The following is a 42,258-nucleotide window of genomic DNA, read 5'->3' on the forward strand; positions in this document are numbered from 1 at the left end:
GAATAATACTATAGGTATACAATACATAGTAATATACATTTAACAAGGGGGGCTTTTAAACAATGGAAGTATTAAAAGTATCAGCAAAATCAAACCCAAACTCTGTAGCTGGAGCTTTAGCCGGCGTACTAAGGGAACGTGGATCAGCTGAGATTCAAGCTATAGGAGCTGGGGCTCTAAATCAAGCAGTAAAAGCAGTTGCAATTGCACGAGGATTTGTAGCTCCTAGTGGACTTGACTTAATATGTATTCCAGCCTTCACTGACATACAAATAGATGGTGAAGAACGAACAGCCATAAAGCTAATCGTAGAACCTAGATAATAAAACTGTTAACAAAAAGTCTGCTGGCAATGCAGGCTTTTTTTATGTCGTGGGTCCAGCGAAGCTGGAACACGTATGTCGAGGGGACGAGATTGTTTACACTTCGTCCCCTCCAACATATATAGCCATTGTCTATTGATGTTGGGCCTAAGAATATAGTATGATTTATAAGTAATAGATTTTTAATAATTATCTACCCCTTAAGAAACGGGAGTGTTAGTAACGCCGCTGAGATAAACTAGGAGGATTTAACCAATGAAAAAAAATATTGTAATTGTATTATTACTAATTATAATCATTCTACTTCTAACTTCTATAGACATTAAGGGCTTTCAGAAAATAGATGATGTGCAATTACCTACTTATGATGTTAATATAAATGGTGTCAAGGTTGATAATACCTATAGTGAATATCCCCTGTTAAATTACAAAGACATAACCTATTTGCCCATGACAGAGAATTATGTCAAAGATTTAGGTTTAGAGATTAGTTGGGATAAAGAAAAAGGACTATCCATTACAGAGTTAGATAAGTATAAAGAGAATGAAGCAAGTAAGCTTCCCCATGAAGTAGACAGTATTATAGATGCTAAGATACCAATTATAACCTATCATCATATTCATACTGATCCTAGTGTATGGAGTGATATTACTATTTCTCCTCAAAAATTTAGGGAGGATATGTTGTATTTAAAAGCATTGAATTATAATCCTATACATTTTAAGGATTATTTTAGTGCTGTAGATAATGGTTCAAGCTTACCAGACAACCCTATCATTATAACCTTTGATGACGGATACAGAAGCAACTATCTATTGGCATATCCCATCTTAAAAGAATTAAATATGAAGGCTACTATAACCGTTATTGGATGGTCCGTTGGACGAGAGCTTCATAAGGATGGTCAAACACCAATAAAGCCACATTTCACATGGGAAGAAGCCAAGGAAATGTATGATAGCGGATTAATTGATATTCAGCATCATACCTATGATTTACATAATCTAGGAGACGGAGTAACATGTGGTCTAGGTGTAAGTCAAATGTCCGATGAAAGTAGAGAAGATTATATTAAGAGGTTGAGGAATGATACTGTCAAATTAAAAAAACTCATAGAAGAGAAGATCGGAAATGAAGTTAATGTGTTCTCCTACCCTTATGGTGTTTTCAATGAGATAAGTGAAGAAGTGATTAAACAGCTAGGATTTAAAGCTACACTAACAACCATTGATGATGTATGGAATTTAGAGGATGGACACTATCAGTTGGAAAGAATAAATATGCCTTCAGGTGTTAAATCAATAGATTTAATGAAAAGGATTTTAGTTCTTGATGATAGAGAAGTAAATATTCCCTTTGAAAATATTGAAAATCAAATGGAGAGGATTGAAAAGCTGGAAAACCTAGTGATAAAGTAAAAGCAATATGCAAACAATATATACAGCCGTTATTCTAAGTAAAATCTTGAAAAGAGGTTATTATAATGAGGTACATTGACATGCATGTCCATACAACTGCTTCTGATGGTGTTTTAACCCCAAAGGAGGCTATTGACTTAGCAATAAAAAGAAATATAGATGGCATAGCAATAACTGATCACGACACAGTTAAGGGTATTGAAGAGGGAATTATTTATGCTAAAGGCAAGGAAAGTTTTATACTAATACCAGGAATAGAGCTTAGTACTGAATATAGTAATGAAGAAATACATATTCTAGGCTATAAAATAGATTATAAATCAGAGGAATTACTTGATAAGTTGAATATTTTAAAAAAATCAAGAGTCAAAAGAGCAGAAGGAATAGTTGAAAGGCTAAAGGATTTAGGCTATAGCATCAGCTATGAAGAGGTTGTGCAAATCTCAGGAGACGGTGTAGTTGGACGACCCCATATAGCAATGGCTTTAGTAAATAAAAAGGCAGTTCAAGATATACCAGAGGCCTTTAGAAAATTGCTAAATAAGGGCTGTCCTGCATATATACCGAGGTTTAAGCTTTCACCCTCTGAAGCAATTGATTTAATAAAAAGGATAAATGGAATACCTGTTTTAGCTCATCCTGGACTAATAAGCAAGCCTAGTTTTATTCAGGATTTAATCAAGCTGGGTATTGAAGGAATCGAAGTATACCATCCAGACCATAGTCACAGTCAAGAGACGGTATACTTAAAAATAGCTAATGCTTACAATTTAATGGTAACAGGAGGCACAGACTTCCATTACCCCCATGATGATGAAGACAAAGGTAGTATAGGTAGCATAAAGGTTCCAGTATCCAATATAATAAATACTCAAAATAAGTAGCAAAGTACAGAAATATTTGTTAAAATAGGAGTTGTTTATATTAATAATTTTTTTATTGCTTTCTACATAATTAAAAAATGGTGGAGGTTGGACGATGAAAATTAAACTATCTGAAAAAAATCAAAGGATAACTGCTTCAGTGACACTAGCCATTGATTCTAAAGCAAAGAAAATGAAGGCAGAAGGCATTAATGTTATAAACTTTGGGGTAGGTGAGCCAGATTTCAACACCCCAGATAATATTAATAGTGCTGCAATAGAAGCCCTAGAAAAGGGAATAACTAGATATACATCTGCAACAGGTCTTCCTCAATTGAAGGAAGCGATTTGTGAAAAGCTTAAAAAGGATAATAGCTTAGATTACAAGCCAGAAAACATTGTTGTTTCCAATGGAGCTAAGCAATGTCTATACAACTCATTATTGGCTGTTTGTAATCCTGGTGATGAAGTTATAATACCAGTGCCATATTGGGTAAGCTATGAAGAGCTAGTTAAAATGGCAGATGCAAAGGCTGTTTTAGTTCATTCATCAGAAGAAAATGAATTTAAGCTACAGAAAGATGCACTATTAAAGGCAATTACACCAAAAACTAAGGCTTTATTACTAAATAGTCCTTCTAACCCAACAGGTTCATTATATAATAGAGAAGATCTTGAAATGATAGCAGAAATAGCAGTAGAGCATGGAATAGTTATAATTGCCGATGAAATATACGAAAAGCTGGTTTATGATGGAGAAGAGCATATTAGTATTGCAAGCTTAAACAACAGTATAAAGGATCAAACTATAATTGTTAATGGTATGTCAAAGGCATATGCTATGACGGGATGGCGTATAGGATACACCGCATCTAACAAAGAGATTGCTAATATTATGGGTAATTTGCAAAGCCATGCAACCTCTCACCCAAATACAATAGCCATGTATGCCAGTGCTAAAGCCTTAACAGACCCACAAACCTCTGTTGAAGAAATGAGAAAGGCCTTTGATGAGAGGAGAAAATACATGGTTGAAGGTATAAGCAAAATAGAAGGAGTATCCTGCTTAACACCTAAGGGTGCCTTCTACATAATGATGAATATATCTAAGCTAAAGGGAAAAGAAATAGCTGGCAAATTAATACAAAACTCTATGGATTTTGCTGAACTATGCTTAGATAAATCCCATGTTGCAGTAGTACCTGGAGTTGCCTTTGGTGTAGATGACTATATTAGACTTTCTTATGCCAACTCCTTAGATAATATAAAGGAAGGGCTAAAAAGATTAGAGCTGTTAATTAAAGGTTAATGTAGGATGAAGATATGAGATTATCTCATATCTTTTCTCTATAAACAATAGTTTGGTTGTGAAAGGAGTAGAAGTGAGTGAATAGATCATCGTATCAGAATCCGTTAATTGAACGTTATAGTAGTAAAGAGATGAGCTATGTATTTTCGTCGGATAAGAAGTTTACTACATGGAGACGGCTTTGGATTGCTCTAGCTGAGGCACAAAAAGAGTTGGGGCTACCTATAACTGATCAGCAAATTCAAGAGTTAAAGGCAAATCAAAATAATATTAATTATGATGTAGCAATTGAAAGGGAAAGGGAAACTCGACATGATGTTATGTCCCATGTATATGCATATGGTCAGCAATGTCCAAAGGCAAAGGGTATTATTCATCTAGGGGCAACCAGTGCATTCGTGGGAGATAATACAGACATAATAGTTATGAGGGAAGCATTAGAAATTATTAAAGCCAAGATGATAAGCTTATTTAATGTATTGGCTAAGTTTTGCCACCAATATAAGAGTCTTCCAACCCTAGGTTTTACACACTTTCAGCCGGCGCAGCTAACTACATTAGGTAAACGTGGCACCTTATGGCTCCATGATTTATTAATGGATTATGAAAACTTAGAGTATCAAATAAGAAGAATGAAGCTAAGAGGTGTTAAAGGTACTACAGGTACACAGGCAAGCTTTTATAGCTTATTTAATAATAATGATGATAAGGTTGAAGAATTAGAAAGAAAGCTAGCCAATAAAATGGGCTTTGAAGAAACTTTTCCTGTAACAGGACAAACCTATTCAAGGAAGCTGGATTTTGAGGTTTTGTCAATACTCAGCGGCATTGCTCAAAGTCTTCATAAGATGACAAACGACATAAGACTATTGCAAAGCTTAAAGGAGCTTGAAGAGCCCTTTGAAAAAAATCAAATTGGTTCATCGGCAATGGCTTATAAAAGAAACCCTATGCGTAGTGAACGGATAGCTTCACTTGCTAGATATATTGTATCAACCTCTCAAAATGCTGCCATGACAGCATCCACCCAATGGCTTGAAAGAACACTAGATGATTCTGCCAATAGAAGAATTATAATTCCAGAATCATTTTTAGCAGCAGATGCAATATTAAACATTGCTATAAACGTCTGTGATGGATTAGTTGTATATGATAAAATGATAGAAAGACATATAGAGCTGGAGCTACCCTTTATGGCGACTGAAAACATTCTTATGGAGGCTGTTAAAGGGGGAGGAGATAGACAAGAACTACATGAAAAGATAAGGCTTCATTCTATGGAATCTGGTAAAAAAGTAAAAATAGAGGGTATGGAAAATGATTTACTAGAACGAATAGCAGAGGATAAAGACTTTAACCTAACTAGACAACAGCTAAATCAGCTGATGGATGCAAAAAACTATATTGGTAGAGCCCCTCAACAGGTAACTAAATTTTTAGATGACTACATTTATCCTATATTGAAAGCTAATAAAGACCTTATAGATATAGAAGTAGATTTACGGGTTTAATTAATTATTTTGGAGGTGTTTTTGATGACAAATACTGTAGCTATTGAGTCAATACAGAAGTATGAAGGAAAAGAAATAACTATTAAGGGATGGTTATTTAACAAAAGGTCAAGTGGAAAAATACATTTTTTACAGCTCCGTGATGGTACAGGCTTTATCCAGGGAGTAGTAGTTAAGAGTGAGGTTGAGGATGAGGTTTTTGAGACTTGTAAGAAGCTTACACAGGAGTCCTCTTTAGAGGTAACAGGCTTGGTTCAGAGGGACGACCGCTCTAAAACGGGCTATGAAATAGTTGTTAAATCTGTAAAGCCAGTTCACATAGCAGAAGAAGGCTACCCCATATCATTAAAGGAGCATGGTACCGACTTTCTAATGGAGAATAGGCATCTATGGATGCGTTCCCCCAAACAAAATGCAATATTAAGAATAAGAGATGAAATTAATTTAGCTATTAGACAGTTCTTTCATGAAAGAGGCTTTGTTTTAGTAGAGCCGCCAATAATTACTCCATCCTCCTGCGAAGGCACAACCGAATTATTTGGAATAGATTACTTTGGCGAAAATGCATTCCTATCACAAACAGGACAGCTTTATGCAGAGGCGGCAGCAATGGCATTTGGAAAGGTTTATAGCTTTGGACCAACCTTTAGAGCAGAAAAATCCAAAACTAGAAAGCACTTAAATGAGTTTTGGATGGTTGAGCCAGAAATGGCCTATGTAGGCTTTGAGGAGAATCTTAAGGTACAAGAGGAAATGATTGAATACATAGTTAAGAAAGTTCTTGACAATAAGAAAATCGAGCTTAAGATTTTAGGACGAGATTTAACCTATTTGGAAAAAATAAAAGCCCCCTTCCCAAGAATTACTTATACAGAAGCTGTAAACATGCTGAAGGAGGGTAATTTTGAATTTGAATGGGGAGATGATTTTGGTGCGCCTCATGAAACATATATAGCTGAGAAATTTGATAACCCAGTATTCATTACTCATTTTCCAACTAAAATAAAGGCCTTTTACATGCAGCCAGATCCAGACAATCCCGAAGTTATCTTAGGAGCAGATTTGATTGCCCCAGAGGGATATGGTGAAATCATTGGTGGGTCAGAAAGAATTCATGATTTAGATTATCTATTGCAAAGAATTAAAGAGGAGAAGCTTCCCCAAGAGCTATATGAATGGTATATAGACTTAAGAAGATATGGATCAGTACCTCATTCAGGATTTGGACTAGGCTTAGAAAGGACAGTTTCATGGATTTGTGGAGTTGATCACATTAGGCAAACCATACCTTTTGCCAGAACATTAAATAGGGTTTATCCTTAATGAAAAATCTGATATAATAATATTCAAAATAGTCAAAAAGTAAGGATATATATCCTTACTTTTTTATTAGCCATAAAATGAGGTGATGCAATGCTGGAAAACCAACTGTTAGACTATACCATACATGAAATATTGTCAACAAATATTATAAAGGTATATCCCAATACCCCATTAGATTGTGTTATAGAAGAAATTATAAATATCAATATTCCTGAAGCACTAGTGATTGATACTAGTAATGCAAACAAAATTTTAGGGATTATAACACTTACAGATATATCATTAATTAAGCAAAAGGGTAAAGCTACCAATGGGCCAGTTTCACAGTATATGACAGCAAATATAATAGCGGTGCCCTCTAATATGCTAATAACTGATGTAAGAGAAATACTAATTGAAAACAAAATTGGGAGAGTACCAGTTTACGAGAACAGCACTTTAATAGGAATTATAAGAATTGACAACTTGTTAAACAGCTATTACCTAAAGCTTGAAAGTATAAATAGGCAGTATAAGCATGTAATTAATCATATGCATGAAGCTGTTACGGTAACAGATCCTGCAGGGAATGTTCTATTGTGGAATAAAAGGGCAGAAATGATTTATGATATCAAGGAAAAGGATATAATATATAAGAAATTGGAGGATTTTTTTCCAAACGCCTTAACCTTATCGGTGTTGGAAGAAAAAATACCAATAGAAAACATCTACCATGCTCCCAAGCCCAATTACTACGTTATAATTAGTGCCCTGCCAGTTTTTATAGATGGTGAGTTTGTAGGGGTTGTAGCCACAGAAAAGGATATAACTGAAAACAGAGATTTATCATTAAAGCTAGAAAGCGCAAACCTTGAGATAGATTTACTAAAGGAGGAGGTAGAGAAGTTCACAAAGGAAAGCTTTACCCTAGGTAAAATATTAGGAAAAAGCCCAGTTATAAAAAACAAAATACAGCTTGCCAAGCACGTTTCTAAAACAAATACAAGTGTTTTAATTGCGGGAGAAAGCGGTACTGGTAAAGAAGTATTTGCAAGGGCCATACATCAACATAGCAGGAGGAAGGGACATTTTGTACCAGTTAATTGTAGTGCAATTCCCCCAACTTTATTTGAAAGTGAGTTTTTTGGTTATGTTGGAGGAGCATTTACTGGAGCATTGAAGAATGGCAAAATAGGCTATTTTGAACTTGCCAATAACGGTACCTTGTTTTTAGATGAAATAGGTGATTTACCATTAAAACAACAGGCAAAGCTTCTTAGAGTTTTACAAGAGGGTAAGGTTTTACGAATTGGTTCTGACACCTTTGTTAAGGTTGATGTACGAATTATATCTGCCACCAACAGAAATCTAAAGGATATGGTTAAAGCTGGTAGGTTTAGAGAAGACCTATACTATAGATTAAATGTCGTAGAAATAGAGTTACCCCCACTTAGAAACAGAAAAGAAGACATTAGTCTTTTGTTTCATCATTTTGTTGAGGAGGTTTCAAAAAAGAATAACACACCTATAAATTATATAGATAAAGATGTATTTAATATGTTACTCAAGTATCACTGGAAGGGTAATATTAGAGAGTTAAAAAACACTGTTGAATATATGGTGGTATTAAGCAACGACAACAAAATTAGTAAAGATTTAATTCCTCAATATATAATGGATAATATAAATGAGGGTAAGGGTGAAAAAATATCTATAGAAAACTTAGAGGATAATCTTAAAAGCTTAGAAATACAAATGATAAACAAAGCCATGAAGCAGACCAAAGGAAATAAGGCTAAAGCAGCTAAACTACTTAATATTCCAAGAAGCACCCTTTATTACAAGCTAAATCTTTATAAGCAGGAGTTAAGTGTCTAATAATTGACATATGTCAAATTATGGTCACATTTATTTATGTTAGAAGTTTCTTGGAATTAGAAGGAATTCAACAGAATTAAGCAGTTATTAAAGCATAAAAAGATGTCAATATTCTGACATCTTTTTTTTAGTATGCTTTTTTGCCTGTAGCTAAAGAAGAACAAAGGTTAATATTTCAATATATACATATATTTAAATGGTAAGATAGCTATGGCATCATAATTGCATAAATAAATATTATGACTCAATAATTCTCCATTTATGATGCAGGCAATAAAGAGAATAAAGTAATATACCATTAAATACCATCAATTATTCATTGCATTCATAGCTGTATTATTATAAAATAAGTAAAATGCAATATAAAGTATTTATACTTGCATATATCTGAAAATTAAATTTACATAAAAAAAGTAATTTATATATAAGATGTTTACTATAAATATTAATAAAATAACTTTAGGATTAATTATAAACATATTATATGAGGGGGATTACTATGAATACAGCTAATAATGCTTTTGTTGAGGTCTGTAGCTATTGCTTATCAAAAAACGTAAAAAGAGATGTACCTTATGGTAGATTCGTAACTGTTAAAACAAATCCTTTTACTAGTCATCAGACATACGCAGAAATATGCCTCGATTGTGGTAGTATTTTAAGAAGTTATATTCAGCTTCAAGAACAAGAAATGAAATCATTATAGTTATTGCTTGCATTTTAATATTAATAAAAAGGAGGAATCAAAATGGGTCAAAAGAAAGAACAATGGGGGAGTAGATGGGGCTTTATTTTGGCATCAATTGGTATGGCAATTGGAACAGGTAACATTTGGAGATTTCCACGAGTAGCAGCTGCAAATGGAGGAGGTCCATTTATAATTGCGTGGACTATTGCACTATTTGTATGGGCAATTCCATTACTAATGGGGGAAATGGTAATGGGAAAAAAGACAGGTTTAGGTACGATTGGTGCCTTCAGAGACTTTGTTGGTCGTAAGTACACCTGGATGGGAACATGGATTGCTGCAGTCTGTATTGGTATTATGTTTTATTATTCGGTGGTTATGGGTTGGTGCGTTAAATATTTTACATTAGCGGTAGGTGGAGCCTTTAAGTCTGAGCTTGATACTGTAGCAACACAGGCTATTTGGAATACCTTTACTACAACACCTTCTCAAACTATACTATTTCACTTAATTTCAATAACTATAGCTGGATTCATTATTTACAGAGGTGTTTCAGCAGGTATTGAAAAGGCAAGCAAAATAATGATACCTACCTTATTTGTTCTATTAATTATAGCTGTTATTAGATCTCTTACTTTAGAAGGAGCATTACAAGGCTTAGAGTACTTGTTTAGTCCAAAGCTAGAAATGCTTGCAGAGCCAAAAATTTGGCTGGAGGCCTTTACGCAAGCAGCTTGGTCTACTGGGGCTGGCTGGGGCTTTATAATAACCTATTCTGTTTATACAAGTCATAAGGAGGATATAGCAGGAAACTGTATGATTATGGGAATGGGGGATCATATAGGAGCTTTAGTTGCAGGTATGACAGTATTACCAGCTATATTTGCCCTTTCTCCAACACAAGAAATAGCTAACCAAGCCTTAACTTCAAACCATACTGGACTTACCTTTATTTATTTAGCACAACTGTTTACTAAAATGCCTGCAGGTGGCCTTCTTGCAGCGGTATTTTTCTTAGCCATGGCTATAGCGGCATTATCATCTCTACTACCAATGATTGAGGTAGGAGTAAGAAATTTTATGGATGCAGGAATGACAAGGAAAAAGGCTACTACTTATATATTAGTTTTAGGTTTTCTATTTGGTATCCCCTCTGCCTATAGTCTTAATTTCTTAGATAATCAAGACTGGGTTTGGGGTGTAGGATTACTGGTTAGTGGCTTGTTTGTTGCCTTTGCTTTAATAAAATATGGAATAGAAAAGGCCAGATCAAAGGAAATCAATACCCAGTGGGCTGATTTTAAAGTAGGTAAATGGTGGAATTGGTGTATAGGATTATTCCCTGTCTTCTTTGTTTGGGTAACTGGCTGGTGGTTTATTCAGGCTATAAGCTGGTATCCAGACAATTGGTGGCATCCATTTGAGGTGTTTAGCGCTGGCACCATTATATTCCAGTGGGCTATATTAATAGTTATTGCATTATTAACAAATAACTGGCTTGCAGATAAAATTGGCAAGGGAAGATATTCAGAAAATAATATATATGATGCTTTAGAAAACAAGTAAAAGGAGGCTATAATATGTCAGGTTCTTCTATAGTAATGATGATTATAATCCTTGGTTTTTATATAGGTGGTTTTCTTATTTTGGTAAACAAGGCATTTGGAAACAAAAAAGCTCAATAGGTATTAATGAGAAATTAAAGAGGTTTTGTGGCAATACAAGGGTGCTAAATTTATTAATAAATTAGAAATGAATTTTACTAATTGGATTCTCCTGTCTTAGGAGAATCCAAATATAAGTCAACAGGAGGTGTGTTAATGAGAATTTTTAAGCATCCAATTTTGAATTTTGAAAGGAAAAGGTTGGTTACCTTCACCTTTAACAACAAAACTATTGAAGGCTATGAAGGAGAAACCATTGCGGCAGCGTTACATGCTGCTGGTATTAAGACGTTAAGCCATAGTAGCGAGAAGCATCGTCCAAGAGGTCTATTCTGTGCAATAGGTAATTGTTCTTCCTGCTTAATGGAGGTAAACGGTGAAGCAAATGTAAGAATTTGTGTTGAGGAGGTAAAAGAAGGCTTGATTATACGAACTCAAACAGGAAAGGGTGATTTAGTATGATACCCGTTGAAATCCTAGTTATTGGCGGCGGTCCAGCAGGGCTTTGTGCAGCAGTTCAAGCAGCAGAAATGGGGAGTAAGGTCTTAATTGTAGATAGAAATAACACCTTAGGTGGTCAGTTAGTAAAGCAAACACATATGTTTTTTGGATCAGAAAAACAGTATGCCTCTACAAGGGGCTTTGATATCGCCAATATTTTATTAGATAAAATTGATAAGATGAAAAATGTTGAAATTATGAGAAAGGCTACTGTATTAGCTATTTATGAGGATGGAGTTGTCTCCTTAGAACACAAGGATAAATATATAAAGATTAAGCCAAAGGCAATTGTAGTAGCTACAGGTGCAAGCGAAAAGAACCTAGCATTTCCTAACAACGATCTACCAGGTATTTATGGTGCAGGAGCAGTACAAACCTTGATGAATGAATATGGTGTAAAGCCAGGGAATAGAGTACTAATGATTGGAGCAGGTAACATAGGCTTAATTGTAAGCTACCAACTAATTCAAGCAGGTGTAAGGGTAGAAGCAATTGTAGAAGCTGCACCTACAATAGGTGGATACTTAGTTCATGCTTCTAAGGTTAGAAGAATGGGTGTCCCTATTTTAACAGGCTATTCCATTAAGGAAGCCTATGGCACTGATTCACTGGAGTCAGCTGCAATATGGAAATTAGACGAAAACTGGAGGGGTATACCAGGTACTGAAAAGAAGCTTAATGTTGATGTAATTTGCATATCAGTAGGACTATCACCACTTTCAGAGCTTTTATGGCAAGCAGGCTGTCAAATGAAATATATTCATGAGCTAGGGGGATTTGTACCAGTAAGGGATACCAATTTACATTCCTCTGTTAAGGGCTTGTTTGTTGCGGGAGATGTTGCAGGCGTTGAAGAAGCAAGTAGCGCAATGGTTGAGGGATACATAGCAGGTATGTCTGCAGCAGCCTATTTAGGCTATAAGCTCTACAATATGAAGTTAGTAAAGGAGGATTTAATGAATCAGCTTGATTCATTAAGGCATGGTCCAGTAGGTGAAAAAATAAGAAGGGGTATTTCTAATTTAACAATAGAGCATGAAGCTGCTGCTTCAGTAGATGCTTTGTAAAGGAAGGGAGGACTAATGATGTTAGATGCTACAGGTATACCTACTAAAGAAGACCTAGAAAGGGTTTTTCCAACTGAAGAAAGACTAATGCAGGGGCCCACTGTTATTGTTGAGTGTTATCAAAATATACCCTGTAATCCTTGCTATACAGTTTGTAGAACTGGTGCTATAAAGGAGTTTGCAGACATAAATGACCTACCTACTGTAGACCATAGCTTATGTAATGGCTGTAGCCTATGTGTTAGCAATTGTCCTGGCTTAGCTATTAGCATATTAGATATGACATATTCTGAAGATGAAGCATTACTAAAAATACCCTATGAGCTAATACCTCTTCCAAAGCCGAATCAAATTGTAAAGGGATTAGATAGAGAAGGGGTAGAGGTTACAGATGTAAAGGTCATTAAGGTTATAGATAGTAAAGCCTTAGATAAAACACCAATAATCGCTATAGCAGTAAAAAAGCAATATGCCAAAATAATTAGAAGCATTAGATTGGAGGAATAGGTATGAAGGAGAGCATTATCATTTGTCGTTGCTCCGATTTAACCCAACAGGATATAAGAGATCTTATTAATGAAGGTTATACAACCTTTGACGAAATTAAAAGAATAAGTAGAGTGGGTATGGGCCCATGTCAAGGTAGAACTTGTTTACCACTGGTATTAAAGGAAATTTCTATAGCAATTGGAATACCTATGTCTGATTTATCTCCAGGGACCTTTAGACCTCCAGTAAAATCAATAAAGCTAGAAGCTCTTACAGAAGAGGCAATCGAAGGTGGTGAAAGCTATCTTGAGTAAAACAGCAGATGTTGTAATTATAGGAGGGGGTATCTCTGGCTGTACAATTGCCTATAACCTTGCTAAGAAAGGAGTAAAAAACATAGTTGTAGTTGAAAAATCATATTTGGCAAGTGGTGCAACAGGCAGATGTGGTGCTGGTATACGACAGCAATGGGGGACAGAAATGAACTGCCGTATGGCTAAGTATTCCTGTGATGAATTTGAAAGGGCAAAGGAAGAATTACAATATGATGGTGATATTGAGTTTAAACAGGGTGGCTACCTAATAGTTTCCAGTACAGAAAAGGAGCATGAGCAGTTTAAAAAAAATGTAAAGCTACAAAATAGTCTAGGTATACCATCAAAGCTATTGAGACTTGATGAGGCAAAGGAAATAGTTCCCTTTTTAAATACAGAAGGCCTAGTAAGTGCAACCTTTTGTCAAAAAGATGGACATTTAAATCCCTTTCATACTACACAGGCCTATGCTAATGCTGCCAAAAGATTAGGTGCAGAAATATTAACCTTTACGGAGGTAACTGACATAATTGTTGAAGGTGGAAAGGTAAAGGCTGTTAAAACCACTAAAGGCGATATATCAACCAATATTGTTGTTAATGCTGCTGGTGGCTATGCTCAAATGATAGGAAAAATGGCTGGTGTAGAATTACCCTTGTTCTCAGAAAGACATCAAATATTAGTAACCGAACCATTAGAACCAATTTTAGACCCAATGGTAATGTCCTTTTCACTTAATTTGTATTGTCAGCAGGTTCCCCATGGTGGCTTTATAATGGGAAGAGGAGACGAAGGAGAACCTAGAGACTTAAGGATAACTTCAGGCTGGCATTTTGTTGAAGAAATGTCTAAAACCATAACGAAGCTGCTTCCTCCTTTAAAGAATGCAAGGTTTTTAAGGCAATGGGCTGGGCTTTACAATATGTCACCTGATCGACAGCCTATATATGGGCCTGTCAATGAGGTGGAAGGCTTCTATTTGGCAGTTGGCTATAGTGGACATGGATTTATGCTTGGACCAGCAACAGGCAGAGTGATTGCAGAATCAATTTTAGGGGAGGAAACAACTTTACCAATTGATATGCTAAACCTTGATAGATTTAAAGAAGGAAAACTCATATTTGAGCCTTCAGTGGTTTAATACTATAATAGCGAAGGTGGGTTAAGACTATGAAAATTCTTGTTAAAAATGACGACCTATGTATTGGCTGCGGAGCCTGTGAAGAGGTATGCTCTACAGCTTATTTCAAGGAGAACAACATTGAAAAATCCTGTATTCAAGTTGAAAAGGGTGAAGATAACAAGATTAATGTATGTAATCAATGTGGTGTCTGTATTGATATATGTCCTGTAATGGTAATAGGCAGAAATAAAAGTGGTGTAGTTAGAATAAATAAAAGGGATTGCGTTGGTTGCTTTATGTGTGTGGGTTTTTGTCCTGAGCTTTCTATGAGACAGCATGACGACTATATAGAACCCTTTAAATGTGTAGCATGTGGACTTTGTGCAAGAAAATGTCCAACTGCAGCAATAGCAATAGAGGATGTTGAAAAGGAAGGAAAAGAAAAATTATAATGACTTATAGAAATGAGAGTATTAGCTTTCACTACTTTATGAAGGAGGCTTTAATATGGATGTAAAGGCTTTAAAGGCAGCACATAAGCTATTAGCAGAATATAAGTATGAGCCAGCTAAGCTAAAGAAGGGCTATACAGACAAAACCCTATATATAAATATAGGTGATAATAGAATTGAAGCTAAGGATGTTCCAGCTTCAATGAAGGAAAAGTTTATTGGTGGAAAAGGCTATGGACTTAAGTATCTATGGGATGCTACTACACCAGAAACTAAATGGAATGATCCAGAAAATGAAATAGTAATTGCAGGTGGACCATTATGTGGAATCACTCAATACCCTGGTGCTGGTAAATCATTGGTTGTAACAATTTCACCAATGACTGATATTCCCATTGACAGTAACGTAGGTGGCTACTTTGGTCCATACTTAAAGTTTTCCGGCTGGGACGCATTGGAGATTCAAGGTAAGGCTAAGGAGGACATTATAATTTACATTGATGGTAATAACGGTGTTATAAGAATTGATGAAGCACCATTAGAGGCTATTGATGGTCATGTAGTATCTGAAGAGTTAACTGAGATGTATGCTGACTCAGAGGAGGATAAAAAGAATATATCAGTTATTTCTGCTGGTACAGCAGCAAACCATGCCAATATTGGTCTATTAAATTTTTCCTTCTATGATATAAGAAGAAGGGTAGCTAGACTAAAGCAGGCAGGTCGAGGTGGTATTGGTAGAGTACTAAGAGATAAAAAGATTAAAGCAATAGTTATTAAGTTTAAAGGTACAAAGGGGGACTTAAATAAGCCTGCAAATCAAAGCTTAATAAATAAGGCTGGTATTAAGCTCCATAAGCAAATACACGACTATGATGATGTTCAATGTAGAATGAGACAAATAGGTACAGCAAACATTATAGAGGTAATGGATGAATATGATCTATTACCAACACATAACTATCAATATGGCAATCATCCAGATACCCATAAAATTGCATCTAATGTTTTTGTTGAAAAATACATTACTCAAGGTATGCCAGATGGCTGCTGGTTTGGTTGTTCACTTTCATGTGCAAAGGCAGCAGATAATTTTGAGTTAAAAACAGGCTCCTATAAAGGACATAAGGTTACAATAGATGGACCAGAATACGAAAATGCAGCTGGATTAGGCTCAAACTGTGGAATTTTTGATCCAGAAATGATACTAGAAGCTAATTTCTATTGTGATACCTACGGAGTTGACACTATTTCCTTCGGTACAATTTGTGCCTTTGCAATGGAATGCTATGAAAGAGGAATAATTAATAAAGAAATAACAGGTGGATTAGAGCTTAAATTTGGAAATGCAATAGCTCAATTAGAACTACTACATCAAATGTCAAGGGGAGAGGGCTTTGGAGCACTTATAGGTCTTGGAGTTAAGCAGCTAAAAAGAATTTTTGTTGAAGAACATGGTGCTGACCCAGACTTCCTAAATGATATTGGAATGGAGCAAAAAGGTCTTGAGGTATCAGAATATCTACCTAAGGAATCCTTAGCTCAACAGGGAGGGTATGGACTTACCAATAAAGGACCACAGCATGATGAAGCTTGGTTAATATTTATGGATATGGTAAATAATCAAATTCCAACCTTTGAAGACAAAGCAGAGGCCCTGCATTATTTCCCAATGTTTAGAACCTGGTTTGGCTTAATGGGTCTATGTAAGCTTCCCTGGAATGATACCTCCCCACCAGATAATCACTTAACAGATGAGCCTGCAAAAATGCCAGAGCATGTTCAGCATTATGTAAACATCTATAATGGCGTTACTGGTAGTAATATCGATAAGGATGAATTAATACTGCAATCGGAAAGAATATATAATTTCCAAAGAATATTTAATATAAGAAGAGGAAAAGGTCTAAGAAAGCATGATGCAATGCCATACAGAGCAATAGGCCCAGTTACATTTGAGGAGTATGAATCACGTAAGGAAAGGTACGATCAACAATTAAAGGATTTACTAGACTATAACCCCGAAGGGAAAACAACAGAAGAAAAAATAAAAATAATGAGGGAGTACAGATTAAATCAATATGAGCTTTTAACGGATGCGGTATATAAAAGAAGAGGTTGGACTCCAAATGGAGTGCCTACCATAGAGCACCTAAGTAAAATTGGAATGGAGTTACCAGAGCTTGTAGAGGTAGTTAAAAACCATATTTAGAGATTAACTAAATTTTGAATTAGGTGACGGGTATTATTACCCGTTACCTTAATATCTAACTACTATGGAGGTTTGATATGATAAAGGTGAACTCAAAGGATTTCGAATGGGAGGAAGGACTTACTGTTCAGAAGCTATTAGATAAAAAGAAATACACCTTCCCCAAAATTTACGTTACTATAAATGGAGAAATAGTCGAAAAAGAGGAATATGATATAACCTTAATTAAAGACGGAGACGATGTAAAGGTTATACATTTATTGGCAGGTGGATGATTAAAAGTAGAGCTTTTGATCTACTTTTTTTGATATTTTTAAACTATATACCTTGTTGTAGCAAGTATTACTTTACATAAATAGATTATGTAAACTAAATCCGCTAATTAATCAATACTATATTAAATTATAACTCAGAGGCGTTACTAATACTTCCGCTTATTAACTGGAGTTAAGTTTTCTTTATTGCATGTTTTACTTAATAAATATATACTATATTATAGTTGAGGAGGTAATAATATGGTTAATAGAATAGAAGCTTTAGAATACCTAAAAAAAGACATTATAAAAAATGTAAGCATAGTTAATTTTATAGAATCCTATGAATGTAGCTTAATTGAAAGAGTTGGTGAATCAGTACTAGTAAAGGGAAAAAGTGATAGAAACTGGGTATATATTAGTAGTAAATCTGAAAAGGAATTATTAAAGATAAAGGATATTCTAAGGGAGGAGGATAGAGAATTTGCTGTAATTGAAAATTGGATGCTTCCAATATTAACTTATGGCAAGGAAGTAAAATGGAAGCTATCAAGTATGCGTTTATATCTTCCCCCTAAAGCAGCTGTTAATAGACCAAGAGAAATAACTGATAACTTGACTGTAGATGATGCAGAATATATTTATAATAACTCAGACTATAAAGAATACTTATCTGTAGATTATATAACAGAAAGAATAGTCAATGGGGTTGGATCATGTATAAGGGATAATGGTAAGCCTGTTGGATGGGCATTAACTCAAGACGATGGGGCTATAGGCTTTTTACATGTGATGCCTGACTTTAGAAAAATGGGATTTGCAACAGATATAACATTAGACATAATAAAAAAGATTAGAAAACAAGGAGAATTACCCTTTGTACACATTGAGGAGAATAATACTGCCTCTATGAACCTAGCCTTTGGAATAGGATTTGTTTTACATGAAGTAGTTAGCTGGTTTGAGCTGGAGGCATAAAAAAAATCATTACATTATATATGGCTTTGACAGGTAAATAAATCTATGCTAATATCAAATGAAATATTTATAAAGGAGGTTATTGAATGTCGTCAGAAATGAATAACGGGAATAATGATTTTGTACCTTCAAACTTTATTCATCGAATTATTGATAAAGACATTGAAGAGGGTATATACGGGGGAAGAGTTCATACTAGATTTCCTCCAGAGCCAAATGGATATTTACATATAGGCAGTGCTTATGCAATTAACATTAATTATACCATTAAGGAGAAGTATAATGGTAAGTTTAATTTAAGATTTGATGATACTGATCCTAAAAAAGAAGATGTAGAATATGTAAATGCTATCATTGAAGATATGAAATGGTTAGGCTGTGACTGGGAAGACAGACTGTTTTATGCTTCAGATTACTTTGAAGCTTTGTATGAATATGCAGTTAAGCTAATTAAGAAGAGTAAAGCATATGTGTGTGACTTAACTGCTGAAGAAATTAGAGAATATCGAGGAACCCTAACTGAACCAGGAAAGGATAGTCCCTATAGAAATAGAACCATAGAAGAAAATTTAGATCTGTTCGAGAGAATGAAGAATGGAGAATTTCCAGAGGGAGCAAAAACCCTAAGGGCAAAAATAGACATGACTTCACCAAATACTAACATGAGGGACCCTGTTTTATATAGAATTCAATATACTAAGCACTATAGAACTGGAGATAAGTGGTGTATTTATCCAATGTATGATTACACCCATCCTATCTCAGACGCCTTAGAGAATATCACCCATTCCCTATGCTCTATAGAGTTTTTAAACCACAGACCCTTATATGATTGGGTATTAAATGAGATTGATGATTTTAAGACACCTCCTAAACAACGGGAGTTCGGTAGAATGAGCTTAAAAGGTGTAGTCACAAGTAAAAGATACCTAAGAGAAATGGTTGAAGGCGGTTATGTTGATGGCTGGGATGATCCTAGAATGCCCACCCTTAGAGGATTAAGAAGAAGGGGCTATACTCCTGAAGCAGTTAGACATTTTCTAGGGGAAATTGGGATTTCAAAGGATGGAAGTCTTGTTGATGGTGCTATGCTTGAGCATAGCTTAAGGAATGATTTGAAGCTTAAGGCTCCTCGACGAATGGCAGTACTACAGCCATTAAAGCTTGTTATAACCAATTACCCAGAGGGACAGGTTGAGTGGCTAGATGCAGATAATAATCCAGAAAACCCAGAGATGGGCACACGAAAAATACCCTTTTCAAGAGAGATATATATTGAAAGAGAAGATTTTATGGAGGATCCCCCTAAAAAGTTTTACAGACTTTTTCCAGGTAATGAGGTTCGCCTAAGACATGCCTATTTCGTAAAATGTGAAAAGGTTATAAAGGATGATAAAACTGGAGAGGTTGTTGAAATTCATTGTACCTACGACCCAGAAACAAAAAGTGGAACAGGATTTACTGGAAGGAAGGTAAAAGGCACAATACATTGGGTATCAGCTTCACATGCAGTGAAGGCAGAGGTTAGACTATATGACAATTTCCTTCTTGATAAGGAAGATAAAAAGGACTGGAAGGAAAAAATAAATCCAAACTCACTCATTATATTAGATGATTGCTATTTAGAACCATCTTTAGGAGAGGCAAGCATAGAGGATAAATTCCAGTTTTTAAGACATGGCTACTTCTGTGTTGATTCAAAGTACACATCTAATGAAAAGCTGGTGTTTAATAGAGCAGTATCCTTAAAGGATTCCTATAAATAGATTCTGAAATGTACTAATATAAGCCAACTTAAAAATAACCATTCCTTATGGTTATTTTTGTTTTAATAAATTAGTTATCTATAGATTTTTTCATTACCATTAAGCATTTACAATTAAGCATTAAACTATTTAGAGGGATTTTAAAAAAAAGATAGAAGAGTTACAATATAATTAATATCTTAGGATAATTACTTAATGAATAACTTTATTTTATATTGAGGGGTGGAAATTATATGGAATACAAAAGCTTGTTGTTAGAGGATATAACTCCTTCATTACTTGATGATTTTGATAGATATGAAGAGGTATATCGTGCTTGGAGAAAGGAAAAGGGAGAGTATTACTTAAAAGACGTCTATTATACTGAAAGTTGGGATTCGGAAGAGTTAAAAACGGTACAAAATTCATTAAAGGAAACTATTATTAAAGGAGGTACAGTTTTAGGGGTCTATGATAAAACAAAGCTAGTAGGATTTGCCTCCTTAGAATCTCAATTCTTTGGTAGTAAAAATCAGTATATTCAATTATCAAACCTTCACATCACAAGGGATTATCGTTCTTTAGGTATTGGAAAAACCTTATTTAACTTATGCGTTGAAAAAGCAAGTGAATATGGTGCAAAAAAAATATATATTTCTGCCTCTTCCTGCGAAAACACACAAATCTTTTATAAGAGAATGGGTTGTGTCTTTACTAAAGAAATAAATAAAAAGCTCCATGAGCTAGAGCCTTATGATTGTCAGTTAGAGTTTGAAATAAAGCTATAAGCCTAATCACTAAGTTTTAAAACATGTTTTGGAGGATATATAATGGATAATAAAAATGTTAGAATAATTGAAGTGGTACCCTACAATCCCCACTGGGTGGAGGAGTTTCAAAAAGAGTCAAAAAAGCTCTTTAGGATTTTAAGCAAAGAAGCAATTGAAATTCACCATATAGGCAGTACTTCAATTCCTGGCATTAGCGCTAAACCAGTTATTGATATTATGATTGTAGTAAAGGATATTAACAAAATAGATGAATATAATAATGAATTAGAGGAGTTAGGTTATATACCAAAGGGCGAATATGGTATTAAGGGTAGAAGATTTTTTCTTAAAGGCTTATATAATAGAACCCACCATCTGCATGTTTTTGAAAAAGGAAATCAAGAAGTAGCAAAGCATTTAAACTTTAAGAGCTATATGATATGCCATCCAAATGAGGCGAAGGAATATGAGGAACTGAAAAAGGAGCTGGCTCAAAAACATAAATATGATAATGTCGCATATTGTAAAGGTAAGGATGCCTTTATAAAAAATATTGACGAGAAGGCAGGTGAATGGGCCAGAACACAAAAATAGAGATAATTAATATTTACCTCCCAATTTTTACAGGTGGATTTAGTTTACATAATGTCTTACTATTAAACTAATATGTATAAAAAGGGGGGAAATAATATATGCATAGGATAAAACATTTTTTTGCTTTTTTAATAATAACTGCTTTTGTAATAACTCCACTAAATAGTAATGCTCTAATGGTTCACAGGGTTCAGCAGGGTGAAACTATGTTTGAAATTGCTAAAGACTATGGAGTAACTTTACAAGAGTTAAAAGGCAGTAATAGGTTTTTGAAAAGCCCTGAGGTCATTTATAACAAACAGCTGTTGATTATACCTATAGATGATCTCTATGTTGTAAAACCTGGTGATACTCTATATAAAATATCTAAAGCTTTAGGTATTCCTATGGAGGCTTTAGCAAAGGAAAATAATCTATTAGATATCAACAGGCTTTATGTGGGACAGAAGCTGCAGGTGCCTGAAAAAACAAAAGATGACTATAGTAACAACGGAAAAGAAGTTTATGTTGTTAAAAAGGGGGATACTCTTTTTAAGATTGCACAAGCAGAAGGAGTAACTGTTGATGCTATAGCAAAGGCTAATGGTATTAGTAACATAAATATGATTTATTTAGGGCAAGAACTAATTATCCCTAAGAAGAAAGCTCCTGCACCAGTAAAAAAACAGCCAGAAAAAGATTTCCAATACTCTGTTAATCAATTAAGAAAAATGTACCCAGATACTATTTATTTAAAGGGTAGTGGTAATGAAAGAAGAATAGCTTTAACCTTTGATGATGGACCTAATGTAACTTATACTAATCAAGTACTTGATACCCTAAAAAAATATGATGTACCAGCAACATTTTTTATAATGGGTAGTAGGGCTGAAAGATTTCCTAATATAGTTAATAGAGTAGTTTCAGAAGGTCATACTATAGGAAATCACACATGGAATCATCCAGACCTTAGAAAGAGCTCTAATGAAGCTATTACTGATCAAATAGAAACCACTGAGGATATTTTATTTGAAATTACAGGACTAAGAACAACATTAATGAGACCACCCTATGGTGCTATTTCAGCTAATGTTGTAGAAAACCTAAAGGCAAAGGAGTATAAAATAATTAATTGGTCAGTAGACTCTGTAGATTGGAGAGACAAAAATGTTGACCAGATTATAATTAATACCTTAAAGGATGTAAGTAATAATGATATTGTTCTTTTCCATGATGCAAGTGGAGATGGAGTTAGCATGCAAACCACAGTTGATTCTCTTCCTGAATTAATAGAAACACTGAAATTAAACGGATACACCTTTGTTACTGTAGATGAATTACTAAATATTAATCCATATAAATAATACTAAAAGAGCCGTAAACAATGTAGCTATGTTTGCGGCTCTACTAATGCTTTCATTAAATTTCAATGGTTGCCCCATCTATAACCTGAATACCTTCTGTTAGCTTCAGCTCTTCAATTACTTTAAATAAAGCATCATCCTTTTTCTTCGCTTCAATCATAATATCAAAATCTCTATTTATTACCTTAGCTTTATTAATAAAATCCAGTAAAAAATTTATATCGACAAAATCGGCGTGGGCTTTTGGCTGCTTTAAAGACTTCGGGGAGGAAACATGTATTTTAGGCTTTTGCACTTCATTGTTCCAAGTATCAAATATATCCCCTAATATATCTTCTATTTTTTCTTCATTATTGTTACACCAATGATGATGTATATCTAGTACCATTGGAATCTTTAAATCATTACATAGAGTCAAGACCTCCATTGCAGTATATGACTTATCATCATTTTCTAAAATAATTCTATCCTGTATTTTCTTATCAATAGATCTAAATTGCCTTATAAACCGTTCCATAGACTTCTTTTTATTGCCATAAGTACCACCAACGTGCAATACCAGCTTTGCTTCCTTTTCTGAAAGACCCATTGCTTCAAAAATCTTTAAATGATATTCTAAGTCCTTTATAGACGACCTTAATATGTTATCGTCAGGAGTGTTTATAACAGTAAAGTGATCTGGATGAGCACTAACTCTTAGATTATGTTCTTTAACATAATCACCTATCCTTTTAAACATGTCCTTAAACTCATCTATATAATCCCAGTCAAACACCTCATCATGGGTAACAAGAGGCACCAATTTAGATGTAAATCTATAAATCCTTATATCATGGGCTACATTATAAATTAAAATTCTCCTTGTAGCATCTAAGTTTTCCTTTACAATGCTCTTAAGCTTATACAGCTGTGTTTCTTCATCCGGTAGCTGACAAAACCTTTTAAAATTTATGATTTTGTTAGGTGAAGCTTTATATAGGTTTAAAGGTAGAGCAACATAACCAAATCGGATTATCACTAAAATCACCTCATAAATATCATTCCCTTAATGTTATAGGTTAATCTGCTAAATATAGTAAGGATTACGAAAAACTTAACTCCTTTTTAAAAAGCTTAGCTAAAATAAATACATTTCAGTGGTGTGTAAGTATATAAGTATGGTACAATTTAATACGACAAATATTTCAATAATCGACAATAAAAATAATGTCGAATGATACTAAGCTATAGGGTTTGTTAATAAGTAACAAATGAGTATCTAGGTAAAGAAGGAAGTGCTTTTGTAGAATATTAACAAATCAAAAACAATAAAGGGTTAAATATTTAACAATATCTGTGGATAAAAATTGAAGTTATACACAATTTAGTCAATGACTAAATATTCTTGATTTACAATGGTATTTGATTGTTATTTTTAAAGTTAGTAAAATTTCTAAAAATCATAATATAAAAGCATAAGTAAGTAACAAATATCGACATATGTTACATGAAATCACCTGTATAATAATAGATGAATGATCATTACTAATTCTGCTACCAATGATGGCTGGAGAATACCTTTAGCTTAACGGTTACAGATTAAAGGGGGTTGATTATTATAAAAAAAGATACTAAAAATTTAATATTGGCTATATTAATAATTGCTTTAATCGCACTGAATATCTATCAATACAATAGCAATTTGGAAATTAAATAAACTATGGGAGTAAAATATCTACTATAGTAACAGATGCTTTAGGTTCAGGAATTTGGGTGTTGAGTGGTGTTACAAGTAGTGGTACTATCACCGAAGGATCATTAACTTGGATAATTAACAACAGAAATATGCTTAGACAATGCGTACGACTGGGGACTGAAGGTTATCCTCAAGTAATTTCGTTTCTTGATAATTCAGAGGATGATTTGAAAGAACTACTAAAACTTATTAAGGAAAATGGAAATCAAGAAGAAATAGAGATTTTAGTAAAGAAGATTAGAGAGAATGCACAAAAAAGCTTTGACACAGCTGAAAAATTAAGAGAGCTTGCAGATGAATATGATAGAAGTGAGAAATGGGATTTACTGTGGTATAAAAATAGTGTTGGAGATACCGACAAAATAACTAAAATAATTAATGAAGGATTAAGATAGTAATAATTATTTCAGGTAAAGCAGGAGGTTATTTAATTTGTCAAAGACCTCCTGTTTTTTCTAGTTAATTTACTGTTCTTTAAATGTATATTTAGGGAATAGTTTAGTATTTAATATTATCATCAATGATAATGTATGTTTTCAGCAATAACATCCAATCTCATCTATTACTAATGACGTAGATCAGTTTCTGCTGGTTTAAAACCCATCTTTTTCATTTATAATAAATACTTTCATTCTTTTCTTTTCATATTGTCCTTCTATTATCACTAGATTATTACAAACTCTTTCTGGAGATCTACAATCAATACATTTTTCTAAATCAACACATGGTGGATTCATTCCTGCCCTTTTGGCGTTTTTCGGTGAAGCAATGTTCCTAACCCTATAGATAGCTTCATCTAAGGTTTGTATAACCTTATTTATACCGATTACTATAATTACATATTTGGGACCATATAACATGGCAGCAACTCTGTTGCCACTGTGATCCATATTGACAATGTGTCCATCCATAGAGATAGCATTTGATCCTGTGACATACCAATCAGTTAACAATGCTTTTCTTTTCAACTCCCTTACCTCTTCTTTATTGTTGGCTAGTGTTTTATCATAAACTAAGTTTCCTCTTTCACTTAGCTCATAACTCAAATTCATGTTCTTTAATGTGATTGAGTTTCCAATACCAACACTATCTTTAATTGATATCATACTCATAATTTTTGATTTTGCAGTAGCAAAATCTTCAAACCAATATCCCTCAATATTTCTATCAGCTAAGTTTTTTAAAAGAACTTCAACATTTTCTTGATTCATCAAAGTACCCCTTTTCATATTTATATTTAGTAGTTGATTTTCCTGTCTGATGCTGTGCGCAGGAGCATATATTCACACTAAATGTTATCACTTTGCCTTTTAACATAATGAAGTTCAGCAAATTGATTAAACCGCCTAATGCTTTTTAATTCTAACTCAATTTCTATGTTCTGTTTATTGAATAAAGGAATTCCTGTTCCAATAATGGTAGGTGCAATACTTATTATAAACTCATCTACAAGATTCTCTTTAAGAAAATAGGATATTAAGTCTCCACCACCAACAATCCAGATATTTTTACCTTCAACACCCTTTAATGTATCTATAAATTTAACTATGTCGCCATCAACAAACTCTACATTATTATTTGGCTCATATTTAGATTTAGTGAATTCATAACACTTCTTATTCTTATAGGGAAAATTCTGTTTCTCTACCTTCATGATCCAATCATAGGTTCTTCTACCAAGAACTATTGTATCTATAGTGTCATAGAACTCCGAATACCCATTATCTCCTTCTCCTTCCACCTTAAATAACCAATCTAATGAATCATCTTCAGTAGCTATATACCCATCTAAACTTGTGGCTATAAAAATAATCACTTTTCTACTCATTTAAATGCCTCCTCACAATGGTTGAAACATTTATCTATAGAACGGAAATATACTGTTAGACGTGGTTGTAATAAGCGGCTCTAGTAATTTTGCAAGTCATTTCTAATCTTTATTTTAGATGTGACTTTTTGTTCTTCAGAATACCAATAATTATAATAGAAATAATCAAAGCAAATCCTATCCCAAGTATCCAATAAAATGTTTTTGCACTATCGTTACTTTTTACTTCACTATATGTTTTTGCAGAAATGCTTTCTGAGTTGCTGCTAGTACTTGTTAAATCTGATAATAAGATGCCATTAGAGCTCATTTTAATTTCTGTTGAATTTTCAAAACCTTTTATAGGTTCTATAGTCTCTTTTTCTAAAGAAACCTTCCATATTTTTTCAAAGTCTCTTTTAACAACTATGTATATATCCTGATTTTGAGGATCAAATATCATAGAACATTGTGTATTAAAGCTCCCTGATGTTTGAGATGTTTTCTTTAATACTTCCCACCCGGTTTCTATGTTGAAATCATTAAAATTTTCTTTTATATACTCATATGCAATCTTATACCTGTCAGCACCAACACCTGATACATTTTTATACGTTTCATCTTTAAAAGTATAATTAGAAAAATTTGACATGACTGCAAAATCATCATTAACCTTTACAATTTCATTTCCATTATCTCCAACTTCAACTATTATAGAATCTCCAAACTTATCAGCAAATAGTTTATGTATTGTAATTGGCATATTTACTAGTTTTTTATTCTCAATATGTTTTTCTATTTGTTCTACCTTTTCATACTTACCTATTAGTGCACCTAGCGAACCAATATAAATTTCATCTTCATCCAATTTTGTCTCTGCTGGTTTCTTAGGATATAGCAATTGTGTCGCAACAAATAAACCTTTGTTATTCATCCCAGCAAATGGTAAATAATCATCCCCCTGTTTAAATTCCATGGAGAGAGCTTTCACATCTTCTTCCTTATAAATAATAAGTCTAATTTCTGTATCAGGATAATCAAAATTCATTCCATATATACTGTTTTCAGAGTATACAGCAAAACTTGTACATGCATAAGATATACAACTTAAGCTCATTAGTATGATGACTAAAACAACTAAAAGAACTATAAATCTTTTCAAAATAATCCCTCCAAGCTACATTGTTCTTATATTTGATTTATATGCCATATATTTCTGTTTCAGGGTGAAATTCTTTCCACCCTAACCACCAATGCTTCTCAACTATTATAGTAGACTGGCTATCAGGTTCCTTAGCATAAAGAAATCCTCCATTTTTATCAAAGCTTAAGATTAAGACTTTATCTCCAAAATTATCTACAAACACATTTTTATCAGCTATCGACGAAAGAGGATAAGCTCTTTGAATATTATTGTAATCAATACCAAAAACAACCGCTCTTGGAGGTAAACCATTCAGCTTAGTTTTTCCTGTCAGTATGTATTGTTTTTAGTGTTATTGAAGTACATCAATAGGGTTACAATTAAATCAACTCCCAGTTCTCTTGCACTTTCAATGACATCTAAAGAAAGGTTTGTTGCATATCCTATCTTCTTCACATCATTGGAAGCATTAACCATCAAACCACCGATGACCCTACTAAAATCTGATTATTTAATTCCTTTTTATGATATAATATTAGTATGATAACTCTAAATGAGGTGATAACATGAAAATCAAAGTAACAGTTATAGTTCAAAAAGAAGAAAACTGGTATGTAGCTAAATGTGTTGAAAATAGTGTTGCTTCTCAAGGAAAAACAATTGAAGAATCGATCGAGAATTTACGTGAAGCATTAGAGCTATATTTTGAGGATATGATGCCTGAGAACACAAACTTGCCAACATTTGTTACAACAATGGAGGTAGCTTTATAATGGGTTCTAAATATCCTGTGTTAACTCCTAAAGAAACTATAAAAGCACTTGAAAAGTTTGGCTTTCAATATGTTTCACAAAAAGGTAGCCATGTAAAATATAAGAAAACTGGTACTCCATCTAGGATTGTTATCATACCGATGCACGATGAAATTGCTAAAGGAACACTCAAAAGCATTCTTGAACAAGCGGCTATTAAGTTAGAGGATTTTTTAGAGCAATAATAGTTTGTATTTCAATCTCATCGATTTTTGGATGGGATTTTTTTACCCCTAACATTATTGTATATTACATAACGTTTCCGTGTTTATGACGTCCCTGAGCCCGACCCTAAAGATAGACAGTCTTGGCGGAACTTCGTTCCCGGTGGAGGGATGTGGTGCTCAGACCTTTCCCCCAAAACGTGCTTCCTGCACCTTCTGTCAAGACATTGTTACCTGCTGTCCGTCAGCTCAATACCCTCTACCTCCACTAAACCCAATCCTGAATGTTCATCACACGTTTTCTCTAGTAAAGTTCAAATGTTGACCAGTCATTTTCTCTTGCCCACTTCAATCTATCTTCTAAAGTATTATAATGTAATTCTAATTTGTGTCCATCTGGATCGAAAAAATAAAATGAATCTCCTTCTGATGAATTTTCCTTGAAGGACTTTACCCCTGCATTTTCAAGTTTATCTTTCATAATTTGAAAATCTGTAGATAAGACATTGAACGCAATATGTGTATAATCAGTTTTCGTCTCTAAAATCACTGTATCATCAACATTGAGCGCAACCCACTGGTTGCCTGCTAATAAATATGCTCCTTTATCCCATTTCCCAACCAACCTAAGCCCTAATAGATTCACATAAAAATCCACCGACTTTTCTAAATCCGACACAGCAAATGTAATATGATTAATTCCGTTTATCATCATTTACCCTCCTCTAATTTTAAAAGAGCAACAAGAAAATTAGTTACCCTTTTCTACTCTTCTTTATTTGTAAAAATTTATTTAATATATACTTCATCTAATCCTACTATGACTTTCTTTACACTTATTCCTTGTCTCAATATTAAAGCAACTTCTAGCACAACATTATGCTAAGGATTGCAGATAACGTTCCAGTGTTTAGGACGCCTTCGAGCTGGACCCCAAAGGTAGACCGTCTTGGCGGAACTTCGTTCCCAGTGAGAAGGTGTGGTGCATGACCCCACTTCCCTATGGCTATGGATTAAGTTCCAGTGAACTTTCCTCCAGCACCCTTGTGCAAACACATTGTTAGTCGACGTTATTAATACTAAAATAATCTAACATATAATGTCTTAAATCTTTATATTTTAATTTCAAAATTTGCTCAAATGTATAACTTTTACTTATATCTTCAATTATGTGATAACCATAATAATAAGCTAATCTATATTTTGAAATATTGTCATATCCTTCAATGCTAAACAATTGTCGATATAAGTTCGAATCTAATATTTTTTCACTTATTGATTTGCTCAACTTTATAGAAGTTTCAGATTTAATCTCCTCACAATAGCTAATCCATTTATGAAGTTCTTTTAATTTAAGATATCCAAACCAATATGCTTCATCTACTGATGTTTCACATGCTTCTTTACTAAAATAAGTTGCAATACCTTCACTAATCATCCGCTTAAAATAATATTCTTCAACAGAACCCCACTCTTTTGGAAAATACTCCTTATTTAGCCGATAATGTATTGGGTGAATTAACTCATGCGCTAAGAATAAATCTGAATTATATAAATTTATAGAGTTCTTCAACGTTGTTAATTCAAAGATACCATACGTTTTACCTTCAACAATTATTCCGTGTCCATCAATGCTGCCATCTCCAATAAACAAAACAGTGTCTGGTGCATTTATAATTTCAAGTTTCTTTTCAATTTTTTCTGAAATTTTAACAATTTCATTCTCTAACCTTAAAGAAAACTGTAGCATCTCTTCTTGTTCGTTGTTTTTAATTTGACTAATATTATCATCTATAACTTCAATTAATCTATCCTTCGATATATTAATGTTATTAAATTTTGAAAATAGACAATAATAACCATTCATAAATTCTCGATAATCCAACTCTAGTTTTGTATTCTGAGATAGTCCTATTTGTTCCCTAAATAAGTTGATAAATTTCATATTAGGCTAACCCTCCTTTAATGTCGACTAACGTTTCGTGTTCCTGAAGTGCTGGCGCATTAGAACGTAGTCGCTCATGGCACCCTTGTGGTGACTAATGCGTCAAGTGTTCGTAAGACTTAGACGGCCGTATTTGGTCAGCATTCTTACTCCAAAGCCGTCCCCTCTGCTGACCCGAAGCAGGAACATGGTGTTATGTAATGTCCCCTCGATAACTTATCAATATATGTTCATTATCGAAACGCTTAATACTTCGAAACTTGAACCAACTAATCTAACCTTCATTCTTACGTATAATATCCTTCCTTCAAGCTCAGAACTGTTAATACGGCTGCGATAGTCAACAACAGAGCAAACATAATAACCATGGCAAAGTCGCCAGATTCACCATAGTACCCTGCAGCATTTATAACAGAGTACACTAACAGACCCATACTAAACATAAAAACATACGGAACCCATCTAGTATTCTTAATATAACCAATACCACAAATTATAAGAGATCCAGCCAATAACAACTCTGATAGAACATGCAGTGTTAGGCTAAAAGGTTCAGTCTCCAACTCAGGAACTTGTGATGTGGCAAACAACATTATCCATAAGGAAATAATTGAAACTCCTACAAAAATGGTATAACCAATCTTAAACTTTCTAAGCATTTCATTCACCCTACTTCCTACGATCAAAATCAATACACTATGAATGCTAATACAAACTATATATGATGCAATGTATATGAACTCTCACCAATTCAATTAGAGGGGATTTCACATAACGTACCAGTGTTTACGATGTCCCTGAGCCCGACCCTAAAGATAGACAGTCTAGTCGGAACTTCGTTCCTGGTAAAGGGATGTGGTGCGCTGACCTTTCCTTGAAAACGTGCTTCCAGCACCCTTGTGCAAATATATTGTTCTCTGATGTGCAGCGGACTTCGAAGCCCCATTTACTGGAGACTAAATTATTTTATTTCTTACACAAATATCGCATAGCTAAAATTAATAATGGCATGAGCAACTGTCGGTGCAATGATATTTTTATCTCTAGTATATAAGTATACAAAGTATATATGCATTAAGCTTGTAATAATTAAATGTCCTAAATCATATACTATAAATTCTATTAGTGACATATCAGCTTGAATCATTTGAATAGGAACATGCATTAATCCAAACATTATTCCTACAAATATAGTACTTGTCCATTTGCTTTTCATTAGTTCTTCAATCCTTGTTTGTAAAAAGCCTCTAAATATAATTTCCTCTACAAAACCGATGCATATTAAAAAGAATAAAAAAATCCAAAAATTGTCCACTAAACTTGGATTTAATGTCTTCCCACTGCTAATTGGACCAATTATATTTAATATTGAAAAAGGAATTGAACCTATTATTCCAATAAGAGTTGATTTCATAATTTTATCTTTTTTTATACCGATGCTACTAATAGTTTGTTTTTTGAAATACAGAATTATAAACACTGGTAAAATTTGAATTATTACAAATGGCATGTAAAACAAGAATTTAAAAAAGTCTTTGCTATTAAAATATATTTCTAAACTAGTATATATTTGTGTTTTAAAAATCAGCAATCCAAATAACCAAATCATCATAATATTATACACATAGTAAACAATACTATGAATCCCATCTTTCTTATCAATTGATTCTTTTACTTCTTCATCAAATGTAACTCTACCTAATTTTTTATACTCCAAATTTATTTCCCCCATATTCATTTCTCTTTATGATTCTTTTGTATTCAGGACGAACATAATACTTCTGCATTTCAGAGAACGTTTCTGTATTTACGACGCCTTCGAGCTGAACCCCATAGATAGACCGTCTTGGTGGAACTTCGTTCCCGGTGAAGGGATGTGGTGCCTGATCCCGTTTCACTATGGCTATGGATTATGTTTCGGTGAACTTGCCCCTGGCACCCTTGTGTAAATACACTGTTATACGCCGTGCAACGGTCATTATTACTTCAACACAGTATCCTTTCCAAGGATACTCTTCATTAAATTATTTGATAAGGTCAAGGCTTCATCTCTATTCTTAGCAGGTGCTGAAATCATCAGACCATTTTTTGAATTCCAACTTCCTTTACCTTTTTCTTCATCTTCAAAAATATTAATTGTAAGCTCTTCGAATCTACTTTTAGTATAAATAGCTCCATAACTCTCATATTCAGAAGATCCGTCTTTTTTCCCCAATAATACTTCTCCACTTTTTTTAATATATAACTGTAATTGTGTTAATTTAACATCACCAATAGTCATAGAGCCTTCAAAATAATCGCTTGAAAAGAGTTTTCTTGAATATTGACCTTCAATAGTAACTAAAACTTCTTTTTTGTAGCTACTATCACCTAGTCTATACTCTATTCCAACTAAATTTTTCTCAATATTTCTGGGGAAAATGCAGTAAATATAAAATGCTAAAATTACCAGACCAACAAGAAATAATATTTTTTTATTTCTTTTAAACATATATAACTCCTCCAATAATGTAAAACAAATATTTGGGCGTAGACTGCATTTAGTATGCATGGCGTATAACGTTTCTGTATTTACGACGACTTCGAACTGGACCTCAAAGATTGACCATCTTGGCGGTGCTTGCCACCCAGTGAGAAGGTGTGGTGCGCTGATCTTTCACTTAACACATTCCCACCCGCACCTCCTGTAAACACGCTGTTATGTGAGGTATGCACACACCGCAAACCTCGACTATCTCTATGTATTTTTTTTATCTTTCTTATATTTTAATATCGATATTGTTATTTTTCTGTAAAATGAGTCCAACAAATTGCTCCTTATCCTTTGGAGATATTAAGGTCATACCCGAAAATCCATACCTTATTTCAATCCTATTAATTGAAAGAGCAGCAGATGAAAGTGGATTTCGTGTTTTTTTAATGCTTTTAATATCTTTTATTGATATCTTTTCACTGAATGGACCGCATTTTATAATAAGTATTTCCTCTGAAATATAATAGCTTGTACCAAACCATATCCAACCAGCAAAAATTGCTGTTGCTAGCATTAGAATTTTAATTAACCAACCTTCACTCATAAGTGAAACAATAAATCCTCCACCAATTGGAATCCAAATTAAAAGACCAAGCCAAAAATCTTTTTTTGAGTTAAACCGCATAAAATGTCCTCCCTATTCTTCATTTTAAAAAATTATCAGCATATAGTTTGATCAGCTATCAAAAAACTTCCGACTAACAATCACCATTGGAAGCATATTTCACATAACGTTTCTGTATTTACGACGCCTTCGAGCTGAACCCAAAAGATAGACCGTCTTGGCGGTGCTTGCCACCCAGCGAGAAGGTGTGGTTACTTCACTATGGCTATGGATTATGTTTCGGTGAACTTGCCCCTGGCACCCTTGTGTAAATACATTGTTATATGTAGTGCCTAAGGCACCTATTCAATATATATATGCTATTAAAATTTTTTTAAATCTTTACTCTCTTAGCCATTAATATGTCAGGTTTTCCAAAACCATTCGCGTCTGGTATTACTCCAACAATTTTATATCCAACTTTTTGATAAAACTCAAAAGGATGATTTTTTAAATTTTTTATATCTTTCATTTTTTGATATGTATCTGAGTAAATATCAACTCCCCCTATACTTGTACTGCAAGTTTCATCATCTGTGCCAAGTAAAACAGTTTGGCCCTCTTTTTCACTAACTTTTTTTTCAAAATCCTCTACTAACAGTCTTCCAATTCCTCTTTTCTGCCAGTTTTTATTAATCACTAAGGGGTGCATCTCCCACACATTACCATCGTATTGTTTGATACCTGCAATCCATCCAATCAAATTTCCCTCATCATTTATTGCTACTCTACTTATACGATCAATTCTCAAAGAGCGTTTCACCTCTTCAATAGCTTCCTCAAGTGAACTCTAAGCATGTTCAAAACAAGTATGTAAAAGTTCTGCAGCTTGCTTAATATATATATCATCTCCATAAGATAAATCAATAATTTTCATTAACGGGTCCCCCAATTCAACTTTAAATTATTTTTTATTGAAGTTTGAGATAGACTTCCAACCTTGTGTGGCATTACATATAACGTTCCAGTGTTTACGACGTCCCTGAACCGGACCCAAAAGATAGACCGTCTTGGCGGTGCTTGCCACCCAGTGAGAAGGTGTGGTGCCTGACACTGCTCCACTATGGCTATGGGTTAAGTTTCGGTGAACTTTCCTCCAGCACCCCTGTGTAAACACTATGTTATGTAAAGTTTGGCTCATAGTCCAGCCGCACGCCCAGAGGTCAAGGCTGGACACACCTATAATTCAAAAATTACTTTGTCTAAATACTTAACTTATAATTTAGCTTATCTTCTTTTCTATTGCCCATATCATAATATTGCCCTTCTCGATTGAATAATCCAAATCCAAATTTCTTAAGTATCTTCTGCATTTTTACATTTGAACCCATTGTATCAGCTAGTATATTTTTTAGCTTTAAGGTATTAAATATATAATCTATTGCTAGTTCAAAAGCCTCTGTTCCATATCCTAGTCCTTTATAGTCATCGTTGGCCAAAACAATGCCTAGTTCACACTGGCTTTTTTCATAATTAATTCTTTTAAATGATAACTCTCCTATAGGTGTTCCATCTTGCAAAAAAACTCCTACCCTTGGATACCATGATTCTTTTTCTGTAATAATGTCATATCGATTATCAACGTGTTCTTTATCATAAATATAAGGCTCAGGATCCATACCAGGATCAGCAACATATTTTTGCCAAAATTGATGATGTTCTCCCCTCGTAAAGGTTTTTAAAGTTACTTTTTTCCCTTTCAAAACAATCAATAACACTTCCCCCTCAACCAAAATTATTGTCTCCTATATCAAAACATCTAAGGATTGCAGACCTTTCTTGCACCCGACGGCTTCAGCCCGCTGCCCATAAAGCCAAATTTTATATAACGTCTTCGTGTTTACGACGTCCCTAAGCCGGACCTCAAAGATAGACCGTCCTGGCGGAACTTCGTTCCCGGTGAAGGGATGTGGTGCGCTGATCTTTCCCTCAAAACGTGCCAACCAGCACCTCCCGTAAACACGTTGTTAAGTGAAGTTGGTCGCCCCCATATTCAGAAGTCGCCATGGTCGGCGACTCCTCAAGTAATTATTTATACCATTCTGCTTTAATTTCAGTTAAATCTAAATTTTTCCATTCTTCTTTCCATAAATCCCAATAAGGAATATCGTTAGAGGATGGCGGTAATGAGGATTTCTCAATTTGAACTATTGATGGTAATATAATAGCTTCCCCTATCAAGAGTGCCTCACCCGCAGAAAGAGATGGCATTTTATCGATAAGATTACCTAATGTATCTGGTAATAATTTTTTAACATATCCTTGATCATTAGGATTTGTTAATCTCATGGCGATGAAATTGTTACATTGAGAGAATATGGTTTCCGATATTTCTGATGGTCTTTGACTAGCTAAAAGTAACGTAATGCCGTATTTTCTTCCCTCTTTAGCAATTCTTTCTATTGCTTTTTGAGATGATCTGTACTTAGTTAATTCACTTCTAGGAACATATTTATGAGCTTCTTCATATACTAGAAGAATTGGGACATCGTTATTTATCTTCTCATCAGGATTTTCCCTACACCTCAAACGCTTATAATAGTAGCCGTATTCAAATATCATTCTTGATATTAAAGAGACTGTAATACTTAATACTTCAAACGGAATCCCACTCAAATCAATGACGGTAACATTATTAGGTTCTTCTCCACAATAACCCATTAACTTTTGTAGTGTTTCTTCAAACGTTATTGTTTTAGACTTATCACCAAATAAAAATTCTAATCTTTTATCTATTACTTTAGATTGAAATCTTATTGAAAATTTGTCTAAGGTCCCATCTGCATAATCACCTTTTGTTACATTCTGACCTTTAGTTGGGTAGAAAGTAAGTTCTTTTTCAAAATATTTATTGATTCTTTCTTCATTTGTTAACTTTATTCCAGATTGCTCAGTCGTTTTTCCATCTGTCAAGCTATATGTCCCGTCATTTATCATATATCGACCTGCACATTTTGCATTTTCTGTCTCGTTCTTATAGTTGATAATGGCATTTACAATTTCATTAATATCAAAAAAGACTGGGGTATCATAAAATATTTTCTCATATGTTTGATTATATTTTTTCTTATTTGCCGTGACTAAAGTACGAAAAACTGATGATTGATTGTAATCATCCCGTTCACCAGTATCTAAGAGGATTTCTTCAAGCTCTTCGCTATTAAGTAGCCAATATGGTAGTGTTAAATTGTCTATATTAATAATATTAGCATTAGGAAAAGCCGCTTTATATTCAGAATGTATATCAAATATGATTACATGAGAATTATTTAAAGAGTATTCTCCTGCTTTTGAGTTTACTGCCTTCTGAATAATTGATGCGACGGTATGCGATTTCCCTGACCCTGTTGAACCAATTATAGAAATATGCTTATTGAAGAATTTATTTCCATTTACTGGTATTTTTATTTCTCTATTTGAGGATAAAGTTGAAAAGATAAATTGTTCTGACAGCGTTATAGAGTCGTTATAGATTTTTTCGATGTCCGATTTAGATGCAGGCTCAACTTTTTTAGGGGGTATTGCAATTGTATCTCCACCACGTACAAATTCACCATCTCTAATTAAGCCAAGAGGTGTTGCTTCTATGATATAATCCCGTTTGCCAGCGTCACTAACTTCTATCGAAAAATTCTCAATGATAGCAATTAATATTGAGTTTTCATTATCAGCAACCCTTAAGTATGAACCGACTTTCAAAGATTCATCTTCTAGCTTGAATTCTTCTAAATTATCTACAACGATTCTAATTTTATTAGGGAAAACAGATATAACTTCTGCATTCATCTTTTGTAGCTCTTCCATTTTAAATAATCTCCTTTACATTTTTTAATTTTAAGTTTTGGATCATAATATGTTTAATTCTTGGGTCATTTAACTCATAATAGGGTCTATCTAAGTAAAACTGATATATCTCTTTTGTCTTGGTTATTTCTTTTAAAATTAAATTAATATAATCCAGTTTATCAATAAGTTTTATCTTTATCTGATTATGATAATTAGCACAAATTGCAATGCTTTTAGGGTTAAAGTCTGCACCATTAAATGGTACTCCATCAATGAACCCAACTCCCTCCTGGTATAAATCTGTCTTTAAAGCAATTAACTCATCGCTCTCTAAGTTGTTTATGTAAATATAAGGACAGAATGGATTTGGTGTACGTTGAGATAACTTTGACCATTTAGAAGATATTATTAGAATTACTTCTTTTAATTCAGCCCTTGAATAGTCTGTTCTATCAACTTCTATTAAGAAAAATCTCTCAATAGGTAAAACATTCAAATTCGTAAAATGTTCTCTTCTAAGCTTTTTAAATACTTCTCTTTCTCCTTTAAAAAAGTAAAACCATTGATTAAATAGTAGTTCTTTTTTATCAATTGAATTAATAAAATCCCACCTACATATTCTTCTATCTTCAATACTTTTTGAAGTTGCTAACCCTTTGATAACTTTTAATGCATTATTATAATAGTAATGTTCTGCTTCAAATGGTGTACACCCATACTGTTCTTGAAGTCTTAAATAGATTTCTTGAGTCTGTTGTTCAAATTCTTTTGCATTTATATCTATTTGTAAATGTGAAAGAAACTCTTGGAGTTGATCGTCTGTTATATGTAAATCTTCATGATATAAAATTTTCACCTTTTTATGTGTATAGGTTAGAAAGTGTTCTTTCAGAAATTCTATTGTTACTATAGTTGGTAATTTTTCTTGTCCTTTCTGGTAATATCCATACAATTTGTAGTGTATTAATTCATTTCCGAAATCAATTCTTTGTTTAAAATCACTTAACATAAACCTTATTGCTGATGCTATCTCTGAATGATTATATTCTGTGCTCGCATAATATTTACACTGGGCCGCAGTGTCACTCTCTAATTCTGATATATCAATATCTTCAATCCCTTCAATTGTAACCGTTTCAGTATTCTCTCTTAATTCAAGTATCGTTAAAATAGAATAGTCGAATTGATAAAAATAACCTTTGATTGTATTTATGGCTGTCCTATCTCTCATACTTTTCCTCCCTTCTTTCTTATAAGTAAATCCGCGCCAGGACGGCACGGTCTTTGCGACCAATTTCATTTAACGTTTCCGTGCTTACGACGTCTCTGAACCGGACCCTAAGCGCCCTTCTTCGTAGGCGGTGCTTGCACCCGGTGAAGAGATGTGCGTAGCGAACGGAAATATATTGTTAAATGAAGTTGTCAACGGAAACTCATTGTATCTTTAGTAAATTAGTTAATATTGTAAAGCGTTTATCCAATGAATTATTATAGCTAATACGTTTCTCAATTAACTCTAATATTGGTCCAACAATTCTAAAGATAGCTACTCTAATAAGTAATATGTAGAATATATTATCGTCTAGCCTCGTTTTTATTACATCTTCATAGATGTTCTTAACCTCCATTATCGTATCAAAATTTGTGTCTGCAGTTCTCCAAAGGTAATTCCAATATATAAAGTGCCCAAGAGAATAATATTCTGAATCATATTCTGGAGTAAAATCAATTATTGATATTATTTCATCATTCTCATCGAGAATAAAGTTGTCAGATCCTAAATCTGTATGTATCAACTGTTTTCTTAGTGCTAATAGTCTTTCTAAATTATCAGATAACATATTAATTGCATTTATTATGGACTCTCTGTTTTCAGTTGGCAAACTATAGTTCTTTAGCTTATTAGGGAATTTTGATAATACATAATCAATTGACTTTGCATAATCCCAGTGATTTTTCATTTTAAGGTCATTACTCGAAAAAGAAACTGTTCTTAATACCCTATTGTATTCGGCAACATACTTTATTGCTTTCTTCATCTGAATATCATTAAATTCTCTATATGAAATTCCATCTATATATTCGTAGAGGACTATCCCCTCACCTGTTATGATTTGTTTCATATTAGTTCTTACAATTTTACTTTGAATCATACCAATTTTATTTAATTTTTCTTGCACTTTGTCATAAACAGTTATAAAATCTTTACGCTCATTCATCTTGGCAATATATTTATCTGTTGTTGTTTCTATTATGAATGCACTACTACTTCCTAATTTTGATGGAATTATTTTATTAATATTATATAAATCATAGTTTTCTAATATAATTCTTTTAATATCCATTTGGAATTCACTCCCTATGCCCATTTTGAGTGAACTAGTTTACAATTTCATTTAACGTTTCGTGTTCTAGACGTTCCTGAGTCAGACCCCAAATTAATACCCCACTGTGGTGCTTGCACCAGACGAAAGAATGTGGTGCACACTACCCCAAAAAACTTCTTCCGTGCAGCCTTGCTGGAACATATTGTTATACGTCGTTCTTAACCCTAGCATAATAAAATTTCTTTAACATTTCTTCACAGTTATTTACTTTTGGGCTAAATATAATTCCTCTTTTCTTCCCATTTGACTCCCAAATACTAGCTTGTACAAATAGTGATCCTAAGTGACTTGCTAATTGTGCATTTTCTATAGACCAGTCTAAGTTATTATATAAGAAGTTTCCAAGCCCTTCTTTCTCTTTGTTAGATTTAAGTTTAGACACATTGTTAGCCAAATTAATCCAACCTCTTTCATCAATATAATTATAAATTCTAGCAAGTTCATTCTGGCTTATTTTTTTAGTATGTTCTTTTCCAGTCTTGTATTTTCTTCTTATAATTAAATTACCTTCATCATCTAATCTCCATTTAAAGCATTTCTGTTTTCCTCCTAAAGTTAAGTATTTCACCCATATATTTGTATCCTTACTTACATCTTTATTCTTTTTATTCATTTTTCCTTGAAACTTAACTTTTGATTTTTTTAAGTTTTTTCCAAATGCCCAGAATGCTTTATCTAATTTCCAATAATCTACATTTAATTTTTCTACACACTTAACAAAAAAGTTTCTATATGATACATATGATGACCACTCATTATGTGCTAAATTTGGACAATCATCTCCATTTGTAACAATATATCTATATGTTCTAAATACATGCTGATCAAAAAGAGGATATACTTTAGGATAAAAACTGTGGAGTACAAAAAGTGTCCATATAAAACCAAAACCTTTTTTTGACTTCAAATCTATCACAACTTCTGGTTCTTCTAACGGAAATTTTTCAGGAATCTTTTCTTTTATCGTTTTACAATTATCTGAAACCTCCTTCCAAATGTTATATCCTACTGGAGTATTTTCACTCCATCTATTTGTGAATCCATATGTGATACCTTTTATATCCGTATACACAATTTCATCTGCATTCTCTCTCAAACTTCCAGTTTTCCATGCTCCCATTAACTCTATTTTTCTAGGATGTTCAGTACCTTGAACAATTAAATCATAATATACACCATAGGGATATTTAAAATTATCATAAAGTTTCTCCCATTTAGGTACTTCATTTATATTCATATAACCCTCCTAATTACTAATGACGTATAACGTTCCAGTGTTTACGACGCCTTTGAGCTGGACCCAAAAGATAGACCGTCTTGACGGTGCTTGCCACCCAGCGAAAAGGTGTGGTGCGCTGACCTTTCCCGAAAAACGTGCCCGCCCGCACCTTTTGTAAACATATTGTTATGTAAAGTTACGGGCCTCTCGAAGCCAGACTCGCCAAGTGAGGTACGTACTAAACTAATCCAATTAATATACATGATTAATCACGTTAATAAAATGCTTGAACATATCGTCAAATGTTGGTTATAAATTTGATCCAAGATTTTTTAAGATTTGGTGATAGCGTATTGTTGCCAATGAACTTGGTTCACCTTTTTTACAGAAAGAAAACTTGGCTAACTTCGGAACAATACGCTCAACAACAATCTGACCATTAACCATTTTGGCCTCCAGCGCTTTTAATGCTTCCAGAAACCGAGTGTCTCCTTTTGCTCGGTCATAAAAGGATAACACATAAACATAACAAAAAAGATTATAGTTGCGAAAGGGATATTCAACTTGCATAAACAACGTGCCCATTCCGTAGTGACATGGACCGATCGGTTTCCGAACTGTCCAGTGGTCAAGTAAGAAATCGACAGCTCTTTCAAGGGCTGCCTCTTTGTTGAGATAGTCGCTAAAACGGAATGCGTTCAAGATATTAAGTGTTGGGAAGGGATTTGAATACTGAGTTTCTGGTCCTCGACCAAAACTAAACTTATTACAACGCCAACCCCCATCTATATATTGGGTATCTAAAAGATGTTTTAATGTTTTCTGCAATCTAGCATCGTAAACATATCCCATGTGGCAAAGTACATTGGCAGCATGAGCGGTATGGCATGGGTAAATAGAGCCTTTCGGATACAACCGAAAACTTCCATCTTCTTGCCATGTGCTAAATATCAAGTCAGCGCAATCTTTAAGTAAAGGTTCAGTGGACTCCATACCCAATTCTAACAAGTATGACACGCAGTCTAGAGTAGAGAAAGGTGATCCTTTTATTAGTCGTTTGTCGGGTGTAGTCCAGTAGTCTGCGCCATTATCATACCTGTGTGATAGTATTACTTGAAAATCTGATAAATATTGTTTGTCAATAGCCATTTCTTCTCCTCCATTTCTTATTGACTCTGCCTAATCCATCTTACTAAATCCACCACACGATGAGGCAGCTACTCTGCATGCAATTTTATATAACGTTTCCGTGTTTACGACGTCCCTGTACCGGACCCAAAAGATAGACCGCCTTGGCGGAACTTCGTTCCCGGTGAAGGGATG

Annotated in this window: 44 protein-coding genes; 25 read left to right on the forward strand and 19 right to left on the reverse strand. The window is 33.9% G+C overall.

The features are described 5' to 3' along the window. The first annotated feature begins 62 nt into the window (after positions 1-62). From spoVS to F8154_RS13240, 22 genes are all read left to right on the forward strand, one after another. Entirely contained in the window at positions 63-323 is a 261-nt protein-coding gene (gene spoVS, locus F8154_RS13135) for a stage V sporulation protein SpoVS (RefSeq protein WP_151862083.1), read from the forward strand. Between the two features lie 255 nt (positions 324-578). After that, positions 579-1,742, forward strand: a complete 1,164-nt coding sequence (locus tag F8154_RS13140) for a polysaccharide deacetylase family protein (RefSeq protein ID WP_151862084.1) — start codon at positions 579-581, stop codon at positions 1,740-1,742. Positions 1,743-1,807: 65 nt separating this feature from the next. Next, the gene (locus F8154_RS13145; RefSeq protein ID WP_151862085.1) at positions 1,808-2,626 is read left to right on the forward strand and encodes a PHP domain-containing protein; all 819 of its coding nucleotides are present in this window, start codon (positions 1,808-1,810) and stop codon (positions 2,624-2,626) included. Between the two features lie 94 nt (positions 2,627-2,720). Then, positions 2,721-3,914 (forward strand): pyridoxal phosphate-dependent aminotransferase, encoded by a 1,194-nt coding sequence (locus F8154_RS13150; protein ID WP_330577916.1) that lies wholly within the window; start codon positions 2,721-2,723, stop codon positions 3,912-3,914. A gap of 77 nt (positions 3,915-3,991) precedes the next feature. Beyond that, the gene (gene purB / locus F8154_RS13155) at positions 3,992-5,425 is read left to right on the forward strand and encodes an adenylosuccinate lyase (protein WP_151862086.1); all 1,434 of its coding nucleotides are present in this window, start codon (positions 3,992-3,994) and stop codon (positions 5,423-5,425) included. 24 nt (positions 5,426-5,449) lie between these two features. After that, on the forward strand, positions 5,450-6,748 hold the full coding sequence (gene asnS, locus F8154_RS13160; protein WP_151862087.1) for an asparagine--tRNA ligase: 1,299 nt from the start codon (positions 5,450-5,452) through the stop codon (positions 6,746-6,748). A 90-nt stretch (positions 6,749-6,838) separates the two neighbouring features. After that, a complete protein-coding gene (locus F8154_RS13165) occupies positions 6,839-8,605 on the forward strand; it encodes a sigma-54-dependent Fis family transcriptional regulator (RefSeq protein ID WP_151862088.1) in 1,767 nt (588 codons plus the stop codon). A 499-nt stretch (positions 8,606-9,104) separates the two neighbouring features. Further along, positions 9,105-9,311, forward strand: a complete 207-nt coding sequence (locus F8154_RS13170; RefSeq protein WP_151862089.1) for a hypothetical protein — start codon at positions 9,105-9,107, stop codon at positions 9,309-9,311. Positions 9,312-9,353: 42 nt separating this feature from the next. After that, positions 9,354-10,859 carry a sodium-dependent transporter gene (locus F8154_RS13175; RefSeq protein ID WP_151862090.1) on the forward strand — a complete coding sequence of 502 codons (1,506 nt, stop codon included), beginning with the start codon at positions 9,354-9,356 and terminating at the stop codon, positions 10,857-10,859. Positions 10,860-11,113: 254 nt separating this feature from the next. Beyond that, entirely contained in the window at positions 11,114-11,419 is a 306-nt protein-coding gene (locus F8154_RS13180) for a (2Fe-2S)-binding protein (RefSeq protein ID WP_151862091.1), read from the forward strand. Beyond that, entirely contained in the window at positions 11,416-12,525 is a 1,110-nt protein-coding gene (locus tag F8154_RS13185) for an NAD(P)/FAD-dependent oxidoreductase (RefSeq protein ID WP_151862092.1), read from the forward strand. The genes F8154_RS13180 and F8154_RS13185 overlap by 4 nt, the downstream gene beginning before the upstream one ends. An 18-nt stretch (positions 12,526-12,543) precedes the next feature. Then, a complete protein-coding gene (locus F8154_RS13190; protein ID WP_151862093.1) occupies positions 12,544-13,032 on the forward strand; it encodes a 4Fe-4S binding protein in 489 nt (162 codons plus the stop codon). Between the two features lie 2 nt (positions 13,033-13,034). Beyond that, positions 13,035-13,328, forward strand: a complete 294-nt coding sequence (locus F8154_RS13195) for a (2Fe-2S)-binding protein (protein ID WP_151862094.1) — start codon at positions 13,035-13,037, stop codon at positions 13,326-13,328. Beyond that, positions 13,321-14,469, forward strand: coding sequence for an NAD(P)/FAD-dependent oxidoreductase (locus F8154_RS13200; RefSeq protein WP_151862095.1), 1,149 nt, complete (start codon positions 13,321-13,323; stop codon positions 14,467-14,469). The genes F8154_RS13195 and F8154_RS13200 overlap by 8 nt, the downstream gene beginning before the upstream one ends. A 29-nt stretch (positions 14,470-14,498) precedes the next feature. After that, positions 14,499-14,903 carry a 4Fe-4S binding protein gene (locus F8154_RS13205; RefSeq protein ID WP_151862096.1) on the forward strand — a complete coding sequence of 135 codons (405 nt, stop codon included), beginning with the start codon at positions 14,499-14,501 and terminating at the stop codon, positions 14,901-14,903. 55 nt (positions 14,904-14,958) lie between these two features. After that, positions 14,959-17,115 carry an aldehyde ferredoxin oxidoreductase family protein gene (locus F8154_RS13210; protein ID WP_151862097.1) on the forward strand — a complete coding sequence of 719 codons (2,157 nt, stop codon included), beginning with the start codon at positions 14,959-14,961 and terminating at the stop codon, positions 17,113-17,115. Positions 17,116-17,192: 77 nt separating this feature from the next. Next, positions 17,193-17,390: a sulfur carrier protein ThiS gene (thiS, locus tag F8154_RS13215; protein WP_151862098.1), complete on the forward strand. Its 198-nt coding sequence runs from the start codon at positions 17,193-17,195 to the stop codon at positions 17,388-17,390. Between the two features lie 240 nt (positions 17,391-17,630). After that, a complete protein-coding gene (locus F8154_RS13220) occupies positions 17,631-18,347 on the forward strand; it encodes a GNAT family N-acetyltransferase (RefSeq protein ID WP_151862099.1) in 717 nt (238 codons plus the stop codon). 86 nt (positions 18,348-18,433) lie between these two features. Continuing rightward, positions 18,434-20,113, forward strand: coding sequence for a glutamine--tRNA ligase/YqeY domain fusion protein (locus F8154_RS13225; protein ID WP_243141255.1), 1,680 nt, complete (start codon positions 18,434-18,436; stop codon positions 20,111-20,113). 233 nt (positions 20,114-20,346) lie between these two features. Continuing rightward, a complete protein-coding gene (locus F8154_RS13230; RefSeq protein ID WP_151862100.1) occupies positions 20,347-20,880 on the forward strand; it encodes a GNAT family N-acetyltransferase in 534 nt (177 codons plus the stop codon). A gap of 42 nt (positions 20,881-20,922) precedes the next feature. Continuing rightward, complete coding sequence (locus tag F8154_RS13235; RefSeq protein WP_330577918.1) at positions 20,923-21,456, forward strand: GrpB family protein; 534 nt, start codon at positions 20,923-20,925, stop codon at positions 21,454-21,456. A 98-nt stretch (positions 21,457-21,554) separates the two neighbouring features. Further along, positions 21,555-22,799, forward strand: coding sequence for a LysM peptidoglycan-binding domain-containing protein (locus F8154_RS13240; protein ID WP_151862102.1), 1,245 nt, complete (start codon positions 21,555-21,557; stop codon positions 22,797-22,799). Positions 22,800-22,854: 55 nt separating this feature from the next. On the opposite strand, the gene uvsE is transcribed toward F8154_RS13240, so the two are convergent. After that, positions 22,855-23,817: a UV DNA damage repair endonuclease UvsE gene (gene uvsE, locus F8154_RS13245; protein WP_151862103.1), complete on the reverse strand. Its 963-nt coding sequence runs from the start codon at positions 23,815-23,817 to the stop codon at positions 22,855-22,857. A gap of 737 nt (positions 23,818-24,554) precedes the next feature. Between uvsE and F8154_RS13250 the strand changes: the two genes are divergently transcribed. Further along, on the forward strand, positions 24,555-24,929 hold the full coding sequence (locus tag F8154_RS13250; RefSeq protein ID WP_151862104.1) for a hypothetical protein: 375 nt from the start codon (positions 24,555-24,557) through the stop codon (positions 24,927-24,929). A gap of 198 nt (positions 24,930-25,127) precedes the next feature. On the opposite strand, the gene F8154_RS13255 is transcribed toward F8154_RS13250, so the two are convergent. The 5 genes from F8154_RS13255 to F8154_RS15430 all read right to left on the reverse strand — a co-directional run bounded on the left by F8154_RS13255 (position 25,128) and on the right by F8154_RS15430 (position 27,941). Continuing rightward, positions 25,128-25,745: a lactate utilization protein gene (locus F8154_RS13255; RefSeq protein WP_192930303.1), complete on the reverse strand. Its 618-nt coding sequence runs from the start codon at positions 25,743-25,745 to the stop codon at positions 25,128-25,130. A gap of 77 nt (positions 25,746-25,822) precedes the next feature. Beyond that, the gene (locus F8154_RS13260; RefSeq protein ID WP_192930304.1) at positions 25,823-26,362 is read right to left on the reverse strand and encodes a dihydrofolate reductase family protein; all 540 of its coding nucleotides are present in this window, start codon (positions 26,360-26,362) and stop codon (positions 25,823-25,825) included. Positions 26,363-26,471: 109 nt separating this feature from the next. Next, positions 26,472-27,503: a linear amide C-N hydrolase gene (locus F8154_RS13265; protein WP_151862106.1), complete on the reverse strand. Its 1,032-nt coding sequence runs from the start codon at positions 27,501-27,503 to the stop codon at positions 26,472-26,474. Positions 27,504-27,540: 37 nt separating this feature from the next. Continuing rightward, positions 27,541-27,708, reverse strand: coding sequence for a hypothetical protein (locus F8154_RS15635; RefSeq protein ID WP_330577919.1), 168 nt, complete (start codon positions 27,706-27,708; stop codon positions 27,541-27,543). Positions 27,709-27,815: 107 nt separating this feature from the next. Further along, a complete protein-coding gene (locus F8154_RS15430) occupies positions 27,816-27,941 on the reverse strand; it encodes a Nif3-like dinuclear metal center hexameric protein (protein WP_243141256.1) in 126 nt (41 codons plus the stop codon). Between the two features lie 110 nt (positions 27,942-28,051). Here F8154_RS15430 and F8154_RS13275 point away from each other — a divergent pair, with 110 nt between their 5' ends. Beyond that, on the forward strand, positions 28,052-28,258 hold the full coding sequence (locus F8154_RS13275) for a type II toxin-antitoxin system HicB family antitoxin (protein ID WP_151862108.1): 207 nt from the start codon (positions 28,052-28,054) through the stop codon (positions 28,256-28,258). Continuing rightward, positions 28,258-28,482, forward strand: coding sequence for a type II toxin-antitoxin system HicA family toxin (locus F8154_RS13280; RefSeq protein WP_151862109.1), 225 nt, complete (start codon positions 28,258-28,260; stop codon positions 28,480-28,482). Before F8154_RS13275 ends, F8154_RS13280 begins: the two co-directional genes overlap by 1 nt. A 283-nt stretch (positions 28,483-28,765) precedes the next feature. Here F8154_RS13280 and F8154_RS13285 read toward each other — a convergent pair whose 3' ends face one another. From F8154_RS13285 to F8154_RS13345, 13 genes are all read right to left on the reverse strand, one after another. After that, on the reverse strand, positions 28,766-29,173 hold the full coding sequence (locus F8154_RS13285; RefSeq protein WP_243141257.1) for a fosfomycin resistance glutathione transferase: 408 nt from the start codon (positions 29,171-29,173) through the stop codon (positions 28,766-28,768). A 348-nt stretch (positions 29,174-29,521) separates the two neighbouring features. After that, complete coding sequence (locus F8154_RS13290) at positions 29,522-30,406, reverse strand: DUF2268 domain-containing putative Zn-dependent protease (RefSeq protein ID WP_151862111.1); 885 nt, start codon at positions 30,404-30,406, stop codon at positions 29,522-29,524. Between the two features lie 287 nt (positions 30,407-30,693). Continuing rightward, a complete protein-coding gene (locus F8154_RS13295; RefSeq protein ID WP_151862112.1) occupies positions 30,694-31,092 on the reverse strand; it encodes a hypothetical protein in 399 nt (132 codons plus the stop codon). 287 nt (positions 31,093-31,379) lie between these two features. After that, entirely contained in the window at positions 31,380-32,123 is a 744-nt protein-coding gene (locus tag F8154_RS13300; protein ID WP_192930305.1) for a CPBP family intramembrane glutamic endopeptidase, read from the reverse strand. Positions 32,124-32,387: 264 nt separating this feature from the next. Further along, the gene (locus F8154_RS13305) at positions 32,388-32,897 is read right to left on the reverse strand and encodes a hypothetical protein (protein ID WP_151862114.1); all 510 of its coding nucleotides are present in this window, start codon (positions 32,895-32,897) and stop codon (positions 32,388-32,390) included. 268 nt (positions 32,898-33,165) lie between these two features. Next, positions 33,166-33,564 (reverse strand): PH domain-containing protein, encoded by a 399-nt coding sequence (locus tag F8154_RS13310; protein WP_151862115.1) that lies wholly within the window; start codon positions 33,562-33,564, stop codon positions 33,166-33,168. A gap of 313 nt (positions 33,565-33,877) precedes the next feature. Beyond that, entirely contained in the window at positions 33,878-34,294 is a 417-nt protein-coding gene (locus F8154_RS13315; protein WP_207706889.1) for a GNAT family N-acetyltransferase, read from the reverse strand. A gap of 451 nt (positions 34,295-34,745) precedes the next feature. Beyond that, positions 34,746-35,255: a GNAT family N-acetyltransferase gene (locus F8154_RS13320; RefSeq protein ID WP_151862116.1), complete on the reverse strand. Its 510-nt coding sequence runs from the start codon at positions 35,253-35,255 to the stop codon at positions 34,746-34,748. A gap of 316 nt (positions 35,256-35,571) precedes the next feature. Then, positions 35,572-37,347: an anti-phage-associated helicase HerA gene (herA, locus tag F8154_RS13325; protein WP_151862117.1), complete on the reverse strand. Its 1,776-nt coding sequence runs from the start codon at positions 37,345-37,347 to the stop codon at positions 35,572-35,574. A 1-nt stretch (position 37,348) separates the two neighbouring features. After that, on the reverse strand, positions 37,349-38,560 hold the full coding sequence (locus F8154_RS13330) for a DUF4297 family anti-phage-associated protein (protein WP_151862118.1): 1,212 nt from the start codon (positions 38,558-38,560) through the stop codon (positions 37,349-37,351). A 202-nt stretch (positions 38,561-38,762) separates the two neighbouring features. Further along, on the reverse strand, positions 38,763-39,674 hold the full coding sequence (locus F8154_RS13335; RefSeq protein ID WP_207706890.1) for a phosphotransferase: 912 nt from the start codon (positions 39,672-39,674) through the stop codon (positions 38,763-38,765). 187 nt (positions 39,675-39,861) lie between these two features. Further along, a complete protein-coding gene (locus F8154_RS13340) occupies positions 39,862-40,953 on the reverse strand; it encodes a hypothetical protein (RefSeq protein ID WP_151862120.1) in 1,092 nt (363 codons plus the stop codon). A gap of 291 nt (positions 40,954-41,244) precedes the next feature. Continuing rightward, complete coding sequence (locus F8154_RS13345; protein ID WP_151862121.1) at positions 41,245-42,084, reverse strand: prenyltransferase/squalene oxidase repeat-containing protein; 840 nt, start codon at positions 42,082-42,084, stop codon at positions 41,245-41,247. Between the last annotated feature and the right edge of the window lie 174 nt (positions 42,085-42,258).

The sequence above is a fragment of the Alkaliphilus pronyensis genome (genome assembly GCF_009017275.1).
GTDB classification, from domain to species: Bacteria; Bacillota; Clostridia; order Peptostreptococcales; family Natronincolaceae; genus Alkaliphilus_C; species Alkaliphilus_C pronyensis.

Bases quoted from the DNA above. Each gene is read 5' to 3' on its own strand.
- F8154_RS13210 (WP_151862097.1), top strand. From the start codon at position 14,959: ATGGATGTAAAGGCTTTAAAGGCAGCACATAAGCTATTAGCAGAATAT.
- F8154_RS13220 (WP_151862099.1), top strand. From the start codon at position 17,631: ATGGTTAATAGAATAGAAGCTTTAGAATACCTAAAAAAAGACATTATA.
- F8154_RS13205 (WP_151862096.1), top strand. From the start codon at position 14,499: ATGAAAATTCTTGTTAAAAATGACGACCTATGTATTGGCTGCGGAGCC.
- F8154_RS13285 (WP_243141257.1), bottom strand. From the start codon at position 29,173: ATGATAAACGGAATTAATCATATTACATTTGCTGTGTCGGATTTAGAA.
- F8154_RS13140 (WP_151862084.1), top strand. From the start codon at position 579: ATGAAAAAAAATATTGTAATTGTATTATTACTAATTATAATCATTCTA.
- F8154_RS13170 (WP_151862089.1), top strand. From the start codon at position 9,105: ATGAATACAGCTAATAATGCTTTTGTTGAGGTCTGTAGCTATTGCTTA.
- F8154_RS13280 (WP_151862109.1), top strand. From the start codon at position 28,258: ATGGGTTCTAAATATCCTGTGTTAACTCCTAAAGAAACTATAAAAGCA.
- F8154_RS13305 (WP_151862114.1), bottom strand. From the start codon at position 32,897: ATGTTTAAAAGAAATAAAAAAATATTATTTCTTGTTGGTCTGGTAATT.
- F8154_RS13290 (WP_151862111.1), bottom strand. From the start codon at position 30,406: ATGAAATTTATCAACTTATTTAGGGAACAAATAGGACTATCTCAGAAT.
- F8154_RS13185 (WP_151862092.1), top strand. From the start codon at position 11,416: ATGATACCCGTTGAAATCCTAGTTATTGGCGGCGGTCCAGCAGGGCTT.
- F8154_RS13165 (WP_151862088.1), top strand. From the start codon at position 6,839: ATGCTGGAAAACCAACTGTTAGACTATACCATACATGAAATATTGTCA.
- F8154_RS13310 (WP_151862115.1), bottom strand. From the start codon at position 33,564: ATGCGGTTTAACTCAAAAAAAGATTTTTGGCTTGGTCTTTTAATTTGG.
- F8154_RS13175 (WP_151862090.1), top strand. From the start codon at position 9,354: ATGGGTCAAAAGAAAGAACAATGGGGGAGTAGATGGGGCTTTATTTTG.
- F8154_RS13275 (WP_151862108.1), top strand. From the start codon at position 28,052: ATGAAAATCAAAGTAACAGTTATAGTTCAAAAAGAAGAAAACTGGTAT.
- F8154_RS13260 (WP_192930304.1), bottom strand. From the start codon at position 26,362: ATGAGTAGAAAAGTGATTATTTTTATAGCCACAAGTTTAGATGGGTAT.
- F8154_RS13195 (WP_151862094.1), top strand. From the start codon at position 13,035: ATGAAGGAGAGCATTATCATTTGTCGTTGCTCCGATTTAACCCAACAG.
- F8154_RS13345 (WP_151862121.1), bottom strand. From the start codon at position 42,084: ATGGCTATTGACAAACAATATTTATCAGATTTTCAAGTAATACTATCA.
- F8154_RS13145 (WP_151862085.1), top strand. From the start codon at position 1,808: ATGAGGTACATTGACATGCATGTCCATACAACTGCTTCTGATGGTGTT.
- F8154_RS13180 (WP_151862091.1), top strand. From the start codon at position 11,114: ATGAGAATTTTTAAGCATCCAATTTTGAATTTTGAAAGGAAAAGGTTG.
- asnS (WP_151862087.1), top strand. From the start codon at position 5,450: ATGACAAATACTGTAGCTATTGAGTCAATACAGAAGTATGAAGGAAAA.
- F8154_RS13255 (WP_192930303.1), bottom strand. From the start codon at position 25,745: ATGAATCAAGAAAATGTTGAAGTTCTTTTAAAAAACTTAGCTGATAGA.
- herA (WP_151862117.1), bottom strand. From the start codon at position 37,347: ATGGAAGAGCTACAAAAGATGAATGCAGAAGTTATATCTGTTTTCCCT.
- F8154_RS13230 (WP_151862100.1), top strand. From the start codon at position 20,347: ATGGAATACAAAAGCTTGTTGTTAGAGGATATAACTCCTTCATTACTT.
- F8154_RS13235 (WP_330577918.1), top strand. From the start codon at position 20,923: ATGGATAATAAAAATGTTAGAATAATTGAAGTGGTACCCTACAATCCC.
- F8154_RS13330 (WP_151862118.1), bottom strand. From the start codon at position 38,560: ATGAGAGATAGGACAGCCATAAATACAATCAAAGGTTATTTTTATCAA.
- F8154_RS13335 (WP_207706890.1), bottom strand. From the start codon at position 39,674: ATGGATATTAAAAGAATTATATTAGAAAACTATGATTTATATAATATT.
- F8154_RS13190 (WP_151862093.1), top strand. From the start codon at position 12,544: ATGTTAGATGCTACAGGTATACCTACTAAAGAAGACCTAGAAAGGGTT.
- thiS (WP_151862098.1), top strand. From the start codon at position 17,193: ATGATAAAGGTGAACTCAAAGGATTTCGAATGGGAGGAAGGACTTACT.
- F8154_RS13150 (WP_330577916.1), top strand. From the start codon at position 2,721: ATGAAAATTAAACTATCTGAAAAAAATCAAAGGATAACTGCTTCAGTG.
- spoVS (WP_151862083.1), top strand. From the start codon at position 63: ATGGAAGTATTAAAAGTATCAGCAAAATCAAACCCAAACTCTGTAGCT.
- F8154_RS13225 (WP_243141255.1), top strand. From the start codon at position 18,434: ATGTCGTCAGAAATGAATAACGGGAATAATGATTTTGTACCTTCAAAC.
- F8154_RS13340 (WP_151862120.1), bottom strand. From the start codon at position 40,953: ATGAATATAAATGAAGTACCTAAATGGGAGAAACTTTATGATAATTTT.
- F8154_RS13240 (WP_151862102.1), top strand. From the start codon at position 21,555: ATGCATAGGATAAAACATTTTTTTGCTTTTTTAATAATAACTGCTTTT.